The sequence below is a fragment of the Leptolyngbya sp. CCNP1308 genome (assembly GCF_034932455.1).
Taxonomy (GTDB): Bacteria; Cyanobacteriota; Cyanobacteriia; order Phormidesmidales; family Phormidesmidaceae; genus Nodosilinea.
Window position 1 is genome coordinate 230,687 of record NZ_JAYGIH010000075.1, and the last position, 55,986, is coordinate 286,672.

Sequence of the window (55,986 nt, forward strand, 5' to 3'; positions counted from 1 at the left end):
CCGCCTTCCCCCTGGTAGAAGACACAGGGCTAACCGGAGGCACCCCGCGCTACGGGGCTGAAGCGTTAAGGGCGCAGTGGAACCTGGCTCATCCTCAAGAACGCACCGTGCTACTGACCTTTGGCGGGTTAAGTCTCCAGGCCATTCCCTACGATCGCCTCACCCGGTTCCCCGACTGGCAATTTCTCACCTTTGATCAAAACGTGCCCAGCTTCCCCAACCTGTTTAGAGTGCCCAGGCAGGGCTACCGCCCGGTAGATGTCATGCCCCTGGTCAGCCGGGTGGTCTCAAAGCCGGGATTCAGCACCTTCTCCGAAGCCTGCCGTCTGGATGTGCCCATTGTCACCATCACCCGCAACGACTTCGCTGAAGGCCCGGTGCTCGTCAATGGTTTGCAAGATCACAGCTGGCACCGAATCCTCACCCCCGCCGACTTTTTCGAGGGTGACTGGGCATTTTTGACTCAGCCCTTAGAGCCGCCCCGCACCAGCAAGACCCTGGCCAAAGACGGTAACCACCAGATCGCCAAAGCCATCGTCAACTATCTTGGTGGATAAGTAATCCAAAAACAGGCTGACGGCGTTCGTAAGCTGAAGAATAAAGATGGCACTGAAGCCAGCGTCTGGTCGTCTTTCGCCTTAGCAGCCAGGCAGACAACCCAAAAATTAACGTTTCTAGCATCCCAGAAACCAGGCAGGATGGGAGCCTTGCACTCCCACCCAATTTTAAGATCTGGTCCCAAGCCCGCAGCCCGTCGCTATGATGACGAATGGAACGCTCAAGGACGTGAAACCGTGATTAAATCCTCCGTGGCCCTGCTCACCACCGGACTTGTGGCGTTTGCCTTGACCGCAGCGCAGGCGGCAGATCTGTCCTTTGCGACTCCCAACGGTCTGTTTCGCCTAGAGCCCGACAGCGGCGATCGCGAAGCCCTGCTGCCCGAGGGCGATCGCCCCTTCAATGCCCTAGTCTGGTCTCGCAGCGGAGAGCAGCTGGCGATCGTGCAAAACTATGGCGAAGTGTACCGGGTTGAACTAGGGGCCGCAGCTCCGGAGCTGGTATTTTCTAGCGACTGCCAACGGCCACCCACCATCGATTTAGCCTGGCAGCCCGACGGTGAAACTCTAGTCATTAAGCAGCGCTGCCCTGCCCCCACAGCGGATGCCCCCGCCGAGCTAGACCTGTTTCTCAGCCGCCCCTCCGAAGAGTTAGCCTCCTTTGACACCCTGCCCGAAAGCCTAGAGTCAGACCTTTTTTTAGCGCCCGATGGCAGCCAAATCGCCTATGTGGCAGGTCAGCATATTTTTGTGGCCGCGCTAGACGGCGGCCGCCCCCGTCGCCTCACCCAAAACCCTGGTACCTACGGTGCGGCCGGGAGTCCGCTGGCCTGGTCTCCCAACAGCGCTCAGCTAGCTTTCTACGAGGGTAGCTATCCCTTTCAGCGGCTCAATGTAGTGAGTATAGGCGGGGGCGATCGCCGGGTGCTCACACCCGAGGCCAACTTCCAAATTTACCGCAGTCGCGTGCTGTGGTCGCCCGACAGTCGATACATTGCCTACTATCGCCCCCACAACCCACCGTTTAGCAACCAGGAAATCGTGGCGCTAGTCAACGTCAACACCGGGGAGACTCAGGCGCTCACCCGACCTGGTTTCTACGACGCCCTTAGCTGGGCCCCCAACAGTCAGCAGATTGCCCTCGCCGTGGGGGCCCAAGCCGGTCAGCAGGCTATATTTCGCCTAGATCTAGTCAGTCAGGCGTTCACTGCCCTAACCAATCAACCCCTGCAAAACATCCTCGACAGCCAGTGGGCCCCTGGGGGCGACTGGATTGCGTTTACGGCCACCCCTCCCGACGATCCCCTGGGTACCCAGATGTTGTTCCGAGTGCGCCCCGATGGCACAGCGCTGGCTCCCCTGACGGCCACTGACGAATATGTTTACCCCTTCGCCTGGGTGCCAACCCCGCTCGAAACCAATACCCAGGGCCTAAACGAGACTCCCTAGCTGAGCCTGAATCTCGCCCTGGTGCTGCACCGCCGTTAACGCCTGCCGCACAACGTCAACCCCTGCCCCTGGCCTACATGACTCCTCCGTTAGGGTTTGCTTCCACAGGCGGCTGCCGGGCTGCCCCGCAAACAGCATCAGCATGTGGCGAGTAATTTTGTTGAGCTTTAACCCCTGACGCACCCAGTGGTCAATATAGGGCAGCATCGCTTCGGCCACCTGCTGGCGGCTGAGAGCCGTCTCATTGGCAGCGAAAAAGCTCTGATCGACTTCGCTAAAGAGGTAAGGATTGTCGTAGGCAGCGCGCCCGATCATCACCCCATCCACCTGGCCAAGCTGGTCTCTCACCTGGTCAAGACGGGTCAAACCGCCGTTGATCTCAATCCACAGGTGGGGAAAGTCTTGCTTGAGGCGATGCACATCGCCGTAGCGCAGGGGCGGCACGGTGCGGTTGTCTTTGGGGCTAAGCCCCTGGAGCCAGGCCTTGCGGGCGTGAACGGTGAAGTGACGACAGCCGGTCTGGGCCACGGTGCCGACGAAATTCGCCATGTCTTCGTAGCGATCGCGATCGTCTATCCCAATCCGGTGCTTGACGCTGACCGGCAGCGGGCTGGCCGCCATCATGGCCGCAACGCCCTCGGCAACGCGGTCGGGCTGGGCCATCAGACAGGCCCCAAAGTTGCCGCTGCGGACGCGATCGCTGGGGCAGCCCACATTTAAGTTAATGGCATCGTAGCCAAAGTCAGCGGCGGCGCGGGCTGAGATCGCTAGCATCTGTGGGTTGTCACCGCCCACTTGCAGCACCAGCGGCGATTCGCTGGGGGTAAAGCCCAGTAGATGGTCGCGATCGCCGTGCAAAATCGCCTGGGCCGTCACCATCTCGGTGTAGAGCAGGGTGTGCCGCGTGATCTGCCGCATCATGTAGCGATAGTGGCGATCGGTGCGATCCATCATAGGCGCAATACTGAGGGGCACCTCAATGGCTGTCGCCATTCCTGCTTGGTCCATCGGTCTCGTCTCTACGGTCATAAAACCGCGCGTTTCTGTCATTGTTGTTCCCGTAGTCTAGCACTCTAACTCTGGGTGCCCAGAGTTGGCTTTAACTAGAGCCAACGATTTTCGGGGGACGGTTCTCCACCGTTTTAGATCAGTTTTCTGCACTAGAGCATTACCTGTTTTTTTGACACCATTTAAACATAACGTTCAGGTGAATGGCTCAATGAACAATGTGATCGGCTCCTTTTACAACTGGTATAAAGCAACCCTGCGCAACACAAAATACCGCTGGGTCTTAGTTTTGGGAACTCTAATTTATCTGGTTTCTCCCATCGATATCTCCCCTGACTTTTTGCCCATTATCGGCTGGGTTGATGACGGTCTGCTGGCTACTTTGCTGGTCACCGAATTGTCTCAAATGGCGCTGGAGCACCTCAACAAGCGCAAGCAGCCCGGCAATAGTGCAGCCGATGACGCCGTTACCGTTGAGCCCATCACTATCATTGAGGCTTAGTCCTAAATTAGGTCAACCCTTCCACATTCTTTACCCTCAAACCTATCTCGAGATGTCTCTACCGGCATCTCCTTTTTCCTGACCAGCTTCGATTGAGCGGGCTTTGAAGTCTTGCGGTAGATTAAAAGCGAACTACGACTTATCCATCAACCCTTTAAAGCACAAAGAATCCCATGGCCACTGCTACCAATGTCTTGGGCACTCCCCTCGCCCCCTGTTGCACCTCGCCCGTGACGGGCTTTTATCGCGATGGCTGCTGCAATACCGGCGCAGGCGACATGGGAGTTCACGTAGTGTGTGCCCAGATGACCCCTGAGTTTTTGGCTTTCACCAAGGCCCAGGGCAACGATCTCTCGACGCCGATGCCCGCCTTTCAGTTTCTGGGGCTCAAGCCGGGCGATCGCTGGTGTCTATGCGCCGCCCGCTGGCAAGAAGCCCTAGAGGCCGGGGTGGCTCCCCCGGTGGTGCTCGACGCTACCCACGCCGCCGCCATCGAGCATGTCTCTCTGACTGACCTCAAAGATCACGCCCTCGACGCCTGATTCAGGCACCCGGTCCCTGAACTAGATTCTTGGGGTTAGCTTAGATCGAGGCTAGGGATCGGGTGCGCCTCGGTCAAGAACATTTCATCCTAAGCGCACGGCTGTGCCGCTGGCAGCCACCATCAGCATATTGCCGCCGTTGTTGATCTCCAGCGATTCGTAGTCAATGTCTACAGCAATGATGGCGTCAGCCCCTAGCTCCTGGGCCGCCTGCATCATTTCCTTGATGGCGGTGTTGCGGGCCTGGCGGAGCGAATGCTCGTAGGCTCCCGATCGCCCACTTACCACATCGCGAATGCCTGCAAAAAAGTCCTTAAAAATATTTGCCCCTAAAATAGCCTCGCCGTTTACAAGGCCGCAGTATTCAACTACGGGGCGACCGTCAACATTGGGACCGGTGGTTAAGATCATGGGTTGCCTCGGGTTAAACCGCTTTAGAACTGATCATTTGCATACTAATATCTAGCCACGGGGCCCGGGTGACGGGGGCACTGCTGGAGATAAAATCTACCCCTGTCGCTGCGATCGCCCCCAAGGTCTCTAACGTCACGTTGCCAGACGCCTCGATCTTGACCGTCGGCTTTTGTTCACGAATGCGCTCAACGGCGATCGCCATCAGCTCTGGGGGCATATTGTCGAGCATGATGATGTCTACGGGGCAGGCGATCGCCTCATCGACCTGCTCCAGGTTGCTCGTCTCTACCTCGATCGTCATCGGGTAGGGAATCGCCGGACGAATTTGGGCTACCGCCGCCCGAATGCCCCCAGCCGCCGCAATATGGTTGTCCTTAATCATTACTGCATCGTCGAGACCCATGCGGTGGTTAATAGCGCCACCAACTCGGCTGGCGTACTTTTCGAGCTGACGCAGACCGGGAGTCGTCTTGCGAGTATCCACAAACTGCGCAGTGGTGTCGGCTAGGCCGTCTACATACTGGCGGGTCGCGCTGGCAATTCCGCTCAAACGCATCACCAGGTTTAGCGCCACCCGTTCGCCAGTCAGCAGAACCGCCAGGGAACCGCTAATTTTGGCAATGGTGGTGTCTTGAGCACAGGGGTCTCCCTCGTTGACCAGAGCCTCAACGCTAACCTCAGCATCTAGCTGCTGAAAGAGGCGGCGGGCCAAGGGCAGCCCAGCAACGACACCGGGGGCACGGGTGACCCAAATGGCTTGCCCTGGTCGCTGGGCCAAGGCCCCTAGCCCAACGGTAGACCAGTCGCCTCGGCCAACATCTTCTTGTAGCCAGGCTTGCAGACAATCATCTAAGGCGATATCTAGGACAGGAAATAGGGAATCTAAGGACATAGGTATGGAGTCTGGAATGGCATTGGAGCTAGCGCTGACGACTCAAACTTCCGCAAGGCTCGCAGTTTCTGCCACAGCCAGAAATTATTGTGCTAACTTACGAGTAATGCCGCTGTTACGGCAGCAACTCTACAGATTTTACCGTTAGGACTCCAGGAGGTGATGCCCATGCAAGAGAGTAGTAAACGTGTGGGTCTTCAGGTTGAGATCAGCCGGCTGTGTGCCGGGGCTGTGCTCTAGCTTCAGTGTTGGTTGCTTCGGCAACTAGCTAAGCTCTCGAAGCTGGCTGAGTAGGGTTCCTCCCGGCAGTCAGGTTCAACCTAAGATCCAACTAGACCGCCCCTGCTTAGGAAGATTTTCTTCCCCTGGCAGGGGCGGATAGCTTTTAAAGGGGCGCAGACTGAGTACCCCTTGGCTAGATGCGATCGCGCCACTACCGCCCTAGGATAATGGGGCTGTTCATCTCTCCACCACCATGGCCAATCTCCTCAGCGATCGCGACGTTCAAGCCAAGCTCAGCCAACTCCCCGACTGGAGCCTCAGCGGTAAGACCATTACCTCTACTCGCACCTTCAAAGACTTTGTCGCCGCCATCGACTTTGTCAATCAGTTAGTAGAACCGGCTGAAGCCGCCGGGCACCACCCCGACTTAGAAATTTCCTACAACCGCGTCGTCATTAGCCTTTCCACCCATGACGCAGGGGGCTTAACGGATCAAGACTTTACTATGGCGACTAAAATCTCGGCTCTGGGCTAACTGCCTCTTAAATTAGAAGCGGGCTGTCTACAGAATGTGGCAGACGGGGAAAGCTGCGATCGCCTCCCCAGTCCATATGCCCATATTCACAGAATGTTCCAACTGAATACTCAATCCGCAACCTCACCGCGAGCGGCTCAACTGGCTAAGCTAGCGCCCTTGGGAAGAGCGGGTTTTTAGTTGGGATACTCCATGGCCTCAACAACTTGAGCTGGAATGCTGGGTTGGCCTCATTCTCCTGCTCCTACCCAAGTTCGTTTAGCCTACTGGTCGGGAACCTTAGGTAAACAGGTAGCGTCTCAGTGCCGGTAAGTTGATTCGGCCATTTTGGCCAAAACTTATCTAGCCGACACAGAGCATATCTGCTATTGTTGGTTTTGGATGTACGTAAGGTTCAGTTACCTTGGCCTATACACTGGCCTTGGTGAGCGCCTCGTCGATGGGGATGGCTAAAACCAGCCCTAATGGTAGGTACACAATAAGCCTTAAATAAGGTGTGAGGAGAAAATATCGAATGGCTAAATTATTTTGGCAATCTTTGCTGGCTGTGCCCGCCGCCCTAGGCGCGGCTGTTGCCGTCTCTGGTTCTGCGATCGCCGCTGAAGCCGCTACCACCCAGGTTAGTGACTTCGATCAAGACTCTGTTCAACTGGCTCAAATCACCAGCGTTTCAGAACTCACCGACGTTCTGCCTTCTGACTGGGCTTTCCAAGCGCTCCAAAGCCTGGTTGAGAACTACGGTTGTATTCAGGGCTACCCTGACCGCACCTTCCGCGGTCAGCGCAGCATGACCCGCTTCGAGTTCGCCGCTGGTCTCAACTCCTGCTTGGATGTGATCGCTACCTTGATCGCCCAGTCCGGCATCAACCCCGAAGATCTGGCCACCATCCGTCGTCTGCAAGAAGAGTTTCAGGCTGAACTGGCTACCCTGCGCGGTCGCGTCGATGCTCTAGAAGCTGAAACCGCCACCCTGCGCGCTCAGCAGTTCTCCACCACCACCAAGTTGGCTGGTCAGGCCGACTTCAACATTGTCACCCCCATTGACATTGTCACCGGTGAAGCGAGCACCAGCGTTGCTGCCCGCGCCCGTTTGAACTTTGATTCCAGCTTCACCGGCAACGATCGTTTGCGCATTCGTCTGCAATCTGGCAACGGTAATGCAATCAATGGTCTCGGTGGTCTGGCCAACGCTGGCTCCAGCACCTCTGGCACAGCTACAAGCACTGACTACAATGTGGGCGTTGACGACTTCTACTACCAGTTCCCCGTTGGCAGCCGCTTTACCGTAACTGCTTCTGCCCGTGGCCTTCAGGGCGATGACTGGGTGACCAGCACCATCGTGCCCTTCGACGGTCCTTCTGTGGCCGATGCTGGTGGTCCTCAGTTCTACGACGCTGGTGGTAGCTCTTCCAATGGCGCTGGTGTTGGTCTGAGCTTTGCTCTCACCGACAACATTGTTCTAGACGCAGGCTATACCGCTGGCGGCCCTGGGGCTTTTGATCCCTCCATTGGTATCTTTGCTGCTACTAGCCAAAGCTACATTGCTCAGCTCAGCTTCCTGAGCGATGGCTTCCTAGATGCCGGTATTGCTTACCTCCACAACGACCAGTCTGCCAACTTCCAGGGCGGTCTTCCCGGTGGTACTGACACCTTTGCTGGTCTGCTGAACCTCGACTTCGGTGGGTTCTTCGTCGCTGGCCACGGTGCCTACAGCACCTTCAATGGCGGCAACGACTTTAGCTGGACTGCTGGTGTTGGCTTCAACAACTTCCTAGCCGAGGGTGCTCAGCTGGGCGTCTACGGTGGTCAACTGCCCCAGCTAGCTGGCCTCGCCAATAACCCCTTTATTGTTGAAGGTTATTACGAAATTCCCTTTAACCAGTTCTTGACCATCACACCTGCTGTCATTTACGGTGACATCAACACCGGACTTGCTGGTAATGATGACACTGGTCTCTGGGGTGCTCTTCGTGCCACCTTCCGTTTCTAAGTTGTCATAGCTTAGTCACAATTTAGCTAGGTTCAACTAGCTTTAAGGCTCTGCCAATATGGCAGAGCCTTTTATTTTGCGAGGTTTAGAATATCAGGGTATCTGTCCAGTATCCGTTGGGTAACCATAGGCCTCCAAGACCATCTACCTGTTCTGGGCTCATGGTGTAGACCCAGGCTATTTCTAGAGAGCGCTGGCTTAGGTCATAAACCATTTGCAAGCTCCGCTGGTACTCACTGCTCTCGGGGCGATCGGGGTAGTACTCTTCAAAAGCATCTATGGCAGTTAGAGCATCTGCATTGGATAAAGTCAGTAAAAAGCCTTGTACCCAGCCAGGTTCTGGGGTCATGGCCGGGTAGCCTAGGGGGAGGTGATAGAGACGTCCCAGCGTCTGGGCTGGTTGGGCTGCGATCGCAAAAGGTTCACAGAGGCTGGTAAACGCTCTTTCCCCAGGCTTGAGGGTGCCATAGACAAATAGACTGCAAGGGGAATCACTAGACATCGGATTGTTTGAATGGCCACATAATTTTTCCAACCGAGGTTAAAGCCAGCCTCCTAGAATAAAAAACTTTATAAAGTATTAGCAAACCAATCAAAATTAAAGCTGTGGCCTCTTGATATCCGGATGGTTAGCTCTGGGAAAAGTAAGGTTAGGTGAAGGCTACGACTCTATAGTTTATAAATCTCTCTCTGGTTGATTGCCCATGAGAATTCTTGTCACCGGAGGAGCCGGGTTTATTGGCTCCCACTTAATTGATCGTCTAATGGCCGATGGTCATGAGGTGATCTGTCTAGACAATTTTTATACAGGTCATCGGCACAACCTACTGCACTGGCTCGATCATCCCTATTTCGAGGTCATTCGCCACGATGTAACTGAGCCCATTCGGCTTGAGGTCGACCAAATCTATCACCTGGCCTGCCCGGCTTCGCCGGTACATTATCAGTACAATCCGGTTAAGACCATTAAAACCAATGTCATGGGCACCCTCAACATGCTGGGCTTAGCTAAGCGGGTTAAAGCTCGCTTTCTGCTGGCCTCTACCTCTGAGGTGTACGGTGACCCTGAGGTACATCCCCAGACCGAAGACTACCGGGGTAACGTGAACCCCATTGGCATTCGCAGCTGCTATGACGAAGGCAAGCGTGTAGCCGAGACCCTAGCCTTTGACTACCACCGCCAAAACAACGTCGATATTCGAGTGGCCCGCATTTTTAACACCTACGGCCCCCGCATGCTCGAAAACGATGGCCGAGTGGTCAGCAACCTGGTTGTCCAAGCCCTGCAGGGCATTCCGCTAACGGTGTATGGCAGCGGCTCCCAGACGCGGAGTTTTTGCTACGTATCTGATCTGGTAGACGGCCTGATGCGGCTCATGAATGGCGACTACATTGGCCCGGTAAACCTGGGTAATCCCGATGAGTACACCATCTTACAGCTGGCTCAAACCGTTCAGGCAATGGTGAATCCTGACGCAGAGCTGATTTACAAGCCCTTGCCCCAGGATGACCCCCAGCGCCGCAAACCCGATATCACTCGGGCCAAAACCTTCCTCGACTGGAGTCCGACGGTGCCGCTTCAGGCAGGTCTCAAGCTCACCATCGACGATTTTCGCAGGCGTTTGAGTCCCTCAGGAACCCCGGAGGCTGTACCACCGACACTACACTCGGTGACTAGCTAGGTTTGCAGATGGGTTACAGCCGGGTCATGGTCTGGCGTGGCCCTAGATCAGCTCAGGGCAAGGGAATCCACGCCCTTAAACGGTTATCGATAGTCCATAAAGTAAGGAATATTTTCTATGCGTGTATGTGTGATTGGGACGGGTTACGTGGGTCTGGTTACCGGTGTGTGCTTAGCCAATGTTGGGCACGACGTAGTGTGTGTTGATGTCAACGAAGAAAAAGTGAAGCTAATGCAGTCAGGGCAGTCGCCCATTTTTGAGCCCGGGCTGTCTGAAATTATGAAGTCGTCGATGGCGGCAGGCCATCTCCAGTTTTCTACCGATTTGCAGGCTGGCGTTGAGCATGGCGACATTCTCTTTATTGCGGTAGGCACTCCGGCCTTGCCTACGGGTGAAAGTGATACCCGTTATGTAGAGGCGGTGGCTAAGGGGATTGGCACTCACCTCAACGGTGGCTATAAGGTGATTGTAAATAAGTCTACGGTACCCATTGGTTCGGGCGACTGGGTACGCATGATTGTGCTGGATGGGGTAGTTGAGCGCCAGTCGGTACCGGTGCCTGCCGGGGGTGTTCCTGAGACCGTCCACCCTGAGGTGGTAGCTGATTTTGATGTGGTCAGCAATCCAGAGTTTTTGCGGGAGGGCTCGGCGGTCTACGACACCTTTAACCCCGATCGCATTGTGCTGGGCAGCAACAGCCCCCGAGCGATCGCCATGATGAAAGAACTCTACACCCCAATTGTGGAACGACGCTTTGCTGAAGACCCCAATGCCGATCCAGTGCCGGTGCTGGTCACTGACTTGAGTTCGGCTGAAATGGTCAAGTATGCCTCTAACGCCTTTTTAGCAACCAAAATTAGCTTTATCAACGAGGTCGCCAACATCTGCGATCGCGTCGGCGCAGATGTTACCCAGGTGGCCCAGGGCATTGGCCTCGATTCTCGCATTGGCAAAAAGTTTTTGCAGGCGGGGATTGGCTGGGGTGGGTCATGTTTTCCTAAGGATGTGGCAGCCCTGATTCACACCGCCGATGACTACGGCTACGAAGCCCAGCTGCTCAAAGCCGCCGTGGATGTCAACAATCGCCAGCGACAAATAACCCTTGAGAAACTTCAGCAGGTGCTCAAGATTCTCAAGGGCAAAACAGTTGGTCTGCTGGGGCTCACCTTTAAGCCTGACACCGACGACATGCGCGATGCGCCCGCGCTGATTTTGATTGAGCAGCTCAACCGTCTAGGGGCTAAGGTCAAGGCCTACGACCCCATTGTCTCTCAAAGCGGGCTGCGCCATGGGCTAACGGGCGTCATTGTAGAGACCGATGCGACCCACCTAGCCGATAACTGCGACGCCTTAGTCTTGGTCACCGACTGGCAACAGTTCAAAGATCTCGACTACGCCGCTATGGCCCAGCGGATGAATAGCCCTATTGTGATTGATGGCCGCAACTTCCTCGATCGGGAAGCCATGGTGCGGGCCGGGTTCCAGTACGTGGGTGTGGGCCGCTAACTTGCCGTTGAAATGCCTACCCTCCTGGGATTGTTCGGGGACGGTAGGCATTTCTCTAGGATCGCCGCCTGCAATGCATTAGAAACTCTGTGGGTAACAAGTCCAGTAGACTGTCGGTTCCCTGGTAAAGGTCTGTCCAGCTCGGCTCCGTTGCTATGTTGCTGAATTCAGTCTGCGGGGCCCGCTTGACTGGCCTTAAGATAAACAGATACTCACTACGTTTTCCTGCTATGAACGCCTATGCGTCTGCCTCAAATTCTGCCTACGCCCTGGAGGATGAAGCCTGGTGGGTGCAGCGTTGGGTAGAGCTGCTCAATACCTACCGTTTTAAGAAGCGTCTAGAGCGGGGGCGCATCTACGCCAGGGAAGGTCACATTCTTAGCTTGGAGTATAAGGGGTCTAAGGTGACAGCCCTGGTGCAGGGCACGGCTGAAGAACCCTACAAGCTTTCAATCTGGCTGGACGCGTTTAGTGACGAAGACTGGAACTACGTGATTGATTCTCTGTCAGAGCAGGCCATTTATTCGGCCCAGCTGCTGGCGGGGGAAATGCCGGCTGAGATTGAAGCTGTTTTTACCGCTAACGGTCTCAGTCTCTACCCATTCAATCTGTCGGAGGTGCATTCGAAGTGCAGCTGCCCCGATCCTAAAAATCCCTGTAAGCACATTGCGGCGGTGTATTACCAGTTGGGGGATTTCTTTCGAGAAGACCCCTTTGTGCTGTTTCAGCTCAGGGGCCGCAGTCGCGATAGCATTTTAGATGCCCTCCGCCAGCGACGGCAGAGCGCCGCCGCCCCTGACAGTATCGTTACCATCAGCGAAGACGCTGACATTCAGCCAGAGCCCAGAAAAACCGCCAGCCATCTCGATCTTCAGCGGTTTTGGGCCTACACCCAGCCCCTAGATCCTGAGCTGGTCGTGATTACCCCCGCCGAAACCACAGTGCTGGACGTGCTGGGCAAGATACCGCTTCCCCCTGAGGATGCGCCCGTGGTGATGAACTACCTCAAGGAGGTCTATCAGGCGGTAGCCCAGCAGGCCATGATGCAGGCCCTAGGCTAGGCTGCTCGCGTGAGCGAGAGCAGACGCCGTAGCCCTAGCCAACCGATAATGGAGTAGCCTGCTGCCAGGAGTAGGCTAATCACGGAGATCCGAATGCCCGATCGCCACGCTTCGACCTTAACCTGCCGCTCAGCCTGAGTGCGACGGGTGCCAATTTCGGTTTCTATTTGCTGCTGGGCCTGATCGGCACGCTGCTGCAGGAACTGGGTAAGACCCTCTGGGTCATCGCGGTACTGCTCAATGTCGGCAGGAAGCTGACCGCTTTGAATCGCTTGGGCTAGGAGATCGTCGTTTTCGAGGAGTGCCCCTAGCTGGGTCTGCTGCTGGCTCAGCTCGGTAGAAAGTCGCTGCTGCAGCTGGGTGGCGGCTTCGCCGGCTTCGGTACTGACCTGGGCCAGGGCAGCCTGGCTAGACAGACGCACGGCATTGAGGTGCAGCAGGGTAAGTAGCAAGTAAATTAACCCCAAGACGCTGGCTAAAGCACACACCCAAAAGCGCAGATCGGTGGTTAGGCTTTTGCGCTGGGTGGCCTTGCCAACCGAACTGTCTAGCCAAAACCCGGTCAGCAGCAGAGCCATACCCACAAGAGGCACGATGCCGCGATCGACCAGCTGGGTGGTGGTGGCCAGCTGCCACTGCACGTTGGTGAGGTTGGGCGGAATCAGCAGAATGAGAAAGTCGAGCAGGGCTGACAGAATGGCGATCGCACCGGCTACCTTGAGGGCGATCGCAGCCAGGGGAGACACCGTTGAGCTGGTGACAGCGGGTTCAGAGGTCATAGGAATGGTCGGTCGCTTGCTACAGATAACCATTTTGCCCTGGTCAGGTCAGAAAACCACAGGTTTGCCACAAAACCTTGGGCTTTGTTGGGCCGCACCCCTGCCCTAGGTTGGCCTCAAAACCCTGGTGTCGCCGCCGAAAACAGCGATCGTGATCATCTCTACCGCCTCCCATGGGCAGTTCACAGAGCGATGGCGACTTTTGCCTTGGCGCTCACAGAAGCATGGCATCTGGCGTGGGGCGATCGCGCTGTGCCGCCCTAGGGCTCAGCGGGCTGGGGGCTCCAGTCTTTGATGGCCCAGGTGCTGGCATCCCAGGGGGTAAATTCGACGTTGGTGAGGCGATCGCTGACCGCATTGGTCATCGCCCGATGCACCACCGGAATGACAGCGACATCCTGGGCCAGCAGTTCGTTCATTTGCTGAAACAGCTCGGCGCGGCGATCGGGGTCGAGTTCTTGCTTAGCCTCTTCCCAGAGGCGATCGTACTCGGGGTTGCAGTAGCGGGCATTGTTGGGCTCTTGCCACTGGTTGGCTTGAGAGGCAATTTTGGCGCAGGTCCACCAACCCATGTAGGTGCTGGGGTCGGGGCTTTCACTGCCAATGGAGTACACCTGCATGTCGGCATAGAAGTGGTTGAGGCTGCCGGTGTCCTCTGGGTCGCCGGAGAAAAACTCGTCTATGCGCACTCGGGAAACTTGCACATCGACCCCCAGTTCTTGCAGGCTATCGCTGACCATAGCCTGGGTTTTTTGGCGCACCGGGTTCACCGCCGCCTGAAACAGCACCTCTAGGGCAACGCCATCTTTCTCGCGCAGCCCGTCGCCGTTGGTGTCAACCCAACCCGCCTCATTCAGCAGGGCTTTGGCCTGCTCTAGGTCGTAGGTGTAGGCGATATCTGTAGATTGGTAGTCGGCGGGGGCGACCAGCAGCTGGGCGATCGGTTTGCCCGAGGCACCGTAGAGCTCTTTGGCAATGGTGTCGCGATCGATGGCCAGATTGAAAGCCTGGCGCACCCGCACATCGCTAAAGTAGGGATGTGGAATCTCTGGGCTAGAGCGCTCCCCCTCTTCAGTGCGGGCGAAGGGATTGGAAAAATTCAGCATGATGCGCTCTACCTGGGAGCCAAACAGGTGGGTGATGTGGCCGCTGGCGTCGGTTTCTAGCTCGCTGAGAGCCTCGGCTTCGACCTGAAGGTTATGGGCAAAGTCGGCGGTGTTGGCTTGCAGCACTGCCCGCGCCGCAGCGTAGGGAGCCAGACCGCCGGAAAGCTCCACCCGCTTGAAGGCAGGCCTCCCACCCCAGTAGCTGGGGTTGGGCTCATAGATAATGTTGCCCGATTCAAACCCCACCACCTGGTAGGGGCCGGTACCCACGGGCTGAAGGTTCGCCAACGCGTCGCGGGCAGTGGGGCCGTTAAATTCTGCAAAAACGTGGCGGGGCAAAATCAGCCCCGTTTGCCCCGTAAAGGGCACTGACCAGGCGGGGGTAGGGGTAGCAAAGGTAATCTTGACGGTGTAGTCGTCGATCGCCTCAACGCTCTTGACCCCCTCGTAGTACTGGGCGGTGGCGGCGGCTACCACGGGGTTGCGAATAAACTCAAAGGTAAACACCACATCGGCGGCGGTGAAGGGTTCGCCGTCGGCCCAGGTAATGTCGGGCCGCAGTGTCCAGGTGACGGAGGTACCATCGGCGGCCACCCCGCCGTTTTCTAGGGACGGAATTTCGTCCGCCAGAAAGGGCACCAGCTCCCCCGCCTCGTTGTAGCTGGCCAGGGGTTCGTAGACAATGCGGGCCGCCTCAAAATCTTGGTAGCCCGTGGCCAAGTGGGGGTTAAGAGTCACCGCCGAGCGGCTGTAGAGCAGGCGCAAGGTGTCTGGATCGCGAGTTGGTGCAGCTTCATCGGCTTCGATCGCAGTGGGTGGAGCGTTGGTCAGGTCGGTCGATTGGCTACAGGTGACGGTGGCGGCTAGGGCGACACCAGCGGCGGCCACTAAAAGTACGGTGCGAAACCCTGATCTGATCATTTTATTTAATGCTATTGACCCCGAAACAACAGTGTTGCCACTCCACCCCACCCTTCATGCCCCGCCCTTCATGGTAGACAATTTGTCCGGCTCTGCGGCTGGGGGCATTGCGGCAGTAGAGGGCAATTCTCCCCATCTATCTCTATGTCTATCAAGGGCAGGGGCAGGGTTCCCGGAAACTTTAGCCAGACCCTCAGCCGGGAAAATCTATCGCCGGTTGGGAGAGCAGCGGTGCCCCGTCAGCCTAAGGGACAGCGGGTGCGGCACGATAGCGCTGAAGGTAGCGACTGTAGCGATCGGGGGAAATGCCAGCCTTAGCCGAAACCATGACGGCAATCGTCTCGGGCGGAACAGCGGTAAAGAATTCGGCCAGCTGGGAGTCGTCGAGGGGCCGGGGCCGCCAGTATTCGTGGCAGAGGGGAGACCAGTCGTAGACGTGGCCAGCCGCATCGCCCAGCACGTGATCGACAAACACCCCGTAGAGAATGTACTCGGAGAGGGTTTTAGCCCGAGCCAAGGTCTCTAACCAGGGGCGACCCCCGACTTGCTCAATGCGATCGCAAAGGGCCACTACGTTACTCTGCCGCCAGCTAATCAGATTGCCAATGTAGTTGGGGCGGGCGACGCCGTAGCGGTAGCCCTCTAGCCCCAGCAGTCGGTAGGCTGCTGCGTACAGAGGTTCAAAGTCGGGGCTATAGTACTCGGGCACTCGAAACAGCCGGGTCTGGTTTTGACGGGCAAAGTTAGTTAAATCAAAGGGGCGAATAAACACCACATCGGAGTCAACGAAAACGGTCACCGCCTCGGAAGCAAACCGGGCAAAGGAGATCTTGACCAACTGCTGCAAAACCCAGTTGCGAATGGGCGGAGTTTTTAGGCTCAACCAGGCGCGGTTCACCAGGGGCAAACGCCGAATCCAGGGAGGCAGTAGCGCCTCAACGGCTAAAATTTCGGTGTGGGCGTTAGCCAGCGGTTGAAACACCGAATAATCTCGCTGATCGACAATGATGTAGTGGCGCACTGGGGTCTGGTTCAGCTGGCCAACACTGTTTACCAGGAGCCGACAACGGTGGAAGTCAGGCCTGTAGCTGAGAGTGACTAGGGCAAGCGATGGAGACAGAGAAACCGGCATGGGACTAGATGCTCAAAAAGGTCAGCGCTAGCGGGTGGGCCACAGCCTCAGCAGTGCTCTTAGAGGTTTAGATAGAGCGATGCCTAGGCAGCGTACAAGAACGCTTTTGCCCAGCTCTGACCCTAGGGGGAAAAGAAAAAGCGCAGGTAAAGGCTAAGCTAAGGCCATAAAAAACACATGTTGTAATTAAATAGTCAATAAAAAAGTGAATAAATTGGCAAAATTAGCTACTCTTAGGGGTCAACAGCCCCCTTAGTGGTTGAGTATTGAGTGTGAGACTACGCGACCAGGATCAGGCAACCTTATGACTGACACTACGGCTTCAAGCGCTTCCCCAGAGCCCCAGGGTAACCCCTTGCTGTACAACGCCGAGGAGGCTTTAGACCAGCCCATTCCCTCAGCGGGCGCTGGTTGGGAAACGGTCACCTTTCCTGGTCAACTGCCCCTAGCCCATACTGTGGAACTGGCTGAATTGGCCGAGGTCGAGGGTTGGTCTTCAGCGCCGGCGGCCGCTGCTTCCCTACCTGCTGAACCGGCTCCAGAAGATCTGGTGCAGCTGATTCAAGACCTCAACCAGTGTAATGATGCCCTGTTGCTGCGCGTCACCGAACTCGAGGAAGCCCTGGAGCGATCGCAGGTAGCCCTCCAGTCGGAGATTGAGCGTACGCAAACTCCACCGGGCGGTCTCCCATTAGGGGCCACCCCCGGCCCGGTACAGCAGCAAATTGCCCAGCTCCTCAGCGAACTCGACATCGCCAACGATGGGCTGCGCCGCACCACGATTCACAACGAAACCCTACAGGCCGATCTAGAAGCCAACCAGCAGCGGGTCGCCCAGCTTGAGCGCGAATGCACCCTGTTGCAGCAGCGCTTTGGCGAAAAAAATACCGCCCTGCACCAGGCCGAAGAAACCTGTCGCGATCTCAAGGCACGCCTGCATCGCCAGCAGCGTTACACCCTCCAGTTTAAAGCGGCCCTAGAGAAGTGCTTGAATATGGCACCGACGGCCAGCCAGGCAGTGCAAAGCTCGACGACGGCGGTGCAAGGGCAACTGCTGCGCCCTAGCTCCCTAGAAGAAGCGGGTCAGCCGGTTACCATGCCGCGATCGCAGCAGATTCAGCCTTGGTCAGCCGGTACCGGCAGCGTCACCGACAACCCCAGCCTGACCCATCTACTGCGCGGTCTGCGCGGTGCCGGGCCAAGCCCGGTACCAGCGCCAGCCGCTACCCAGACTGACCTCTTTACAGCGCCCGAACCGAGCCCGGCGATCGCCCCCGAACCCTTGCCGACGATGCCAGAGGCTCCCTTGCCCCCGGCGTCCCCCGCGGCGCTTGACCCCTGGCTAGAAGAGGCCAGCCCGACCGCAGCCACGGCGACCTCCGCCGAGGCCGCCTCGCTATTTACCGAGCCATCGCCCTGGGGCGAGCCTGTGGCAGCGGCTCCTCAGCCAACGGCGGCACCCCAGTCCATCCCCACCGCCATGGCTGCCGCCGCAGAGCCGGTGCGGACACCGCAGGCCCCAATCGCCGCACCAGCCCCTAGGCAGTCAGCGCCTACTCTGCCGGCCTACCCCGGCACCGCTGCCAAGGCCTCCCCGTCGCCTTTGGTGTACCCGCTGCGATCGCAGAAAAAGATCACCTCCATTGCCGCCGTTGAGCTACCCAGCTTTGGCCGCGCGGTGCAGCGACGGACGGTATAGAGTCCTGAAAGTGGAAGCAGCCAAAAAGCGGCCTAGTCCCTAAGACTAGGCCGCTTTTCAGTTAGGGAAGTGCGCACCGCACAGTCTACTTGATGTGGTGGCCAATCACCATTTGCAGGAGCGTGGGCTCACCCCCCGGATGGTGGTACTTGTCGGCCCAGGAGCGAATCACTTCGTCCAGTTCTTGCAGCGCGGTGTCGCGATCGGCAGCGGGAATATCCAACTCTTCCAACACCCGCATAGTGCCAGGAATGCAGTTGGCCCACTCCCGCATCATGCGAAAATACTGGGCGGTATCTTCGACCATAGCGTACATGCGCTCTTGGTCATCGACCGGGGCGTAGGAAGACCGAGCCAGCCCGTAGTACGAGGCTCCCCAGGAGGCATCAATGCGCACCACAGTCCCCGAATAGATCAGCCGCCGCCGAATATGCTCCGCCAGCGCTTCGCTGAGGGGCACGCGATGCTCTACGGACAGGTCGTCCTGGGACTTCTCATGGAGAATTTCGATCAGCTCTAAAAATTGAAACGAGTTGATGACGCGGGCCTCGGGGCAGGGTGAGGGCAGCTTGCTCTCTAACAGCGCCTTTTCGTCGGTGGTCAACGAGGTGCCCGCGACCCGCGACTGCCCTGGCTGCCAGGGGTAACGCCGCAGCCACATGTAGGGAAACTGGATCAGGTAGCGGGGTTCTTGGGAACCCAGCATTTTAAGCAACTTACCCTCGGTGAGCGCCTGGCGCATCTCTTCGACAATGGCCTTAACCCGCTTGGGCTCAATGTGGTGCAGGTGCCCCGTCATCCGCAGGTTTTCGCCCTGCTCTAGATAGGTCATATATATGGCGCACTTGGCGGCGGTGGCCGCCGCATCTAAAAAGGCCCCGTGGCGATGCCCCCCGGTGCGCATAGCGCTGAAGGCGATGTATAGCAATATCTGGTCGATAGCGCTGGGGCTGAGGCGGCGAATGAGCGCCTCATCTTCCACCGCGAGAGGAGATAGAGACGTTGAGACAAGAGGTTCAGCCATCGGACTTGGGAAAACTCAGAACAACAGGCGGCACCGCGACCCCCGCTGCTAAGGGTGCAAAACCACTGAAAATCGCCAGAAATAGCAGATACAGCTTAATCTAAATGCTCTGCAAGAAGATGCACCATGGAATATGCAATATAAAAATGAAATATACGTACGCTGGACTTATTTAAAGCTTTGACAAGGCTCCTACGGCTGAGCCGCTGGCCAAGTAAGTTACAACCTGATTACGTTTAAGTGTGACTCAAAACCTGCAAAATTGACCCCTTATTGCAGGTTAATTTCATCTAGGTTGAGGGCGCGGGACTATAGAACCCCGTCACGCCCCTAGCCTGGTACCAACCAGGGAGCTTTAGGCAGTTCGGGGTTCGGTAATTCTGCCGCTGCCGCGGTAGGCAACGGGGCTGCCCCAGCCATGGGAGGGCGGAGGGGTGGGGGCAACCCGACCACTGCCGCGAAAGCTGAGCCAGTCTGCGATCACTGGTACCCGGCTGAGACGACCGCTGCCGCGATCGTCCTCAGCCCCAGCGGCTGCTTGCGACGTAGCCCCAAAGCTAGCGTGGAGTGCAGATAGGCCCAGAGGGGCAGTCGTCATCATCAGGCCCAGGCTAGCGGCGCAGGCCAGGCGAGTCATCAAAGAACAGGGGGAGGAAGGGTGCATAGGACGTGGCCTTGTTAGCGCTTCTAGTCCTAGTTACAAACCTGTCCCTCCTTAGTCAGGAAAATCTTTATCCGTAAATCTGCGGATTTCTCAGATTTAGTCATCTCCGGCACGACTTTAGGCTGGCCCGGGCCATGCGTTGCTCAAGCTACACCTGGCCTATAACAGGGGTTTGAGGGGCCGAACCGAGCTTCGAACGTCGCGGTAAATGATGAAGGCATGTTTACCGAATCTTATTTTTGAAGGAGGAAGCCCCCGCCGCCGCTGTCAGCAGCTCTAGATAAATGCGATCGCCCCGGCAGAAAAACCCCCGACGGCAATGGCCAGAACCGACCAAACGATCTAATCTATGGGGAATATAAATGATGTCCCGGTTAGAGGCCCAACGAACCACTGTTCTGGGGAAGCCGATAGCCATGTTCGTTGAGGTCTGGCCGTGCCCCGATTAGCCCTGGCAAACCGTGTAACCTGCGTAACGCCGTCGATGACCCTGGCGATCTCGGCCCGAGCCAAGGCCATGAAGACCGAAGGCCTGCCGGTGTGCAGCTTTAGCGCTGGCGAACCCGATTTTGACACCCCCGACCACATCAAGGCGGCGGCCAAGGACGCCCTCGATGCAGGCAAAACTCGCTACGGCCCAGCGGCGGGCGAACCCGCCCTGCGCCAGGCGATCGCCAATAAGCTTCAGCACGACAACAGTCTCTGCTACGGCCCTGAAAATGTCATTGTCACCAACGGCGGCAAGCATTCCCTTTACGGCCTGATGATGGCCCTGATCGAACCCGGCGACGAGGTGATCATTCCGGCCCCCTACTGGCTGAGCTACCCCGAGATGGTGAAGCTGGCGGGGGGCACACCGGTGATTGTGCCCACCACCGCCGAGCAAAACTACCGCATTACCCCCGAGCAGCTGCGCCAGGCAATTACCCCCCAGACCAAACTGTTTATTCTCAACTCCCCCTCCAACCCCACGGGCATGGTCTATTCCCCCGCCGAAATTGCGGCGCTGGCGGCGGTAGTGGTAGAGGCCGACATCTGGGTGGTCTCTGACGAAATCTACGAAAAAATTCTCTATGACGAGGCGACCCACCTCAGCATTGGGGCTGTGTCACCCGAGGCCTTTGAGCACACGATTATTAGCAACGGCTTCGCCAAAGCCTACTCAATGACCGGCTGGCGGGTGGGATACCTGGCGGGGCCAGCGGAGTTGATCAAGGCGGTGGCCACGGTGCAGGGCCACAGCACGTCGAATGTGTGCACCTTTGCCCAGTACGGGGCGATCGCCGCCCTCGAAGGCCCCCAAGACTGCATCGCTACCATGGGCCATGCTTTTGCCAAGCGGCGACAGGCTATCATCGACCGGTGTCGGGCCATTGATAGTCTGAGCTGCGGCGAGCCTGAGGGGGCCTTTTACCTGTATATCGACATCAGCGCCCTGGGCATTCCCTCCCTCGATTTTTGTACCCAATTGCTCGACGAAAAGTACGTAGCCGCCATTCCGGGCATCGCCTTTGGGGCTGAGGGTACCATTCGCATTTCCTACGCCACCGATATGGAGACCATTCTAGAGGGCATGGATCGTCTAGAAGCTTTTGTGGCAGGGCGCTTGGGCTAATGACTGCAACTTGGAGTCTCACCGGTTCGTTAATTGTGATGTCGATCGCTTAGTTTCAGCCCCCGGCAGGAATACTAATAGGACTGTTGGTAACACCTGCTACATGGGGCGTCGTTTTCCCGCATTGCCAAATCGAGGTACTTTTAGCCGCCTCCCGCTGCGACTGCTGATTGTTGTCCCCTTTGTGCTGCAAGTCTCTGTGGCGGTGGGGCTGACGGGGTGGCTATCGCTGCGCCACGGGCAGCGGGCGGTGAACGAGGTGGCGAGTCAGCTGCGCGCCACGGTTTCCCATCATATTGAGCAGGAGATAGAGCATCTATTGGCCACATCCCACCTGGTCAACCAGATCAACTACGACGCCATTGCCCTGGACCAGGTTGACCCTGGCGACCCCGAGGCGCTGTTTCGCCACTTTATGCAGCAGTCGCACACGTTTACCCACATCGACTCGATCATGTTTGGCAATGCCAATGGCGAATTTGTGGGCCACACGAATCTAGGCCAGCAGGCACACCAGCGCATGCAGGCCGGCCCTGCCCTCGACAACCACATTCAGTTTGCGGAGGTCGATGCCGCAACTGGCCAGGCTACCCGCATCGTTTCGTCTACCCCCAGTTGGAATACCTCAGCTCGGCCCTGGTATCGGGCGGCCGTGCAGGCCAAAGGCCCAGCCTGGGGAGAGATTTTTCCTTACCATGCCTACCCGGTGCTGGCCCTCTCGGCCTCTCGGCCTGTATATGGCGACGACGGCCAGTTGATTGGGGTGCTGGGCAACAACTTTTTTCTCACCCACATCAGCAAATTTCTACGGGAAATACCCATTAGTGAGCATGGCCAGGCTTTTATTATGGAGCGCTCTGGCCTACTGGTGGCCACCTCTAACGACGCCAAGTCTTTCACTGTGGTAGACGGGCGGCCCCAGCGGGTCTACTCGGTCACGAGCCCAGACCCGCGCATTCGCGCCAGTGCTCGGCTGTTGCTGAACCAGTCGGGGGGCGAGTGGGGAAGCATTCTGCCTCAGCAGACGGAGTTTTGGCTCGATCGCGAGCGGCAGTTTATGCAGGTGGTTCCTCTCAAGGATGGCTACGGCCTGGACTGGCTAATCGTAGTGATTATGCCCGAGGGTGACTTTATGGGAGAGATCGAGGCCAGCCGCCGCAATACCATTGCCCTCTGCGCCCTGGCCCTGGCTGGGGCGATCGCCTCGGGCCTCTACACCAGCCGCTGGATTACCCGTCCCCTGACGGCCTTTGGTTCGGCCTCGCGGGCGATCGCGGAGGGCAACTTGAACCAGACCATTGGCCATACCGGGCTGCAAGAGCTAGAGGGGCTGGCCCTGGCTTTTAACCGGATGGCGGCGCGGCTAGAGTCATCCTTTAGCGACCTGCAACGGTCAAAGGCTCAGGTCGAGCAGGCCAATGTCGCAATTCAGCAGCAAGCGGCGCTATTTCGCCTGATGGCCGAAAATATGAGCGATCTGGTCTGTCTCCACGGGATGGATGGCAACTATCTCTATGTCAGCCCCTCGGTGGAATGGCTGCTGGGCTACACCCCCGACGATCTGATTGGGCTCCAGCCCTGTAGCCTGGTGCACCCCGACGATCTAGACCAGTGCCAGGCGTCTCTCCAATCCCCCTCGTTAGAGGCTTTAGAGCCAGGGCCGATCGTGTATCGTATACGCCATTGCCAGGGCCACTACATCTGGCTAGAGACCTTTACCCGGCCCATCGTCGATGCGACTGGGGCGGTGGTGCAGCTCCAGACCGCCTCCCGCGACGTCACTGACCAGGTGCGGCTGCGCCGCCAGCTCGAGCACGACGCCTGCCACGACAGCCTTACCGGGTTGCCCAACCGCAAGCAGCTGCAAGAGCGTTTAGAGACAGCCCTGAGGCGGGCTCACCAGCAGCGTCAGTACCGCTTTGCCCTGCTGTTCTTAGACATCGACCACTTTAAGGTGGTCAACGATAGTCTGGGCCACCTGATTGGCGATGAGCTGCTGATGGAGGTGGCCAGCCGTCTCAATAAGGTGCTGCGCCCGAGCGATCTGGCGGTGCGCCTAGGGGGCGACGAGTTTATCGTACTGCTGGAGGACGTTGGCCATTTTGAGGTGGCCCAGGCCATGGCCGAGCAGCTATTAGAAACCCTGCGCCAGCCCTTCCAGCTCAGCAGCCACCAGATGTTTGCCACCGTCAGCCTGGGGCTGGTCATGGGTGATGACCGCTACCAGAGCGCCCTGGAGCTGATTCGTGATGCCGACACCGCCATGTACCGGGCTAAGGCCGGAGGCCGCGACGGCTATCGGATGTTTGACAGCGGCATGCACGATCGCGCGATCGCCCGGCTCACCCTCGAAACCGAGCTGCGCCGCGCCCTGCTCAACCACCCCGAAGAATTTGTGCTCTACTACCAGCCCATTGTCGATCTGCAAACCGCAGCGGTCACCGGGTTTGAGGCTCTGGTGCGGTGGCAACACCCCCAGCGGGGCCTGATCATGCCTGGAGAATTTATTTCGGTGGCGGAAGAAACCGGGCTGATTGCGCCCCTGAGCTACTGGCTGCTAGAGCTAGCCTGTCGCCAAATGGCTGCCTGGCAGAGCATCCATTACCAAGCCAAGGAACTGACCGTGAGCGTTAACCTGTCGGCGCTGCAGCTCCACAACACCGGCCTGCTCAGTCGAGTCGATGAGATTCTGCAAAAAACCGGGCTTTTGTCGGCCAGCCTGGTACTAGAGATCACCGAAAGCATGCTGATTGACAATATCGACGACACCATTCGCGTCCTCAACGGCCTGCGTCAGCGGGGCATTGCCCTCAGCATTGACGATTTTGGCACCGGCTATTCATCCCTCAGCTACCTGTACCGGTTTCCAATTAACAGCCTGAAGATCGATCGCTCCTTCGTCAGCCAAATGCAGACCAGCTCCAGCCATGAAACCATTGTGCACACCATTATCAATCTGGGGCGACAGCTGGGTTTTCGGGCGATCGCCGAGGGCATCGAAACCCCCCAGCAGGTCAGCACCCTCAAGCGGCTGGGCTGTGACTACGGCCAGGGCTACTGGTTTGGCAAACCCCAGACCTCCGATGCCATCGAGACCTGGCTAGCCCAGTCTAGCGCCCAGTACCGCCCTTACCCGGTGAGCTAAGCCGCCGATCGACCCACCGTCTAGCCTTGTAAATAGCCTCAGATCGGCTGACCACCCCCGGCACCGCCACCGCACAGCCGGTGGCGTAGGTGGCCCATACCGCGTACATCGGCACGCCATCTTCGCTGCTCTGGTCGAGCTCAAGGCGAAAACCCCGGTACTCAAAGGACAGCACCACATGGGGGTAGTCGGGTTCGGCAAACAGCATAGCGGGGAAGGGTATAGGGTCTAAGGATAGGGTTCAAGGGGCCGACCTTCGGCCTTGTACCTTAAACCGAAAGAGGCGGGCCGTAACCCACCTCCCATGAATTGCAGAGCACGCCTTTGGTGTTGCCGTTGGCCTAGGCCGCCGCTAGGTTGCTGGCGGCAAAATCCCAATTCGCAACGTTTTTAAGGAAGCTATCGATGTAGTCGGGGCGCTTGTTTTGGTAGTCGAGGTAGTAGGCGTGTTCCCACACGTCCATGGTGAGTAGGGGCACCTGCCCCGCGGTGAGGGGGTTGTCGGCATTGAGGGTTTTGGTCACCTTGAGGGTGCCGTTGTCGAGCACCAGCCAGGCCCAACCGCTGCCAAACTGGGTGGCCCCAGCCTGTTTAAATGCTTCGACGAACTTGTCGAAGCTGCCAAGATCGGCGTCGATTTTGCTGGCTAGGTCGCCTGTGGGGGTGCCGCCGCCGCCGGGCTTCATCGAGTTCCAGTAGAAGGTGTGGTTCCAGGCTTGGGCACCGTTGTTGAACAAGCCCTGTTGGGAGCTGTCGCCTGCGATCGCCTTAATCACATCCTCAATCGGCTTGCTGTCGTGGTCGGTGCCTTTGACGGCATCGTTGTACTTGCTGACGTAGGCCGCGTGGTGCTTATCGTGGTGAAACTCTAGGGTGCTTTTAGAAATGTAGGGTTCCAGCGCGTCATAGGCGTAGGGCAGAGAGGGCAGTTCGTAAGACATAGGGCTCCTGGGGGGTATCTACAGCCACACCATAGTGCTTTGCCCAGGCAAAAACTATCCCCCTGGGGTGGAGGGGGATAGGCTCAAGTTCATATATTGACTGAGGCTTTAAGTAGAGACTTGATCCGTGGGTCAGGCTCCGATCGCCACCAGTTCGATATCAAAAATCAGGGTCTCCCCGGCCAGGGGATGGTTGGCATCGAGGGTGACATCGGCCTCCGAGAGATCAGTAACCATTACGGGCACCATCTGGCCCTCAGGCCCCTGGAGCTGGAGCTGTAGGCCCACGTCTAGGGGGATATCATCGGGAATCTGGCGGCGCTCGACCACCATCACCATCTCTGGCTGGTGGGGGCCGTAGGCGCTTTCAGCGGCGATCACTTCGGTTTTGGCGTCGCCGGGGGTCATACCCACCACCGCCGCCTCAAAGCCGGGAATCACCTCGCCGTTGCCAATGGCAAATTCTAGGGGGTCGCGATCGCGCGATGAGTCAAACACGGTGCCGTCTTGCAGCTTCCCAGTGTAGTGAATCGAGACGTTGTCGCCTGGTTTAGCCTGGGTCATAGAACTATCCTTTTAACTGGTGGGGGCTTTTCTATAGATCACGGTCTTGCCTTCACACGCTAACGGGCATTTTGTGGAACTCCGCCAATACTAGAGATTTTCCTAAGGTTTCGGGTAGATCGCGGGGCGATCGGTGCTGAGTCGAGCCCTTGGGAATCGCCTAACCCCTTGATATGCTGTAAATAGAGTGGGCCTACCCGCCACCCAAGACATTCAATTCCCAGGGACAGCCCACCATGGTCGAGTCCACAGACGGCGCAATAGACGGCGCAACGCCTCAACCCTCCCCCAACATTTGGCTGGTCGAGTTTCAGGCCGTTTTGCAGGGGGCCGTAGGCGGCTTTTTATTTGGCATTCCGTTGTTATACACGGTTGAGGTGTGGGCCATTGGGGCTGCGACTGGCCCCCGGTGGCTGTTGACGGTGCTGGCCACTACCCTCCTTGGCGTCGGGCTGCTCACCCAGGTCGAAGGGTTTCGCCAGACCCTCAGCCTGCACCCCCTAGAGGCCTTGCTAGAAAGCATTGAGGCGGTCGCCATTGGGGTCGTCTGTGCCGCCCTAGCCCTGGTGCTGCTGCGCCGCATCACCCTCGACATTCCCCTGTCGGAGATGCTGGGTAAGGTGGTGTTTGAGACCGTGCCCTTTGCCCTGGGGGTGGCCTTGGCTCGCTCCACCCTGCAGGGCAAACAACGGCGAGCTTCTGGGAGCGATCGCCCGCGCCGCACCACGACCCCCCTCTCGCAGCGGCTGGTCTCCCCTACCCTGGCTAACCTGCGCGATGCCCTAGTCGATTTCGATGCCGCCCTGATTGGCGCGGTGCTGATTGCCTTTAGCATTGCCCCCACCGAAGAGGTACCGCTGCTGGCCGCATCCCTGCCGCCCCTGTGGCTGCTGCTGATTATGGGCGCGTCGCTCGGCCTCTCCTACGCCATTGTGTTTGCCTCGGGGTTTACCGATCGCGCCGAGCGGCGGCAGCGGGGGCTGCTGTTTAGCCCCGTGACCGAAACCCTGGTGGCCTATTTGATGGCGCTGCTCGCCTCAGTGGTCATGCTGGTGCTGTTCCAGCAGCTCAACCCCAGCGACCCCTGGTCAGAGTGGCTACGTGATGTCTTGGTTTTAGGACTCCCAGCCTCCATTGGCGGGGCCGCAGGGCGTATCCTTATCTAATGGATTTGCCCGACTACCCCGACAATCCACCTTCTCCAGACGCAACCGGGCGCTTTACCGAACGATCCGCCGCCGAGTGGGTGACGTTTATGGCGGCGGCTCTGATTTTGCTGGGGCTGGTGGGGCTAATTCTCTTTGACTGGCAGACCAATCAAAACCGCCCGCCCGCCTTTTCGGTAGCGGTGTCTGAGGCGGTGCGGGTCACCGATGGCCGCTACTACGTGCCCTTTGCCATTACCAATACCGGCGGTCGCATTGCCCGTATGGTGCAGGTCACCGCCGAGCTAAACATCACCGGGGTTGACGACGAAACTGGCGAGCAGCAGATCGACTTTCTCTCGGGTCACGAAACCAAAGCGGGCAGCTTTGTGTTTACCCACAATCCCCAGGGGGGGGATTTGGTGGTGCGGGTGGCCAGCTATCGACTACCGTAGAATGCGGTGGTTAAGGGCGCTGGCGTTGGGTCATCCCTGAGGCGTGAACAGGGGGATGCATGCTCGGCTATGTCTTAATTTTGCTGGCGACGGTTTGCTTTGGGGCCCAAAACCTGATCACGCGGGTTTTGTTTATCCCCTCTGACCTGTTTGGGGTGGTGGAGACTGGCGGCTTTGTGGAGCCTACGCTGCCCAACTCGTTTTTGCTGATGTTTATGCGCATGGTGGTGGGGGTGCCCCTGATGGCGGTGCTGCTGCCGCCGGTTTACCCGCCCATGTGGAGCGACCTGCGTCGCTTGGGGTCGACGAGCTACCGCCGCGAACTCTACTTGGCTCTGGTGGGCGGGTTGCTGATGTTTTCGTACCTGGCACTGCTGTACGTAGCGGTGGGGCGGATTGCTGCGGGCATTGCGCTGACGCTATTTTTTACGTTCCCCGTTTATACGGCACTGCTGGACTGGTACTGGTTTGGTCATCGGCCCAGCACCAGCCGCTGGGCTATTTTGGCGCTGATTTTGCTGGGCAGCGCGCTGACCATTCCCATGACGGGGGCGGCGATCGCAAGCTGGGTAGGCGTCGTCTTTGGCCTAGCCTCGGGCATTGTGTACGCCTTTTACACCGTGGCGGCCCAAAAAGCATTTGAGACCTTTCACCCGGTGCCGTTTACGGGCATTAGTTTTGCTGTGACGCTGGTGCTGTCGGCAGTCAGCCTGCTGCTGTGGCCGGGGGATTTGGCGGGCCTGCTGTGGCCAGCGCTGTGGGTGGGGGGTTTGCTGTCGGCGATCGCCACCCTCACCGGCCACGTGCTCAACAACCTCGGCATTCGCGTCGTCGGAGCCACCGCCGCCTCTATGCTCGGGGCGGCCAATCCGGCCCTCACCGCCGTCCTCGCCTGGGGTGTGCTGCAAGAGCAGCTATCCCCAGTGCAGTGGCTAGGGGTGCTGCTGGTCACCGTCAGCGTGGGCCTGCTCAGCCTGACCAAGCCTTCGTCACCAGTAAAGTGATCGGACTTTACCGAAGGCAGCGATCGCCTCGGCATCGTGCACTCATTAACTATAGGAATCTAGATCTTCAGGAAATTGGTCATCCAAAAGTTGCTCTAGGGTAAAAGGGCATTGCCCCGGTAGAGTTTTGGGATCTAGGGATGTTTCTCGCCCAACCAATAGCAAACCCAGCTGATAGCCCTTGGCAACAGCTTCGTCCTGAAAGCTTTTTAGGCTAGGGTTTTGGTCGAGCAAATCTAAAATTTGCAGCCGCTGCTCTTTAATCGTGTATCTCCAGCTTTTGCTGCGCTGGCCGGGCTGATACTGCCACTTCAACAGATGGCCGAGGAGAACGCCTAACCGATTCTTGAGTTCTTGCTTTTGCTGTCTACCCAAAGACTCGATTTCCTCAGTTAAATTCACCAGATCGAGATGGTCAATCTTGCCCAGCCGCAAAAAATTAGCCTGTTCCTGAGTCCAAGCGTAAAAGTCTGTGGTGTAGAGGTCAGCCACAATGAAACCTCCGAGGCCCGCCTAGAATAATCTTGCCGCATCTAGCCTCAAATATCCCTAGGACTGAACCACCTCTTGGATAGGACTGACTTGGATAGAGTCAATAACCGGAACAACCTTTGCCGAGGGGCAGAGGTCGGCCAGTTCACACAGATCGCATTTGGGGTTGCGGGCATTGCACACTGCCCGCCCGTGGTATACCAGCCGAATCGACCAGTTTTCCCAGTCGGGCTGGGGCAGCAGCTTCATCAGGTCGCGCTCGATTTTGACCGGGTCAGCGTGCTTGGTCAGCCCCAGAAGATTGGTGATGCGCTTAACGTGGGTGTCTACCGTCACCCCGCCATTAATGCCAAAACCGTGGGCCAGTACGACGTTGGCCGTTTTGCGGGCCACCCCCGGCAGGGTGACTAAATCTTCCATACGGGAAGGGACTTCGCCGTTGTACTCGGTGATGATGCGCTGGCAGGCGGCGCGGATGTTTTTGGCTTTGTTGCGATAGAAGCCGGTGGATTTCACCAATTGCTCTAAATCGGCGATATCGGCCTCGGCAAAGGCGTAAACATCAGGGTAGGCGGCAAATAGGGCCGGAGTTACCAAGTTGACCCGCTCATCGGTGCACTGAGCCGCCAGCATCGTGGCAATCATCAGCTGGAGGGGATTGGCAAAATCTAGAGAGCAGGGAGCTTCGGGATACAGTCGCTTGAGACGAAGAAGAATCTCTAGCGCCCTCTGTTTTTTAGAAGCTCGCCGCTGGTTTGGCATGGAGAAAATTACCGCAGATTTTGGAAGATTTCGAGCTGGGTGGTGTCGCGGACGATGAGAAATACGCCCAGGCCCAACAGCAGCACGAGGCCGGTTTGCATGACGTTCTCCTGGATGCGATCGGGCAGGGGCTTGCCGCCGCGCAGGGCTTCAATCAGCAAAAACGCCAGCTGACCGCCATCCAATGCAGGCAGGGGCAAAATATTGATGATCGCCAGGTTGATGCTGATGATGGCGGTGAAGGGGAACAGCATGGCGGCACTGTTCTTGGCCAACCCGGCTCCCTGTTCGACAATTTTGACCGGCCCGGCCACCTGGCTGGCCATTTCGCCAAAGTTGGTCACGAGCTGCACGAAGCCTTTGACAGTGCGCACCAGGGTGTCTTGAAACTGCTGAGCAGCCAGACTAAACACTTCAAAAGGGTTTTTGGGGCGACGGTAGCCAAAGTCGCCATTGGGCTGGAGCTGCACGCCAATTACTGCCGTGCCGTCGGGGCCAACTTCGGGAGTTACCGACACATCCAGCTCGCGATCGCCCCGCTGCACCGTAAGTTCTACCGGCTGGTTGGGGCTGTCTTTGATGAGCTGAATGAAGAAGGGAATGCTCTCTTCGCCGGAGGCTAGAGGTTCACCGTTGGCTGCTACCAGAATGTCACCGGGGCGAATGCCCGCCTGACCAGCGGGGGAGCTTTCGGTGATCACTTGGGGCACCAGAATGCCGGGTTGGGGATTAAAGGTTTCGGGAATGCCCACAGCGGAAAACTGGGCCACAAACACCAGGTAAGCAAACACCAGGTTGGCAATCACTCCGGCGCTGATCACGATCGCGCGATCGAGAATCGGGCGATTTTTCAGCAGATCGGGGTCGTTAGTGGGGATTTCGCTATCGGGGTCGTCGTCAGGGAAGCCGACAAAGCCGCCCAGGGGAATGGCCCGCAGGGAATACTCGGTTTCAGCTCCCTGGTACTTCCACAGGATGGGGCCAAAGCCAATGGCAAAGCGGTTGACGTGAATGCCCTGTAGCCGAGCGGCTGTGAAGTGCCCCGCCTCGTGAACGGCCACCAGTAGGGCAATGACCGCGATCGCAGCTAAAACCGACATAGACAAACCCGATAGGTTAAGAACAGTTTCCCTATTCTAGCGTTGCTTCTCCCCGCTCACGGCGGGCATCGCCGCCGCCGCCCCATTCTCAGCCTTTTGGTTAGCTGATGAGCTGCACCCCACTGGACACAAACTGAGCCGTCCAAACGCCCAGATCGGGGTCTGGCAGGGCCGCCCGCAGCTTAGCTGCTAGCTCCTTAGCCTCGGCCTCAGACCCAGCCAGGGTAAACACTGAGGGGCCAGAGCCAGACATCAGGGTGCCGAGCCCGCCGAGGTCGGCCATGGTGGCCTTGAGGTCAGCGGTTTTGGGGTGGGCCTCTAGCACAATCTTCTCAAAGTCATTGCAGAGGTGCTGCCCCAGGGCGATCGCATCGCGACGGGCCACCGCCCGCACCATTTCGCCCGATCGCACCTGGGCCTGGCGCTCTTGCCAGCCCTTGGCATCGGTTACGTAGGTGTCGCCGTACTCGGCCCGGTAGGTTTTGTAGGCCCAGGGGGTCGAGACAAATTCAGACTCGTACTTGGCGATCACCAGGTGCAGGTTGTCGATGCCGGGGAGCGCGTCGAGCTGTTCGCCGCGTCCGGTGGCGATCGCCGTACCCCCCGACACGCAAAACGGAATATCTGACCCTAGCTCAGCCCCCAGCTCTTGCAGCTCGCTTTGAGTAAGGCCCAGGTTCCACAGCAGATCTAGCCCCACCAGCACCGCCGCCGCGTTGGATGAGCCGCCAGCCAGCCCGGCCCCCACCGGAATCTGCTTTTCGATGGTGATTTCAACACCGCCCAGCTTGGCCATGGCACCGGGGAATTGCGCCATGACCAGGGCCGCTGCCTTGTAGGCCAGGTTGGTTTCATCGGCGGGCACCAGGGGGTGGTCGCAGCGCACCCGAATTTCATCGACGCCAATACTGCGCACGGTGATGCGATCGCACAGACTGACGCTCTGCATCACCATAATCAGCTCGTGAAAGCCGTCGGGGCGGCTGCCCACAATTTCGAGATAGAGGTTGATTTTGGCGGCGGCCAGCAGCGTGTAAGAGCGCATAGAAAGTCAGCAGGGGTGCTTCAGGATTGTATTACTCAGCGCCACCCACTGCTCAACGCTGAGGTCTTCGGCGCGGGCGGTGGGCTCAATGCCTAGGGCCGTCATCATGGCCTCTAGCTCGTCGCGATCGACCACCCCCTTGAGGTTGTTGCGCAGCATTTTGCGCTTGCTGCCAAAGCCTAGCTTCACCAGGCGATCGAACCCAACCAGGTCATCCGATGGGGTGATGGGCGATCGCGGTGTAATCTTCACCACTGCTGAGTCCACCTGTGGCGGCGGCTGAAAGGCACGGGCGGGCACTGGGCACACCAGTTCACAATCGGCCATATACTGCACCCGCACCGATAAGGCTCCGAAGGCTTTGCGGCCAGGGCGAGCGTAGAGCCGTTCTGCCACCTCTTTCTGCACCAGCAGCACGATCGCGTCGTAGGGGTCTGGGTTCGGCGTAGCCAGAGTGCCCAGCAGCTTTTCTAAAATTGGCCCGGTGATGTAGTAGGGAATGTTGGCCACCACTTTGTTTGGCAGGCCAAAGTCAAAGTGTTTGTCGCGCGAGACGGCAGCAATGTCTAGCTCGAGAATGTCGCTCGGCACCAGGCGAAAGTTGTCGTGCTTGGCGAACTGGTTGTTGAGCTTACGAACCAGGTCGCGATCAATCTCGACGGCGATCACCGCGTTGGCCAGGGGCAGCAGCCAGCGGGTCAGCGCTCCGGTGCCGGGGCCAATTTCGAGCACGGTGTCTTGGCGAGTGACAGCGGCGGCCTCCAGCATGCGATGGAGCACCTTCTCGTCGGTGAGCCAGTGCTGGCCAAAACGCTTGCGAGTCGGTTGGGAAAACATTTCGTGATTAACAACCTGTGATAGGCTCTCGCCCAAAGTCTTTTGCAAGGAGAGAATTATGACATTCTTCTCAGCTTGGTTAACGGTCTTTGCTGTCAGTTTAGTGGCAGTTGTCACCCCTGGCCCTGATTTTGCCCTGACGTTGCGCAATAGCCTGGCCTACTCTCGGCGGGCAGGAATCTTTACCGCGATCGGCGTCGGAGCTGGCAACCTGGTTCATGCCATCTATTCCCTGGTTGGCATTGGCGCTGTAATTTCAAAATCTATTCTGCTGTTTAATGTCTTGAAATGGGCTGGCGCAGCTTATCTCATCTATCTTGGCATCAAGTCTTTGAATGCCAAGAGAGTGGTGATTCCCCTTCGGGAACACTGCGTGAACGCATCAGAAGCTATTGAGCAGCAGCGAGATATTGGGCGTTGGGCAGCGTTTCGCATTGGCTTCTTAGGAAATTTGCTAAATCCTAAAGCAAACCTCTTTTTTCTAGCTCTATTTACCCAAATCGTACAGCCTGCGACGCCGATGGTAGCGCAAGCGGTCTTTGGAGCAACCGTCGCGGCTGTCGCCCTGATTTGGTTTGCAGTGGTGGCCGTAGTGATTTCCCAGCAGATTTTCAAGCGACACATTCTGGCTATTGCCCACTGGCTGGAACGTTTAACTGGGGCAGCGCTCATTGTGTTGGGAGTGCGCTTGGCTGTGGCAGAGGCAAACGAGTAGCCTGCCTGAGTTTAGCTAAAGTATCGAAGGTAGACGAGAACCGTGAGTTATAGCTAAGCATCAACCCCAATCTTCATGCAATTAGTCTAGGGGCTGTAACCCTTGATATTTGAGCGTTCAGCAGCTAATTGATGACAGCCCCTAGATCGGGAAAATCCGCCAAAATTTCCGCAGCACTGACGTTCTCAGCTAACATCTCTAAAACGTCAGTCACCCGAATTCGCATTCCTCGAATGCAGGGACGTCCCCCACATTGGCCAGGCGTTTGGGTGATGCGAGTTAGCAAGTTGGCAGAAGTCATGGCTGTGCCTGGGATTGGCTGGCTAGTTTGATCCTACAGGATTGTTACCAGGGCTGAGGAGGTGTAGGAGCGATCGCCAAAGCCTGAACGGCCTTGCTATCATCCTGACATTGCTGTGTGGTTATTTGCCCATGTCTATTGCCTTGGCCACCCCTCTGAGTCAAATTGTGTTGTCGCCCGGCAGCGCTATGACTGTCTCGGGGTTGAGTTGGCAGCACTACCAGCTACTTTTGGCCGAACTTGGGGATAGCCGAGCGACTCGTCTGGCCTACAGCGCTGGCAGCTTGGAGATTCGCATGCCCAGTAAGCTCCATGAGATCGTCAATCGGCTGTTGAGCAAGATTATTTTTGCCTTGGCAGAAGAGCTGGGGCTAGAGATTGTCGATTTAGGCTCAACCACCTGGAGCCGAGAGGACTTGGACAAAGGCATCGAATCCGACAGCTGCTTTTTTATTCAGAATGCTGGGTTAGTGCAGGGGTTGGATCCTGAGATTCCGCCAATTTTGTCGCCAGACCTGGCGGTGGAGGTCGACATTGCCAGTGCGTCGAATCAGAAATTGGTCATTTATCAGGCGCTTGGGGTGCCCGAACTTTGGCTTTACAGCAACGGCAAGGTCAAAATCTTAGGCTTGCGCGGTGAACAAATCCGTGAATTGGAGAGCAGTTTGGCCTTCCCTGTAGTATCGGTGGAGCAGCTGCAAGCCTGGGTTGCGCTACGAGAAACCGAGACTGATCTAACTGTGGTCAAAGCAGTCCGGCAGTTTGTTTCTGAGACCAATTAGCTTTCACCGTCTATTACCGCCCCAAATAGTTCAAAATCCCCCGCGCAATGCCGTCGGCAATCCGATTTACCGCAGCGGGGTCGCGGAAGCGGGCGGCGTCTTCGGCCCCGGTGACAAAGCCGGTTTCGACTAGCACCGAGGGCATGGTGGTGTAGCGCAGCACGTAGAAGCGGGCGGTGCGCACGCCGCGATCGCGCATGCCGACATTGCCTAGCACCGCGCTGTGAATGCTGCGGGCCAGCCGTTCACCGCTGGAGAAGTAGTAGGTCTCTAGCCCATTGACCTCAGGGCGATCCATGCTGATGGCGTTGGCGTGGATGCTGACGAAGACGTTGGCCCCGGCCCGGTTAGCGTACTGGGCGCGGGCGTCGAGATCGACAAAGACATCGCTGCTGCGGGTCATCAACACCGTAATACCGGCGGCAGCAAGCTGCTGCTGCACACGGTTGGAGATGGCGGTGTTGATCTGCTTCTCTTGCAGGCCGCCGATGCCCACGGCACCGGGGTCGCGCCCGCCGTGGCCGGGGTCAATTACCACCACCACCGACCCCTGGGGAATCGGTGGCAGGGTGGGTGTAGAGGCCACTGCCGGAGCAGAGGCTCCAAGAATTTTGGCGGGTAGGCTGGCGGCGATCAGGGCTCGGTAGATTTCGTCGGCCCGCTGCTGCTCACGAAATAGTCCCACCTGCACTACCGACTGGCCATCGACCGTGGTGCGAAAGGCTTCGGGCTCTACAGCGCGCACCTGTTGCAGGGTGTTTGGCCCCGTAATCGGCACCACCACGCGAAAGTAGTTGCCCGTTGCCACTGTGCTGCTGGGCGGCGGCGAAGACACCGGAGGAGTAGTGGGCCGGGCGGCGGGTGGCGTGGTGGGAGTCTGACTCAGGGGTGGGGCGGCCCCGGTGGCGAGGCGCACGTCTAGTGGCGCGTCGTGGGTGAGGTAAATGTGGCCGACGGGCTGGCCGTTGTAGGTGCGGCGGGCCATCTGCCAGCCGGGGTTGAGCTGAATCTTGAGGAATCCGTTGGTGCGACCGTTGGTGCGGCCAATTTCGATAGGCGGAGCGCTGCGATCGCGCGTCGGTCTCGCAAACAGCACCAGATCATTCTGCCGGGGAGAAACCTCTAGGCGGTAGTGCACCCCCAGATCTTGGCCGTTGATGCGTACCGAGTAGCCGTTGCCGTCGGTGCTGCGATCGCAGGCCCCAGTAAAGTCAAAGTTCAGCAGCAGCGGGTCAACGGCAACAACTCCATTCTGCTGCCCCTGCTCTTGCCAGCACTGTCGCTGGTTGGGCACCTGGGTCAAAATCATCAGGTTGTAAAACGCCCCGTCGCGCACCGGGCTGGCAATGGCTACTACCTGGCTGGGGTCAATGGGCTGCTGCTCAAACTGCTGGGCGCGGGCCATGGGGGCCGCAGCCAGCCCCGCCAGCACCACAGCGGCAGTCGTCAAAAACGTGTTCAGCGGGCGAGACAGCAGGGCCATAGCGGTTGGTGCAGCGGTGTGGGGAGTAGGGGTGAAGTCGAGCGTCGGCAAGACTCCTAATGCTACCCACGATTGTCGCGATCGCAAGCACCTCTTGAGCAATGAACGTGTCGCAGTTTACCAATTGTCCCTAGCTAAAACAAAACCGGCCCAGGGGTGCTGGGCCGGTTCACAGATACTCCATGGGCTACCGTCAGGCAACCTTCAGCGGCTGATGACTAATCCAATTCGCGGAAGGTCTGGTAAGCCCGCTCCGGATGGTAGATGTGACAGCGCTTGGTAATCGTCTGCATCAACTCCCAAGAGAACTTGGTTTCCTTCATTAGCGGAGCCCAGTTCTCCCGCAGCGCGGCGTAGGCAGGCCGCAGGTTGTAGGACGGAATGCCAACTGAAATATGGTGGGGAACATGGACGTTAATGTCGTGGCACAGCACCTCAATCCACTTGGGATAGTCGCAGTGGAGAGTACCAGAGAGCTGTGATTCGACCTCGTTCCAGGTGTCGCTGTAGCGAAACTGAATCTCAGGGATGGTGTGGTGCACCATGGTAAAGGTGCTCATCCAAAAGTGGTAGCCCAGCCAGGGCATGAGCCAAAATTTCACCACACCCCAGGGGCCGGTGAAGTAAAACAGCGTGGGAAAGAACACCAGCGCGAAGATTGCCACCGCCGCGATCGAGCGCTTGACCTTGCCGTGGTCACGGGGTTCAAAATTCCGCAGATCAAAGTGCAGAGCGCCCCAGTGGGCCACCGACGCCAGCCACCACAGCCAAGTCCGCATGCTCCGGTAAACCGCCTGCAAGAAGCCGCCAGCACCAGAGTATTCTTCCTGACTCCACGGTGCCCAGGCGTTGTCGATCTCCATGTCGTTGGTGTGGCGGTGGTGAATGTCGTGCAGCAGCCGCCAGCTGTGGAACGGGTAAATCAGCGGCAGAAACATGATGTGCCCCAGCCAGTTGTTGACCCAGCGGCGGTTAGAAAAAGAACGATGACCGCAATCGTGGCCCACCACAAAAAAGCCGGTCAGGGCGGTGCCGGTCAAAAACCAGGCAAACGGCAAAAGAAACCAAGGGGAAAAGGCGATCGCCACATAGCCCAGGGTCACAGCTGCCACACTGAGCGCTACAGCAGTCCAGGCTTTGCGCGGGTCTTTTTGGAAATAGGCTTTAGGAATAGTTTGAATAACCTGCTTTAGGGTCAGGTCGCTGTAGGGGTTCACATCCGCAGCTCTGGCGGAAGGCTCAAAAATTGCAGTCAAGGAATAGTCTCCACAGAAGTTAAGGTGCGCACATCAGAGCTAGACTGTTTTGCCCAAAAAAAATCTGTTCTCCCGGTAGGGAACCGAACAGAGCCTAAGCTTGATTGCAAAATCGAGATATTAACAAGCCGAAACTTCAATAACTCTGATAACCGCCGCAAACAGCTTATATGGGGCAAAGATTGGCCCATGAGAATGCTTATAATTCCTTAACGTTTATAACATACCCGGCCTGGCTTAGCGATTGCACCTGGGGTGGGTTGGCGAGCCTTCTACCTAAGGGGCGTTGTATTGCGTAATATCTAACACCATCGCCCCGGCGCGATCGCCCTATAGTGCTACTCGACTTTTGAGTCAGGTTGTTCCAGAGAGATATCAGCATGAGCGGACTTGGTGGCCTCAATAAATCTCCTAACGGTGTGGTGCTGGGCATGGTGCAGATGCAACTGCCCAACGTCGTCACCCCCGATGACCTCGCTGCCCAGACCCAGCGCATTTGCGAGATGGTCGCCAAAGCCCGCCGCAACCTGCCCACGATGGATCTGGTGGTGTTCCCCGAATACTCGCTTCACGGGCTGTCGATGGATACCAACCCCGCCATCATGTGCAGCCTGGGTGGCCCCGAGGTCGCCGCCTTTCGCCAGGCCTGCATCGACAGCAATATCTGGGGCTGCTTCTCGATTATGGAGTACAACCCCGATGGCTACCCCTACAACAGCGGCCTGATTATCGACAATGTGGGCGCAATCAAGCTCTACTACCGCAAGCTCCACCCCTGGATACCCGTAGAACCCTGGGAACCTGGAAACGTAGGCATTCCTGTCTGCGACGGCCCCAACGGCAGCAAGCTGGCACTGATTATTTGCCACGACGGCATGTTCCCCGAAATGGCTCGGGAATGCGCCTACAAAGGAGCCGAGATCATGATTCGCACGGCGGGCTACACCGCCCCCATTCGCCACTCGTGGCAGATCACCAACCAGGCTAACGCCTTTTGCAACCTGATGGTGACGGCCTCGGTGTGCATGTGTGGCAGCGACGGCAGCTTTGACTCCATGGGCGAGGGTATGATCGTCAACTTCGACGGCACGCCCATCGCCATGGGCAGTCACCGCCCCGACGAAATCATCACCGCCGAGGTGCGACCCGACCTGGTGCGCGAGGCGCGGATTCACTGGGGTGTAGAGAACAACATCTACCAGTTTGGCCACCGCGGCTATGTGGCGGTCAAAGGCGGTGCCCAAGACTGCCCCTACACCTACATGAAAGACATGGTGAAAGAGCGCTATCGCCTGCCCTGGGAAGATGAGGTGGTTCACCAAGACGGCACTTCCTGCGGCTTTCCGATGCCCACCCGCGACTATAAGGGGGAAGAATTGCCCCCGGTACTGAGTTAGGCCAGCGCCATATAGCCATTGCCAAGATCGGTCAGGGTATTCTGCATAACTGCTTGGGGCGATGGCCATATGCCAACGCGAAGAAGAGAATGGCGGGAACCATCACGAGTACAACTGCCTTGTGCGACAGTCGAACTGTACTGACGCCCAGACTAGAATTCAGCCCTTCTACAGACGGCGGCAGCCCAACGAGATTATTAGAGTATGAGCACAAAGTATTGGAGAAAGCTGTATGTCATTGACGTTTCAAGTTTCAACCCTGGGCGATCAGCAATCGGTGCAGGAGCTGAAAGATCTAATTCTGACCTCTGAACCCGAGGCTAATGTTGACATTGATCCTCAGGCTAAAACCGTCACTATTGACTCCACCGCCTCCGAGGAAACGTTTCAGCAACTCATCTCTGCCGCTGGCCACAAAGTAACTCCTGCCTAGGGGGTTAGACAACCTGTTAGAACAGGAGCTAAGGCAGTGGTTTAGGCGATCTTGGTGCGATCGCTGCTCTGCGCTACCCTAGACTGCATTGGTTCTGGGGACTGATTCTCTGAATCGGTCTCGGCTGCTGCATTTCACCCCATTCTATGGTTGCCTCTACGCCTGCCCCGCTGCCCCCTGGAAGTTTTGGCCTGCCGGTTGTCGGTGAAACCCTTAACTTCTTATTTGACCGCGAGTTTGCCCGCAAGCGCCAGGCCAAATATGGCCCTATCTTCAAAACGCGCCTGTTGGGTCGCTCTACGGTAGTGCTGATGGGGGCAGAAGCCAACCAATTTGTGCTCTCCACCAACATGGATAGCTTCTCTTGGAAGGAGGGGTGGCCCGGCACATTTAAAGAACTCTTAGGCGAGTCGCTGTTTTTGCAAGAGGGCGAAGAGCACCGCCGCAACCGCAAGCTGCTGATGCCCGCCTTCCACGGCCCCGCCCTGGCTGGGTATGTGGAAACCATGCAGAGTCTTACCGAACGCTACACCCAGAAATGGGAAACCCTCGGCCAGTTCACCTGGTTTGACGAGATGAAGCAGCTTACCTTCGACATCGCCAGCACGCTGCTGCTGGGCAGTGAGCCGGGCAACCAGACCACGCAGATGTCGGAATGGTTTGCCGATTTAACCAGCGGCCTGTTTGCCCCACCGATTCGCTGGGGGTGGATGCCCTTTGGCAAAGCCGTTAAGGCGCGGGATATGCTGCTGCACCACATCGAGCAGGTGGTAAAAGAGCGTCAGGCCCGCCCCACCCAAGATGCCCTGGGGCTGCTGGTGCAGAGCGAAGACGAGGAGGGCAACCGCCTCAGCCTCGAAGAACTCAAGGCCCAGGCGCTGCTAATGCTGTTTGCGGGGCACGAAACCACCACCTCAATGCTGACCTCGCTGGTGATGTCGCTGGCGCAGCACCCTGAGGTATGGGAGCAGGCGCGGCAGGAGCAGGTGCGGTTGATGGCGACGAGCGACGCTGTCAACCTAGAGCAGTTTCGGCAGATGCCCTACCTCGATCAGATTGTGAAAGAGATCGAGCGGTTGTATCCGCCTGTGGCCGGAGGCTTTCGCGGCGTGGTCAAAGACTTTGAGTTCAACGGCTACCGCGTGCCCGCCGGGTGGATGGCGCTGTACAGAATTGATGCTGCCCACCGCGATCGCACCATCTATACCAACCCCGACCGCTTCGACCCCGATCGCTTTAGCCCCGAGCGGGCCGAGCACAAGCGGGCCGACTTTAGCCTGGTGGGCTTTGGCGGTGGCCCCCGCATCTGCCTAGGTCTGGCCTTTGCCCAGCTCGAAATCAAGCTGGTGGCGGCCTATTTGCTGCGCCACTACACCTGGGAACTGGTGCCCGCTCAGAATCTAGAGATGACGCCGATTCCTACGCTGAGGCCGCGATCGGGCCTGAAAGTCGTTTTCAGAAAACGCGATTATGCTCAAACCCAAGCAGCTGCTGCAAGCGATTCGTAAGATTCGCAGTCATGAGGGAACTAACCTGGGCGATTTTGCCATTCTCAAGGCCGATGCCCTGGGAGCCAAGGCCAGCGATGCTGTGATGGCCCAGCTTGAGCCCGTGGTCGGGTATTATCCCCCAATTGATTTAGATGCCCTAAGCCAATTGCCCGAAGGCACCTTTGGCTACGAGTACGCCCACCACATGCAAACGAATCATCTCAGCCCCTTTAACATTAGCCCTGGGCTAGACGAGGTGGCGTGGCGCAATGTGTTTGCCCTGCGCTACGCCATTACCCACGACATCTTTCACGTGCTGCTGGGGTTCGACACCAGTTATGCCGGTGAAATCGGCGTGCTGGCCTTTGCTGTCGCCCAAAACTACAGCAGTGCCCAACGGCTGGGGTTGTGGATGGCCAGTGCGCTGTATCCCCTTTTGGCTCCTGGGCAAACTGGGGAGATTTTGGCCAACCGCCGCCGAGGATTGGCGCTAGGGCAGCAGGCCCAGTGTTTACTGGGCACCCGGTTTGAGGAAATGTGGGAAATGCCGCTCGATGCGGTTCGGCAAGCGCTAGGCCTGCCCGCCCCCAGCACCGCGCCCCCGGCAGCACGGTAAGCTTTAGCGGCAACGTTATACAATGACCAGGGCTGGCGTCATGCTTCAATCGCTGCTGCTGTTTGTGATGGCTGGTCTGTGTGAAATTGGCGGGGGCTATCTCGTTTGGCTGGCGCTGCGAGAGGGCAAGAGCCTGTGGCTAGCGGTGCTAGGGGTGGCTATTCTGGGAATCTACGGCGCAGTGCCCACTCTGCAACCTACCCATTTTGGCCGCGCCTATGCCGCCTACGGTGGCGTATTTATCGTGCTTTCTATTGCCTGGGGATGGCTGGTTGACCAGGTGAAACCCGATCGCTTTGATCTGCTGGGTGGCTGGGTGGTACTGCTCGGCGTTTTGGTGATGATGTACGCTCCTCGAGCCTAGAAGTAGATGGTTTATAGCTATAGGCATCTGATTCAAAGCGTTGCAACGTTCAAACGTTCAAACGCTGCAACGCTTTGAGCTAAGAAACATCAACAGCGATTGCAACCCCAAGCCAGACCGCAGACAATTATTTTTGTGGGTTGAGGGTGATGAACGATGCGATTTTTTGCCTGCTTGGCTTCGAGTTCTCTGGTGGTAGGGTCAATGTTGCTGGCCCCTTTGGCGATCGCCCAACCTGAGCCCAACGGGGTCTGGCTCGATAGCGATACCAACTGGAACTCGCCCAATGCGGCCATTCCCCAGGCTCCTGTGGTGGAGGGCGGCGGCAATCTGCCCGAGTGCCTAGACAGCGCGCGCCCGGCAGCCCTCTATGAAGATGCCCTGGTCGAAGCGGCGGGTTGGACCCTGACTGGAGCCGCCCAAATCTTTGGCGATACTACGGTGGTGACCGGCATGGCCAATGCCGACGGCATGTGTCGCCCTATGGCATACCAGGTGTTTGTGTTTACCGATGGCACCTTCTCTGGCACGCTGTCGCCCACCCCCATGGACGCTCGCACCGACGGCAGTTTAGTCACCGTCGATCTCTATCGGCAGGGCTACCTGAGCGCTTCCTTTAACCGCTACACCTCAGAGGATGCGCTCTGCTGTCCGTCTCAATCGAGTTCTTTGTTTTACGAAGTTGAGCTGTTAGACGACGCTCCTGTGGTGGTGCCCCAGTTGCCAGCTAACACTAGCCCTAATTCCTAAGGCCAACGGCGATTGCTAGGAGGCTTTTAGCGATCGCCCCCGCCAGGTCCAGCCCCAGCCGGTCTTGGTTTTGACGATGGAGGTGAGGGCGATCGCCACCACAATTACGCCGCCCACGCTGCTCAACCACCAGTAGCGCAGCGGCACCCCCACCAGGCGGTAGCCAGTGATTCGCAACAGACCGTAGGCCCCCAGGGTTAACACCGTCAATCCGTACAGTGCGGCTGTCGGCCAGGAGAGTTCAGGTTGTAACCAGGCCACGGTTAGGCTTGCCAGCAGCCCCACCCAGGGCATGACAAACACCATGGCGATGGTGAAGGCTGACAGCAGCGTCAGCGGCAGATTTTCTTCGGTGCCCAGGTAGTAGTTTTTAGTCCACCCTTCCCACAGGGTTGCAAAAGAGGAATACATCCGCACGCTCAGCAGGTCGATGCCCAGCACATAGCGCAGCTTGAGGCCGTGCCGCCGAATTTGGCGGGCGAGTTCTACATCTTCCACAATCGCAGCGTGGATGGCGGCGTGGCCACCGATTTGGTCGTAGGCGGCGCGGCGAAACAGCATAAATGGCCCAGCGGCAAAGGCATCTTCTACGGCGGTGGACTCGTTAATGGCGTTGAAGTCGTAGGCGATCGCGATCGCACTCATCATGATCGGCTGCACCAGCCACTCGGCAAAACAGCTGCACTCAATTTTGGGCGCACAGCTTAGCAGGTCAACCCGGTGGGTTTGGGCCTCGGCCAGGGCGGCGGGTATTGTCCCCGGCGACAGCCGCACATCGGCATCGATAAACAGCAGGTAGTCGCCCTGGGCAAACTCTGCCGCGTGGGCACAGGCCCAGTTTTTGCCGCGCCACGTCTCGCCATCAGGGCGTGGCGGCACCGCTAGATGGTGGACGTTGGGGTGCTGGGCCGCCAACTCTGCGGCGATCGCCCCAGTGGCATCGGTAGATTGGTCATCGGCAATCCAAACTTCAAACTGCTGCGACCCCAGCATCTCGGTCGTCAGCACCGCTTCTACACAAGCGCGAATATTGCTGGCCTCGTTGTAGGCCGGAATTACCACATCTACCGAGGGCGCTGGGGTCAGGGGCGTCGCTGCCGGCTGAAGGCGGGGAGCCGATGCCAGCGACTGGGTGAGCTTGAGGTAAAACGCCGCGATCGCCACCAGCGCCACCCCCAGCAATCCATTTAGCCCCAACAGAATAGTGTCTAAGTCCATGCCCGTTTTCCTCACCACCATCCTGTAGCAATCTACTGTGCGCAGCCTAGATTGGGGGGCGGTAACCCAGCGATCGCCGCTCGATGCCGCCTGCCGCACCAATTCTTTCCTTTGGAATGTTCCCTAGACTACAACCCTCACCTATCCCCCCCCGTAGCATCGTAGCCACATCAATTAAGTCGTTCCTGGTCAGTATTGAGGAGTTTTTGAATGATTAGACAATGGCGTTTTGGCCTGCTGGGGCTGGGGCTGGCAGTAGTTCTCGGCTTGGGTGGGCTGATGATCAATCGGGCGATCGCCCAGACCCCCCAAGAGCACTACCTCGCGGCCAATGCCGACACCGTGCACTGGGGCTACTTCAGTCAATCTCTAGAGCCTAAGCTCACCATCAACTCCGGCGACATTGTCACCGTCGAGACCCTCACCCACCACGCCAACGACGACGCCTCCCTCATGGTCATGGGTGACCCCGGTGCCGAGAGCGTCTTCGCCTGGACGCCCGAGGGCAAAGGTGTCGATCGCCGGGGTGCAGGCTCCGTTGACCCCGAGGTCTACACCACAGGCGCAGGCGAAGGGGCGGGCGTACACGTGCTAACCGGGCCGATCTACGTCAACGGGGCCGAACCCGGCGACGTGCTCGAAGTCAAAATTCTCGATGTGGCGCCGCGCCCCAGCGGCAACCCCGAATACCAGGGACGCACCTTTGGCAGCAACGCCGCCGCCTGGTGGGGCTTCCACTACAACGACATGATCGAAGACCCTAAACCCCGCGAAGTGATCACCATCTACGAGCTAGACGCCACCGAAACCGAAGACTACGCCACCGCCCTCTACAACTTCCGGTGGATGCCCCAAACCGACCCCTTTGGCGTTGTCCACGAAACCATCGACTATCCCGGCGTGCCCGTTGACCCGGCCACCATCGACAAAAACTACGAGGTGCTAGAGGGCGTCAAGGTGCCGATTCGACCTCACTTTGGTGTGATTGGCCTGGCCCCCCGCGAGGCCGACTTCGTTGACTCGGTGCCCCCCAGCTACTTTGGCGGCAACATCGACAACTGGCGCATTGGCGAAGGGGCCACCATGTATTACCCCGTTGCCGTCGAAGGGGCGCTGCTGTCGCTGGGCGACCCCCACGCGGCCCAGGGCGACTCTGAGCTGGCGGGCACTGCGATCGAAACTTCCCTCACCGGCAAAATTCAGGTCACGGTACACAAGCAGAGCGACCTGGCGGGCACCGTGCTCGAAGACCTCTACTACCCGCTGCTCGAGAACGACGAAGAGTACGTCGTCCATGGCTTTAGCTACGCCAACTACCTCGAAGAACTGGGCGATACGGCCCAACAAGACATCTTTGGCCAGTCCTCCATCGACAAGGCCATGCGCGATGCCTTTCACAAAATGCGCCACTTTCTCATGACCACCCAGGGCATGGGCGAAGACGAAGCCATTAGCCTGATGTCGGTGGCGACCGACTTTGGCGTCACCCAAATTGTCGATGGAAACTGGGGCGTCCACGGCGTGATCAAAAAGGCGGTGCTGCCTGGTGCTTAAGGGTAGGCAATGCCCAGTCTGAGTGAAATGGACGAGGCTTGGCCTTAGCCCAAGCTGCAACCCGCTATTTAAGAAACCGCCTGTAGAGACTTTCTACGGGCGGTTTGCTTTAGAGTATTCCATCTAAATAGACGTCCCTTTTGGTGTCGCAAACTCGGCCCGTTGGGCCTGTGGTTGTAAAACTCTGGCCAAGTATTTAGCTGGAACACTCTTAGGAGACTTTTGAAAAAGAGTTTCCCTAATGGTGGGCAGTGCCCACCCTACAGCGGCTATAGTCGCTGGATTGAAGCTGGTATCTTCTTTCCTAGAAATCTCCTTAGGAGATAGCTTGTGGGCGTTGCAGAAATGGGGGATGAACGGATTTATGAAATTCTATTGGCGCTAAGCTTGCGACAATAGATTCATCCCAGAAATCAGCAACGCCGCTATGGCTACGATGGTAGTCGCTGGGGGCGATTTGATTCTGCGGCGGGCGGCAGTGCCAATGCGGCGAGTGGATCTGCCAATGCGGCGGGTGGCATTGGGAAATCCACAGGGGGCATTGTTGGGTCGCCGGGTAGATATTGCGTGTCATTGCTCTGCATTGCGAAGTCGGGGCGTGGTTGTAGGTTGTCGCGGGATGGCATTGCTGAGGCGGAGGTTGGTTGTGGGATTTTGGCCTTCAGCTCGCCGCAACTCTCGCTAGAATAAAGGCCACACGAATTACGGATTGCTTGTGCTATGAAACGGTTGCTTGTTGCTCTGGTGATGTGTTTGGCGCTGGTGGGGTTTCCGGCCCAAGCTAATGCGCACCAGGTTGAAACCTTCTATACCCTCGACAATCAGCTAGAGTTTCAGTCGCTGTTTAGCTCGGGCGAACCCTTTGTGGGCGCAACGGTGAGCATCTACGCCCCCAACAACCCCGACGAGCCCTGGATGACCACCACCACCGATCGCGAGGGCCGGTTTGCATTTTTGCCCGACGAGTCGATTCCCGGCGATTGGGAAGTCTCGATTGAAGACGAAACCCAGAGCCACGCCGACTATTGGACGGTGCCCGTAGGCGACAAGGGCATTATCTACGACGGCATCAGCCTCGACTCGACCGAGGATGTGCACTACCGCGCCGCCGCTGCGTTTATGCCGCTGGTGTTTTCGATTGGCGGAGCGTTGGCCTGGCTTGGCTTTACTCGCCGCCGTCGCTAGGCAATTTCTTTCAACATTCAGAAACGTTCGACCCTCAGCATCCCTTACGGAATGCCGGGGGTTGATGGTAGATGGTGGTATTTAGCAGCGCACGCCAGCCGACTCAGCCCACGAGCCACTGCCAGCCCCAAAATGCGGCCATGCCTCCGGCAATGGTGAGCAGCAGATTTTTTCGCCAAACGGCAAGGGCGACGCAGGCGATCGCGCCCACCAACCGCGCATTCTGCCACCCCAGCCACAGCGTCTCGCCATCGGGAAAGACCACGGCGGGGACGACGATCGCCGTCAGCACCACCGGAGGCACGTAGCCCAGCGCCCGCACCAGCGTCGGCGACAGCTGAATGCGCCCGCTAAAAGCCAGCAGCACGTAGCGAATAGTGAAGGTGACTAGAGCCATAGCGGCCACGAGCAGCCAGTCATTCATAGGGAGTGCTTAATTTTGAACTTTGAATTTTGAACTTTGAACCGGGCAAACCTTACCGTTTGTCCTTGACCCGCTGCGGTCGAGTTTCAAGCCAATAGCCGGTGGCGACCCCTGCGATCGCCGCCACCATCAATCCCAATTTGTGGGGCAGCCCATTCGCTAAGACAGCCACGATTCCGGCAATAAGAATCGCTCCCACCATCGGTCGAGTCGTTGCATAGGGGACGATCATGCCAATGAACGTCGCCACCATGGCAAAATCTAGCCCCCAGGCCGCCGCGTTGGGGATCAGCTGGCCCACCGTCAGACCCAGCCAGGTGCAGAAAATCCAGTTGATGTACATGGTCACGGCTGCGCCCAGGTAGTACCAGTGCTTGTGGGGGCTAGGGTCGGGCTGTAGGTAGCGGCGAATGGCGATCGCAAAGGCCTCATCCGTCAAAAAAAAGCCAATCACCGCTTTCCACCGCTGGGATGCTCCCTGCACGTAGGGCAGCAGGCTGGCGGCGTAGAGCATGTGGCGCAGGTTGACGACCACCGTGGTGAGCACAATCAGCGGCAGGGTACTGCCCGCCGCCAGCAATCCCAACGCGATGAACTGCGACGACCCGGCAAAGACAAATGCCGACATGCCAATCGTCGCCCCAAACGAGAGGCCGCTGCCCTGGGCCAGGGTGCCAAAAATAATCCCAAAGGGAATCGCCCCCACCACCAAAGGAATGATGTCTCGCGCCCCAGCCAGCACTTCTTGGCGGGGCGATCGCATCCCAAAGTCTGACGCAGTAGCCAAAAGAAATCTCCGAAAAGCAGGATGACTCCTTCCATTTTGAGTTAGAAGGTAGAGGAGGTACCACAGGCCCTTAGCAACAGACATACACTATGGCAGACGCTCCCCAGCAAATTTGTATTCTCGGCGGTGGCTTTGGCGGCCTCTACACCGCCCTGCGCCTCAGCCATCTGCCCTGGGAGGGCACCCCGCCAACGATTACTCTGGTTGACCACCGCGATCGCTTCCTCTTCCTCCCCCTGCTCTACGAGCTGGTCACCGACGAACTGCAAACCTGGGAAATTGCCCCCCCCTACGCCGAGCTGCTGGCCGGAACTGCCGTGCAGTTTCGCCAGGCCGAGGTGACAGCCATTGATATGGAGCAGCACCGCGTCAGCCTCAGCGACGGCACAATGCTCACCTACGATCGCCTCGTTCTGGCCCTGGGCGGCACCACCCCCATGGATATGGCCCCCGGCGTTGCCGACCATGCGATCGCCTTTCGCACCCTAGAAGATGCCTACCACCTCAAAGAGCGCCTGCGCCTGCTCGAAGCCTCCAGCGCTGAGAAAATTCGCGTGGCGGTAGTGGGTGGCGGCTATAGCGGCGTCGAGCTGGCCTGCAAAGTGGCCGAGCATTTGGGCGATCGCGGTCGTGTGCGACTGATCGAGCGCACCGATATGCTGCTGCGCACCTCGCCCGAGTACAACCGCGAGGTCTCTCAAAAAGCCCTCTCCGACCTGGGGGTGTGGGTCGATCTCGAAACTGCTGTGGATAACCTCACCGCCGACACCATCAGCCTCACCTTCCGTGAGCAGACCGACATTTTGCCGGTAGATCTGGTGCTGTGGACCGTGGGCACCAAGGTCAATTCCGTCATTGCCGACCTGCCCCTCAAGCACAACGAGCGTCAGCAAGTCGTCGTGCAGCCCACCCTAGAGGCGATCGATGCCCCCGGCGTCTACGCCCTGGGCGATGTGGCCGACTGCCGCGATGCCGACGGTCAGCAGGTGCCCACCACCGCCCAGGTCGCCCTACAACAGGCCGACTTTGTCGGGTGGAATATCTGGGCAGCGATTAGCGCTGGCGAAGGCTCTTCTGCGAAGAATCGCCCCCAGCTGCCCTTCCGCTACCAGCACCTGGGCGAAATGCTCACCCTCGGCACCAGCCGCGCCACCCTTACCGGATTAGGGGTGCAACTCGATGGCGAGTTGGCTCATGTGGCTCGCCGCCTGGCCTACCTCTACCGCATGCCCACCTTCTCGCACCAAGTGCGCGTCGGGCTGAACTGGATGACCAAACCGCTGCGAGACGCGCTGGCAAAGTAGAGCCGTGCAGTTGATGACCAACAACGTTAGCCCATCCGCCCAACCCTCTGGGTTCGGTAGTAGCAGGGGTTTAATACGAAATCCGAGTTGGGAAACCCCGATTCATAATCAGGAACCCCGTAGGGGCATAGCATGCTACGCCCCTACGAATCGGGGGTTATTCACTCGGGATTTGATAATAAGTACTCTGCCTAGAATTTAATGGTTTACATAGCCATGTCGAGGCGTGTTTCTAAAGGATGCAGCTAAGGGAATTTGGGCCTGGGAATAGCAGAGAATTAGGCTTATCACCATCATTTCTCCCCCATCTTCAACCATGCCTATAAGCCCATAGACATACGGAATATTAGAAGCCATGACATGAACCATGTCTACTGCGACGCCAAAAAAGGCTAGGGCAGCAATCAGAAAAAGCAGTTGATGACTAACCTGCCTAAAGTCGAGCGCACTTTTTCGGTAAGTTAGCCCTATTGCGATGAAGAAAACAGCAGCTATTGAAAGGGTGTAGACAATCTCTCCAAAGTCAACGGGCCTCAGCCGTAGTGCTGACGACCAAGACATCCACTCGGCCAGAGCCGAGCCAAAATTCTCATGATATGAAAGGGCATCGTCTAGTAACAGATAGCCAAAAAAACATGCCCACACAAAATATGCTCGATTTCGCCGAACACCCATATAAATAAAAATAAGGGAAATCCAAAAAAGCTTGATGTACTGAAACATTTCTGGATAGCCCTTGTCAAACTCTAGGCTAAACATTTGATCAGCCACGGCGGGTAAAGACGTGAGCGAATGAAAGAGGTGAATGACAATAAAAGCTATGTCTGTCAGTAATGTTAGGGTTAAAAGCTGTATGGTGAGTGGATTATTAATCTTCATTTTGAGTCGATTAGCTGAGCCAAATAAACCTGAAACGATCTGATGAGATCTAATTCTTGTCGATCGGGGATCTGGCATCCTAGTCAAAGGAGCGCGGTATTTCATAACAACTGAGCTACATTACTGAGTTAGGGTAAAAGCATGAGACTTGGCTCTCTTCGGCCTGTGCCTAGAACTAGATGCCAAGATAAAGTTCGCCCTTATGCTGAAGGCTGAAATCGGGTCAATCTTGACGTAAAAATGACTCATTACTCAGCTCTCAAAAGAGCTGATATATATTTGGCCTATAGCAACAGATTAAGCTCAGGTTAAGTGAGATTAACACTTGGATTCGTTCGCTTCACAACGATTTCATGAAGCTATGAAGTTTGTGTGAAGAGGCTTTTTGGCTAAGAACTCTATCCTGATTCGCTGAAAAATTTTGGCTCTCAAAGGTTTGAACCCTGATGAGAATTTTCTTGGAAAATCCAGAGAATACGGATTAGTGAAAGTGCCGAAAAATACTTGAGATAGAAAATTCTGGCATCTAGCTAATGGGTGAGATCTTTTGATGATTTAAATATCTCATTGGCCTGATTGGCCCCCTCTTCATCCAAATAGTTTGATTGAAAGCTTTGTCTGTGGTGAGTCTCAAGCGATCGCCCCCAGCTACCTCTATCGCATGCTCACCTTCTCTTACCGGGTGCGTGTCGGGCTGAATTGGATGACCAACCTGCGGGATCTGCTGACAGGCTAGCGATCGGCTCAAGGGTTTAGCGATTTAATCACCGCGAGAAAATTTTTCAGCGGGGCCGATGGGTTGCTTGGCTGCCAGACAGCCACGATTTCTAACCTGGGGGAGGCCTCTTGAATTGGGCGATAGACTACGCCTTGGCGCTGAAGCTGGGTCACATTGGCAGGCAGCAACGACACCCCAACATTACCCGCCACCAGGCTCAAGACGGTGGTGATCCAGGCGGCTTCTTGCACAATGACGGGGGTGCAATTGGTGCGGCTTAAAAGCTCGTCAATCTGACCGCGCAGGCCGGAGAGTTTTGTGCTGGGCGGCAGCACAAAACTCTCGCCATTCAGCTGGGCCAGGGACACCGATGGGTGGTGAGTCGCGGGATGTTGGGCGGGCAAAACCAGCACCAGCGGCTCGGACAAAATGGAGGTCACCTCAAAGCCTTGGCGATTCGCGAAGCGTTCGGGAACCGACTCGGAACGAGTATCCGGCCCGGAATCGCCTGCTGACAGCGCCGACAGGTTGTGTTGATGAAAGAAGCCAACGTCAATTTGGTTGCTGTTTAACTGCCTAATTTGGTCGTAGGAGGCCAATTCATGCAGCGTCAAATTGACCAGGGGAAACTGATGACAAAACGCCTGGACGATGGCGGGCAGTTGACTGTTGGCGATTGAAGTATTGATGCCGATGTTGAGACTGCCCCGCTGCCCCGCCTGGGTTTCTTGCCCCAGGGTAACGGCTCGCTGGGTCTGGGCCAAAATTTGCTCAGCTTTGCCTAAAAAATGGCCGCCAGCCTCAGTGAGCCCCAGTGGGCGCATGGAGCGATCGAATAGTTTGAAGCCTAGCCTGGTTTCCAAGCGCTGAATTTGGCGGCTTAAGAAGCCTTGATCCAGATCGAGGGCGATCGCCGCCTGAATAAACCCCTGGTGCGCTTTGACAGCGATCGCATACTTCAAATGCCGAAATTCAAGGTCGTCCCAGCGGTTAAAATCCATCGCTATTATGACGATTTCGTCATAGATGTATGCCAAGCATGTTGATCATAGCATCGTCAGCTCCGCTAAGCTGCTCGCATCGGGCAAGCCGTTGAGTAGGTAAACGATATGGGCAAGATTAACCGCGTCTTGATTGCCGGGGGCACCCACGGCAACGAATTGACTGGCGTTTACGCCGTTAAAAAGTTTGAGCGATCGCCTGATCTGGTGCGCCGATCTAGCTTTGAAACCGTCACCCTGCTCGGCAATCCCAGGGCGATTGCGGCCAATTGTCGCTACATTGACCAGGATCTAAACCGCTCGTTTAACACTGGCGCGGCGATCGCCCCCGCTGGGTATGAGGTTCAGCGGTCAGAGCACCTGCGCCAGCGGTTTGGGCCAGCTGGGCAAACCCCTGTAGATTTTGTCATCGACCTGCACAGCACCACATCTAACGCTGGCGTCATGATTATTTTGGATAGCCTGGACGGCTTTACCCTAGGGCTAGCAGCCTATTTGAGTCAGGCGAATCCAGAGATTAAGCTGTACAGCTCTGAGGGGTCTGGCCGCCGTCAAGATTCGCTGCGATCGCTCGCCCCCCACCGCATCGGCATTGAAGTTGGCCCCCTGGCCCACGGCACATTAAGCGCCCAATTGTTTCAAAAAACTGAGGCGGTGGTGCAAACCACCCTCGACTACTTAGAGCGCTACAACCTCGGCACCGCTGCTGCTGAACCGCCCACAGCGCTCACTCTCTACCAATACGTTGATGCCCTCGACTATCCCAGAGATGACGAAGGCAATATCCTGGCAATGATCCATCCTCAACGCCAATGGCAAGACTATGTGCCCCTCGAGTCAGGGGATCCGCTATTTTTAACATTTGAGGAAGCGGTCATCCCCTATGCAGGCAACGCCAGGATGTATCCCGTGTTTATTAATGAAGCGGCCTATTACGAAAAAGGTATCGCCCTATGCCTGACGGAAAAGCGCGTTTATCAACTGGAGTAGCTGCCATGGGTTTCGTCGTTGCGCTGGACTGCCGTTCCGCGAAAAACGAGTGGCCCCAAGTTCGCTAGACCCCTCGACAACAATTCTGTCGAGGGGATAAACAACAGGGCAGTTAGGACATCCTAGTGGCTACCAATGCGTCCTATTGCCAGGAGTAGACTTTTTCTCAACCGAGATCAAGTGAATCACCGTTAGCTAGCCAGTAAGCGCACTCCTCGCCGAGCTGGGCCTGGGCAACCTCCTCGTACCAGCTAATATCTTCGTCGGTTAGGGTGTCGCGCCAGCGACCGTTGGTGCCTTTGTTGATAAAGGTCTGAGCCCCGCCCGCAAAGATCTGGCCACCCAGGGGTGCGACCTGTTCAGCATTGCGCTTCATATAGTCAAAGGTGCAGCGATCGACAACTGTGTCCCACTGAGCCTCGTCAATGGGAATTTCGAGAAATTCGGCGATGCGGCGCATTTGGCCGGGCAGATCTTGCTTGAGCTGGGTATAGTGCACCATCAGCACGTTGGGCAGATGGCGTACCTCCCACCACGATCGCATGTTGTCCCACAGCGACCAAAAGGGGTAGCCATCACCCTGGAGCCAGTCATGGAAGTACTGCCGAATTGAGCTAGTCGGTGGCTCAATGGGTGGCCCCACCAGGCCCGGCGTGTTGTTCAACAAGTCGTAGAACAGGTCGTTGGCGTTGGCGTGGTGATTGTAGAGGCTCCAGAGCACGTCGCGGCCATCGCGGCCAATATAGATATATTTTGCCTTGGGAGAAAAGACCAGGGCATCCACCGGCAAATGGGTTTTGAGAAAGCGGCGGTGGGTTTGGGCCTCAACAGCGGCCATTTTCTCAGGGGCGGGCGGCACTCGCAGATCCATCCAGGGGGATATATCGCCCACGATGAGCCCGTCCTGGCCGTTGAAAATCAGCTGGGCAACAATCTGCTGCATCCAGGTAGTGCCAGATTTGCCGTAGGTGGCAATAATAATGTCATCGTCGCGAAACTGAAAGTCATTCCAAATGGTGGAATCGAAGTGGTGGCTATGCAGCTCGCGGGTCTTTTGGGGGTACTGAGTTTCCGCACTGGCGGTAGCGACAGATTGCGCAGGTTTCATAATAGCTGGGGTCATTCGGTCGGCCTCCTTCTACTCAATGGATAAGTGGGTTAGCGTTACACAGCTTGAATAGCTACACGCCGCTGCGCCAGGTTTCCGAAAAAATAAAATTTTGCCAATTTAGGCAAACTCAGAGAAAAATGGATAAATTTGGCCGATAGATCAACGCAGCCTCTGGCTTACTTTTCGTGGGCTCGGCGATCGCCATTCTGGGTACCTCGACCTAAGCCCAAGGCAGTGGGGGGCTATGGAGCGGTACTCGTGGTGAGAAGGCTAGGCGTAGACGCTTTGAGTTTGAGGCGTTAAGCGTGCGGTGCCGCTGCTTGCACCGCTTTTCGACCGGCGGCGATCGCATCGTCATAAACCGCTTCTAGCGCGGGGTTGTAGCCTCGGCACCCGGCCACCACGCGATCGGCCCAGTCCAGATATTCGCGCCGTCGCTCTAGGGGCCAGTCTGCTGGGGGCGAAGCGGTGATATCTTGCACATTGGCGGTTTTATCGGCAATTTTGAGCTGTTTTGCCTGGGGCGACAGATGGGGGGCATGCTCAACTTGCAGGCGCTTGCGCTCTGCCTTAGGCAGACTCTTATCGTCGGTGACCTCCGCCACGAGCTGCTGCACCGCTGGGCCAAAGAGACGCTCTAGCTCCTCGGGCGTGGTCTCGGTATCTTCTACGGTGTCGTGGAGAATGGCCGCCTGAAGCGTCACCAGGTCTGTTACCCCGCCCTCGCTGGCCAGCAGTTGCGCCACCCGGATGGGATGGTTGATATAGGGCGAGGCTGCTTCATCTTTGCGGCGCTGGTCGCGGTGTTTGGTCGCCGCAAAGTGCAGCGCCTCTAGCAAAGCGGTCGTGGATAGGGGTGCAGCTAGAGCAGGTAGGGTCATGGTTCTGTAGAAAAAGCGATTTTCCCTAGCATGACCGATCGGGGCGGGCCGCTGCATCGGTGCAGGGTGCAGCTGAAGTGGTAGTTAGGCACCCATCGGTTTGGCAGGTATCATCTCGCAACAAGTTTTGCTCAAATCGTCCTGTCTGCCCACGGCTGAACCTAGTGCGGACTCAATTCTCAAAACTCAAATTAAATTTAGTCAATTTGTCATCTCGCTTACTAAATTATCGCTAAGTTGAACACTAATCTCATGGCTCGTGGGTACGTGTTTTTAGCCGCCATACAGCTCCTGTGACTCAACAACTCGACATTCAGCTCAGCTTCACCATCAATGGCGAACCGGTCTCTGTAAAAAACTTCTCGCCAGCCATGACCCTGCTGGAGTACCTGCGCCTGAGTGGGCGATCGGGTACCAAAGAAGGCTGCGGCGACGGCGACTGCGGTGCCTGTACCGTAGCTCTCATCGGCGCAGGGGCCAATGGCCAACCCCACTACCAGGCGGTGAACAGCTGCCTGATTCCCCTAGGGGCGGTGGCGGGGCGGCAGGTCTTGACCGCCGACGGCATTACCCAGTGCCAAATTCCCAAAGATGCGTTTGTCAAAGAACCCGTCACCGCCGACCAGCTCCATCCCGTACAGTCGGCGATGGTGGAAACGGGCGGCTCTCAGTGTGGCTACTGCACCCCCGGCTTCATCATGAGTTTGTTTGCCGCCTACTACGACGGCACCCCCGACGACCTCTCGGTAGAGGGCAACCTCTGCCGCTGCACCGGCTATATTCCCATTCGCCGCGCCGCTCAGATGGTGGCAGATGCAACCATTCAAGATCAGTTTTTAGAACAGCTGGTTTCAGCTTCCACAACGCTTGTGCCCCTGGCCTACACCGGCCATGACGAGCAGTTCTACCGACCCACCCAGCTCTCGGAAGTATTGGATCTGTTGCAGCAGCATCCCGCCGCTACTCTAGTCGCCGGGGCAACGGATCTGGGCCTGGAGATGAGCTGGCATCGGCAGCACTACCCGACGCTAATTTCCCTAGAGGCGGTGGGGGAGCTAAAGCAGATTCAGCAGACCGATGAACTGGTGGAAATCGGCGCGGCGGTGCCCCTCAGCCACATTGAAACTACTCTCCACGGCGTCTTCCCCAGCCTGGATGAGATGATTCACTGGTTTGCTGCGCGGCAGGTGCGCAATCGGGCCACTCTCGGCGGCAACATCGGTACCGCTTCTCCTATTGGCGACCTACCCCCGGTGCTTCTGTCCCTGGATGCGATGCTCAAGCTGGCGGGGCCGGGGGGCGATCGCACCCTCCCCCTGGCCAACTTCTTCACCGGCTATCGCCAGACCGAGTTGCAGCCCGGCGAGGTAATTGTCTCGGTGCAAATTCCCAAAGCGCTGACTCCTGGTGCAACCCGCCGCCTGGCGCAATCCTACAAAATTGGCAAGCGCGGCACCGACGACATCAGCATTGTAGCGGCGGCCTTTGTGGTGGATGTGGATTGGGCTAATCAGATTCTTGACGCCAGGTTGGGGTACGGGGGGGTAGCGGCGACTC

The 55,986-nt window shown here is 57.5% G+C and carries 56 protein-coding genes (2 of these 56 only partly in view); 29 read left to right on the forward strand and 27 right to left on the reverse strand.

Features of this window, described 5'->3' with window-relative positions:
- Positions 1–557 carry the 3' portion of a glycosyl transferase gene (locus VB780_RS21270; protein WP_323353184.1) on the forward strand. 523 nt of this gene lie to the left of the window's left edge, so only the last 557 of its 1,080 coding nucleotides appear in the window; its start codon lies off the left edge, out of view; it ends in the stop codon at positions 555–557.
- 237 nt (positions 558–794) lie between these two features.
- Positions 795–2,006 carry a hypothetical protein gene (locus tag VB780_RS21275; protein WP_323353185.1) on the forward strand — a complete coding sequence of 404 codons (1,212 nt, stop codon included), beginning with the start codon at positions 795–797 and terminating at the stop codon, positions 2,004–2,006.
- Here the strand turns inward: VB780_RS21275 and dusA are convergent.
- A complete protein-coding gene (dusA, locus tag VB780_RS21280) occupies positions 1,989–3,014 on the reverse strand; it encodes a tRNA dihydrouridine(20/20a) synthase DusA (protein WP_323353186.1) in 1,026 nt (341 codons plus the stop codon). The two genes, VB780_RS21275 and dusA, sit on opposite strands and share 18 nt — an antisense overlap.
- A 211-nt stretch (positions 3,015–3,225) precedes the next feature.
- On the opposite strand from dusA, the gene VB780_RS21285 reads away from it, so the two are divergent.
- Both VB780_RS21285 and VB780_RS21290 read left to right on the forward strand, forming a co-directional pair.
- Positions 3,226–3,516, forward strand: coding sequence for a YkvA family protein (locus VB780_RS21285; protein ID WP_323353187.1), 291 nt, complete (start codon positions 3,226–3,228; stop codon positions 3,514–3,516).
- Between the two features lie 173 nt (positions 3,517–3,689).
- Entirely contained in the window at positions 3,690–4,058 is a 369-nt protein-coding gene (locus VB780_RS21290) for a DUF2237 domain-containing protein (RefSeq protein ID WP_323353188.1), read from the forward strand.
- A gap of 84 nt (positions 4,059–4,142) precedes the next feature.
- Here VB780_RS21290 and VB780_RS21295 read toward each other — a convergent pair whose 3' ends face one another.
- Together VB780_RS21295 and nadC are read right to left on the reverse strand one after the other, a co-directional pair.
- Entirely contained in the window at positions 4,143–4,469 is a 327-nt protein-coding gene (locus VB780_RS21295; protein WP_323353189.1) for a heavy metal-binding domain-containing protein, read from the reverse strand.
- A gap of 13 nt (positions 4,470–4,482) precedes the next feature.
- The gene (gene nadC / locus VB780_RS21300) at positions 4,483–5,364 is read right to left on the reverse strand and encodes a carboxylating nicotinate-nucleotide diphosphorylase (protein ID WP_323353190.1); all 882 of its coding nucleotides are present in this window, start codon (positions 5,362–5,364) and stop codon (positions 4,483–4,485) included.
- Between the two features lie 475 nt (positions 5,365–5,839).
- On the opposite strand from nadC, the gene VB780_RS21305 reads away from it, so the two are divergent.
- Entirely contained in the window at positions 5,840–6,121 is a 282-nt protein-coding gene (locus tag VB780_RS21305) for a 4a-hydroxytetrahydrobiopterin dehydratase (protein WP_323353191.1), read from the forward strand.
- Positions 6,122–6,635: 514 nt separating this feature from the next.
- Positions 6,636–8,111, forward strand: a complete 1,476-nt coding sequence (locus VB780_RS21310; RefSeq protein WP_323353192.1) for an iron uptake porin — start codon at positions 6,636–6,638, stop codon at positions 8,109–8,111.
- Positions 8,112–8,196: 85 nt separating this feature from the next.
- Here the strand turns inward: VB780_RS21310 and VB780_RS21315 are convergent, their stop codons facing one another.
- Positions 8,197–8,613, reverse strand: a complete 417-nt coding sequence (locus VB780_RS21315) for a gamma-glutamylcyclotransferase family protein (protein ID WP_323353193.1) — start codon at positions 8,611–8,613, stop codon at positions 8,197–8,199.
- A 202-nt stretch (positions 8,614–8,815) separates the two neighbouring features.
- On the opposite strand from VB780_RS21315, the gene VB780_RS21320 reads away from it, so the two are divergent.
- From VB780_RS21320 to VB780_RS21330, 3 genes are all read left to right on the forward strand, one after another.
- A complete protein-coding gene (locus VB780_RS21320; RefSeq protein ID WP_323353194.1) occupies positions 8,816–9,793 on the forward strand; it encodes a UDP-glucuronic acid decarboxylase family protein in 978 nt (325 codons plus the stop codon).
- A gap of 117 nt (positions 9,794–9,910) precedes the next feature.
- Positions 9,911–11,299: a UDP-glucose/GDP-mannose dehydrogenase family protein gene (locus tag VB780_RS21325; RefSeq protein WP_323353195.1), complete on the forward strand. Its 1,389-nt coding sequence runs from the start codon at positions 9,911–9,913 to the stop codon at positions 11,297–11,299.
- Positions 11,300–11,529: 230 nt separating this feature from the next.
- On the forward strand, positions 11,530–12,360 hold the full coding sequence (locus VB780_RS21330; RefSeq protein WP_323353196.1) for an SWIM zinc finger family protein: 831 nt from the start codon (positions 11,530–11,532) through the stop codon (positions 12,358–12,360).
- On the opposite strand, the gene VB780_RS21335 is transcribed toward VB780_RS21330, so the two are convergent.
- The 3 genes from VB780_RS21335 to VB780_RS21345 all read right to left on the reverse strand — a co-directional run bounded on the left by VB780_RS21335 (position 12,357) and on the right by VB780_RS21345 (position 16,298).
- Positions 12,357–13,139 carry an HpsJ family protein gene (locus VB780_RS21335; RefSeq protein ID WP_323353197.1) on the reverse strand — a complete coding sequence of 261 codons (783 nt, stop codon included), beginning with the start codon at positions 13,137–13,139 and terminating at the stop codon, positions 12,357–12,359. The two genes, VB780_RS21330 and VB780_RS21335, sit on opposite strands and share 4 nt — an antisense overlap.
- A gap of 260 nt (positions 13,140–13,399) precedes the next feature.
- Positions 13,400–15,166 carry a peptide ABC transporter substrate-binding protein gene (locus VB780_RS21340; RefSeq protein WP_323353198.1) on the reverse strand — a complete coding sequence of 589 codons (1,767 nt, stop codon included), beginning with the start codon at positions 15,164–15,166 and terminating at the stop codon, positions 13,400–13,402.
- A gap of 244 nt (positions 15,167–15,410) precedes the next feature.
- A complete protein-coding gene (locus tag VB780_RS21345; protein ID WP_323353199.1) occupies positions 15,411–16,298 on the reverse strand; it encodes a DUF6492 family protein in 888 nt (295 codons plus the stop codon).
- A gap of 304 nt (positions 16,299–16,602) precedes the next feature.
- Here VB780_RS21345 and VB780_RS21350 point away from each other — a divergent pair, with 304 nt between their 5' ends.
- Positions 16,603–17,997, forward strand: a complete 1,395-nt coding sequence (locus tag VB780_RS21350; RefSeq protein WP_323353200.1) for a hypothetical protein — start codon at positions 16,603–16,605, stop codon at positions 17,995–17,997.
- Positions 17,998–18,082: 85 nt separating this feature from the next.
- Here VB780_RS21350 and hetR read toward each other — a convergent pair whose 3' ends face one another.
- Positions 18,083–19,021, reverse strand: coding sequence for a heterocyst differentiation master regulator HetR (hetR, locus tag VB780_RS21355; protein WP_323353201.1), 939 nt, complete (start codon positions 19,019–19,021; stop codon positions 18,083–18,085).
- Between the two features lie 355 nt (positions 19,022–19,376).
- Entirely contained in the window at positions 19,377–19,685 is a 309-nt protein-coding gene (locus tag VB780_RS21360) for a hypothetical protein (protein WP_323353202.1), read from the reverse strand.
- A 436-nt stretch (positions 19,686–20,121) separates the two neighbouring features.
- On the opposite strand from VB780_RS21360, the gene VB780_RS21365 reads away from it, so the two are divergent.
- On the forward strand, positions 20,122–21,300 hold the full coding sequence (locus tag VB780_RS21365; protein WP_323353203.1) for a pyridoxal phosphate-dependent aminotransferase: 1,179 nt from the start codon (positions 20,122–20,124) through the stop codon (positions 21,298–21,300).
- A 103-nt stretch (positions 21,301–21,403) separates the two neighbouring features.
- Positions 21,404–24,445, forward strand: a complete 3,042-nt coding sequence (locus tag VB780_RS21370) for an EAL domain-containing protein (protein WP_323353204.1) — start codon at positions 21,404–21,406, stop codon at positions 24,443–24,445.
- Here the strand turns inward: VB780_RS21370 and VB780_RS21375 are convergent.
- The 3 genes from VB780_RS21375 to VB780_RS21385 all read right to left on the reverse strand — a co-directional run bounded on the left by VB780_RS21375 (position 24,411) and on the right by VB780_RS21385 (position 25,950).
- Positions 24,411–24,653: a hypothetical protein gene (locus tag VB780_RS21375; protein WP_323353205.1), complete on the reverse strand. Its 243-nt coding sequence runs from the start codon at positions 24,651–24,653 to the stop codon at positions 24,411–24,413. The genes VB780_RS21370 and VB780_RS21375 overlap by 35 nt on opposite strands.
- Positions 24,654–24,786: 133 nt before the next feature.
- On the reverse strand, positions 24,787–25,386 hold the full coding sequence (locus VB780_RS21380; protein WP_323353206.1) for a superoxide dismutase: 600 nt from the start codon (positions 25,384–25,386) through the stop codon (positions 24,787–24,789).
- A 132-nt stretch (positions 25,387–25,518) separates the two neighbouring features.
- Complete coding sequence (locus VB780_RS21385; protein WP_323353207.1) at positions 25,519–25,950, reverse strand: peptidylprolyl isomerase; 432 nt, start codon at positions 25,948–25,950, stop codon at positions 25,519–25,521.
- 236 nt (positions 25,951–26,186) lie between these two features.
- Here VB780_RS21385 and VB780_RS21390 point away from each other — a divergent pair, with 236 nt between their 5' ends.
- The 3 genes from VB780_RS21390 to VB780_RS21400 are packed head-to-tail and all read left to right on the forward strand — an operon-like array spanning position 26,187 to position 28,554.
- The gene (locus VB780_RS21390; protein WP_323353208.1) at positions 26,187–27,116 is read left to right on the forward strand and encodes a TIGR02587 family membrane protein; all 930 of its coding nucleotides are present in this window, start codon (positions 26,187–26,189) and stop codon (positions 27,114–27,116) included.
- Positions 27,116–27,550, forward strand: coding sequence for a TIGR02588 family protein (locus tag VB780_RS21395; RefSeq protein ID WP_323353209.1), 435 nt, complete (start codon positions 27,116–27,118; stop codon positions 27,548–27,550). Before VB780_RS21390 ends, VB780_RS21395 begins: the two co-directional genes overlap by 1 nt.
- A 59-nt stretch (positions 27,551–27,609) precedes the next feature.
- Positions 27,610–28,554 carry a DMT family transporter gene (locus VB780_RS21400; RefSeq protein ID WP_323353210.1) on the forward strand — a complete coding sequence of 315 codons (945 nt, stop codon included), beginning with the start codon at positions 27,610–27,612 and terminating at the stop codon, positions 28,552–28,554.
- A gap of 45 nt (positions 28,555–28,599) precedes the next feature.
- Here the strand turns inward: VB780_RS21400 and VB780_RS21405 are convergent, their stop codons facing one another.
- The 5 genes from VB780_RS21405 to rsmA all read right to left on the reverse strand — a co-directional run bounded on the left by VB780_RS21405 (position 28,600) and on the right by rsmA (position 32,790).
- A complete protein-coding gene (locus VB780_RS21405; RefSeq protein ID WP_323353211.1) occupies positions 28,600–29,046 on the reverse strand; it encodes a DUF29 domain-containing protein in 447 nt (148 codons plus the stop codon).
- 57 nt (positions 29,047–29,103) lie between these two features.
- Positions 29,104–29,808, reverse strand: a complete 705-nt coding sequence (nth, locus tag VB780_RS21410) for an endonuclease III (protein ID WP_323353212.1) — start codon at positions 29,806–29,808, stop codon at positions 29,104–29,106.
- An 8-nt stretch (positions 29,809–29,816) separates the two neighbouring features.
- Positions 29,817–30,908, reverse strand: a complete 1,092-nt coding sequence (gene rseP / locus VB780_RS21415; protein ID WP_323353213.1) for an RIP metalloprotease RseP — start codon at positions 30,906–30,908, stop codon at positions 29,817–29,819.
- A gap of 100 nt (positions 30,909–31,008) precedes the next feature.
- Positions 31,009–31,953, reverse strand: coding sequence for a 4-(cytidine 5'-diphospho)-2-C-methyl-D-erythritol kinase (gene ispE, locus VB780_RS21420; protein ID WP_323353214.1), 945 nt, complete (start codon positions 31,951–31,953; stop codon positions 31,009–31,011).
- A gap of 6 nt (positions 31,954–31,959) precedes the next feature.
- Positions 31,960–32,790, reverse strand: coding sequence for a 16S rRNA (adenine(1518)-N(6)/adenine(1519)-N(6))-dimethyltransferase RsmA (gene rsmA / locus VB780_RS21425; protein ID WP_323353215.1), 831 nt, complete (start codon positions 32,788–32,790; stop codon positions 31,960–31,962).
- A gap of 58 nt (positions 32,791–32,848) precedes the next feature.
- Here rsmA and VB780_RS21430 point away from each other — a divergent pair, with 58 nt between their 5' ends.
- Positions 32,849–33,505 carry a LysE family transporter gene (locus VB780_RS21430; RefSeq protein WP_323353216.1) on the forward strand — a complete coding sequence of 219 codons (657 nt, stop codon included), beginning with the start codon at positions 32,849–32,851 and terminating at the stop codon, positions 33,503–33,505.
- Positions 33,506–33,629: 124 nt separating this feature from the next.
- Here the strand turns inward: VB780_RS21430 and VB780_RS21435 are convergent, their stop codons facing one another.
- On the reverse strand, positions 33,630–33,806 hold the full coding sequence (locus tag VB780_RS21435; RefSeq protein ID WP_323353217.1) for a DUF433 domain-containing protein: 177 nt from the start codon (positions 33,804–33,806) through the stop codon (positions 33,630–33,632).
- A 131-nt stretch (positions 33,807–33,937) separates the two neighbouring features.
- Between VB780_RS21435 and VB780_RS21440 the strand changes: the two genes are divergently transcribed.
- The gene (locus VB780_RS21440; RefSeq protein ID WP_323353218.1) at positions 33,938–34,588 is read left to right on the forward strand and encodes a Uma2 family endonuclease; all 651 of its coding nucleotides are present in this window, start codon (positions 33,938–33,940) and stop codon (positions 34,586–34,588) included.
- A gap of 13 nt (positions 34,589–34,601) precedes the next feature.
- Here VB780_RS21440 and VB780_RS21445 read toward each other — a convergent pair whose 3' ends face one another.
- Positions 34,602–36,122, reverse strand: a complete 1,521-nt coding sequence (locus tag VB780_RS21445; protein ID WP_323353219.1) for a DUF3747 domain-containing protein — start codon at positions 36,120–36,122, stop codon at positions 34,602–34,604.
- A gap of 167 nt (positions 36,123–36,289) precedes the next feature.
- Positions 36,290–37,327: a fatty acid desaturase gene (locus VB780_RS21450; RefSeq protein WP_323353220.1), complete on the reverse strand. Its 1,038-nt coding sequence runs from the start codon at positions 37,325–37,327 to the stop codon at positions 36,290–36,292.
- A gap of 380 nt (positions 37,328–37,707) precedes the next feature.
- Here VB780_RS21450 and VB780_RS21455 point away from each other — a divergent pair, with 380 nt between their 5' ends.
- The 6 genes from VB780_RS21455 (at position 37,708) to VB780_RS21480 (ending at position 42,377) form a co-directional block, all read left to right on the forward strand.
- Entirely contained in the window at positions 37,708–38,724 is a 1,017-nt protein-coding gene (locus tag VB780_RS21455) for a formamidase (protein ID WP_323353221.1), read from the forward strand.
- Between the two features lie 232 nt (positions 38,725–38,956).
- On the forward strand, positions 38,957–39,157 hold the full coding sequence (locus tag VB780_RS21460) for a heavy metal transport/detoxification protein (protein ID WP_323353222.1): 201 nt from the start codon (positions 38,957–38,959) through the stop codon (positions 39,155–39,157).
- Between the two features lie 146 nt (positions 39,158–39,303).
- Positions 39,304–40,665 (forward strand): cytochrome P450, encoded by a 1,362-nt coding sequence (locus tag VB780_RS21465; RefSeq protein ID WP_323353223.1) that lies wholly within the window; start codon positions 39,304–39,306, stop codon positions 40,663–40,665.
- Positions 40,628–41,263: a Coq4 family protein gene (locus VB780_RS21470; protein WP_323353224.1), complete on the forward strand. Its 636-nt coding sequence runs from the start codon at positions 40,628–40,630 to the stop codon at positions 41,261–41,263. Before VB780_RS21465 ends, VB780_RS21470 begins: the two co-directional genes overlap by 38 nt.
- Before the next feature lie 22 nt (positions 41,264–41,285).
- Positions 41,286–41,627: a YnfA family protein gene (locus VB780_RS21475; RefSeq protein WP_323353225.1), complete on the forward strand. Its 342-nt coding sequence runs from the start codon at positions 41,286–41,288 to the stop codon at positions 41,625–41,627.
- Positions 41,628–41,831: 204 nt separating this feature from the next.
- Positions 41,832–42,377, forward strand: a complete 546-nt coding sequence (locus tag VB780_RS21480) for an LppP/LprE family lipoprotein (RefSeq protein WP_323353226.1) — start codon at positions 41,832–41,834, stop codon at positions 42,375–42,377.
- 15 nt (positions 42,378–42,392) lie between these two features.
- On the opposite strand, the gene VB780_RS21485 is transcribed toward VB780_RS21480, so the two are convergent.
- Positions 42,393–43,595, reverse strand: a complete 1,203-nt coding sequence (locus VB780_RS21485) for a glycosyltransferase family 2 protein (protein ID WP_323353227.1) — start codon at positions 43,593–43,595, stop codon at positions 42,393–42,395.
- A gap of 210 nt (positions 43,596–43,805) precedes the next feature.
- On the opposite strand from VB780_RS21485, the gene VB780_RS21490 reads away from it, so the two are divergent.
- Together VB780_RS21490 and VB780_RS21495 are read left to right on the forward strand one after the other, a co-directional pair.
- A complete protein-coding gene (locus VB780_RS21490; protein ID WP_323353228.1) occupies positions 43,806–45,149 on the forward strand; it encodes an acetamidase/formamidase family protein in 1,344 nt (447 codons plus the stop codon).
- Positions 45,150–45,869: 720 nt separating this feature from the next.
- Positions 45,870–46,334, forward strand: a complete 465-nt coding sequence (locus VB780_RS21495) for a carboxypeptidase-like regulatory domain-containing protein (RefSeq protein ID WP_323353229.1) — start codon at positions 45,870–45,872, stop codon at positions 46,332–46,334.
- A 103-nt stretch (positions 46,335–46,437) separates the two neighbouring features.
- Here VB780_RS21495 and VB780_RS21500 read toward each other — a convergent pair whose 3' ends face one another.
- A complete protein-coding gene (locus VB780_RS21500; RefSeq protein WP_323353230.1) occupies positions 46,438–46,758 on the reverse strand; it encodes an AzlD domain-containing protein in 321 nt (106 codons plus the stop codon).
- 52 nt (positions 46,759–46,810) lie between these two features.
- Positions 46,811–47,545 (reverse strand): AzlC family ABC transporter permease, encoded by a 735-nt coding sequence (locus tag VB780_RS21505; protein WP_323353231.1) that lies wholly within the window; start codon positions 47,543–47,545, stop codon positions 46,811–46,813.
- A gap of 89 nt (positions 47,546–47,634) precedes the next feature.
- Between VB780_RS21505 and VB780_RS21510 the strand changes: the two genes are divergently transcribed.
- Positions 47,635–48,849, forward strand: a complete 1,215-nt coding sequence (locus tag VB780_RS21510) for an NAD(P)/FAD-dependent oxidoreductase (RefSeq protein WP_323353232.1) — start codon at positions 47,635–47,637, stop codon at positions 48,847–48,849.
- A 198-nt stretch (positions 48,850–49,047) separates the two neighbouring features.
- Here the strand turns inward: VB780_RS21510 and VB780_RS21515 are convergent, their stop codons facing one another.
- Positions 49,048–49,620, reverse strand: a complete 573-nt coding sequence (locus VB780_RS21515; RefSeq protein WP_323353233.1) for a hypothetical protein — start codon at positions 49,618–49,620, stop codon at positions 49,048–49,050.
- A gap of 709 nt (positions 49,621–50,329) precedes the next feature.
- Here VB780_RS21515 and VB780_RS21520 point away from each other — a divergent pair.
- A complete protein-coding gene (locus VB780_RS21520) occupies positions 50,330–50,464 on the forward strand; it encodes a hypothetical protein (protein ID WP_323353234.1) in 135 nt (44 codons plus the stop codon).
- Positions 50,465–50,472: 8 nt separating this feature from the next.
- Here the strand turns inward: VB780_RS21520 and VB780_RS21525 are convergent, their stop codons facing one another.
- On the reverse strand, positions 50,473–51,447 hold the full coding sequence (locus tag VB780_RS21525) for a LysR family transcriptional regulator (protein ID WP_323353235.1): 975 nt from the start codon (positions 51,445–51,447) through the stop codon (positions 50,473–50,475).
- Between the two features lie 108 nt (positions 51,448–51,555).
- Between VB780_RS21525 and VB780_RS21530 the strand changes: the two genes are divergently transcribed.
- A complete protein-coding gene (locus VB780_RS21530; protein WP_323353236.1) occupies positions 51,556–52,437 on the forward strand; it encodes an aspartoacylase in 882 nt (293 codons plus the stop codon).
- 166 nt (positions 52,438–52,603) lie between these two features.
- On the opposite strand, the gene VB780_RS21535 is transcribed toward VB780_RS21530, so the two are convergent.
- Both VB780_RS21535 and VB780_RS21540 read right to left on the reverse strand, forming a co-directional pair.
- On the reverse strand, positions 52,604–53,560 hold the full coding sequence (locus VB780_RS21535; RefSeq protein WP_323353237.1) for a sulfotransferase domain-containing protein: 957 nt from the start codon (positions 53,558–53,560) through the stop codon (positions 52,604–52,606).
- A gap of 287 nt (positions 53,561–53,847) precedes the next feature.
- The gene (locus VB780_RS21540; protein WP_323353238.1) at positions 53,848–54,429 is read right to left on the reverse strand and encodes an HD domain-containing protein; all 582 of its coding nucleotides are present in this window, start codon (positions 54,427–54,429) and stop codon (positions 53,848–53,850) included.
- Positions 54,430–54,722: 293 nt separating this feature from the next.
- Between VB780_RS21540 and xdhA the strand changes: the two genes are divergently transcribed.
- On the forward strand, positions 54,723–55,986 hold the 5' portion of the coding sequence (xdhA, locus tag VB780_RS21545) for a xanthine dehydrogenase small subunit (RefSeq protein WP_323353239.1). The gene runs 185 nt beyond the window's last position; the window shows 1,264 of its 1,449 coding nt (coding positions 1–1,264); the start codon lies at positions 54,723–54,725; its stop codon lies off the right edge, out of view.

Excerpts from the sequence above, each read along its gene's own strand:
- dusA (WP_323353186.1), bottom strand. The coding sequence starts at position 3,014 with ATGGACCAAGCAGGAATGGCGACAGCCATTGAGGTGCCCCTCAGTATT.
- VB780_RS21285 (WP_323353187.1), top strand. The coding sequence starts at position 3,226 with ATGAACAATGTGATCGGCTCCTTTTACAACTGGTATAAAGCAACCCTG.
- VB780_RS21290 (WP_323353188.1), top strand. The coding sequence starts at position 3,690 with ATGGCCACTGCTACCAATGTCTTGGGCACTCCCCTCGCCCCCTGTTGC.
- VB780_RS21295 (WP_323353189.1), bottom strand. The coding sequence starts at position 4,469 with ATGATCTTAACCACCGGTCCCAATGTTGACGGTCGCCCCGTAGTTGAA.
- nadC (WP_323353190.1), bottom strand. The coding sequence starts at position 5,364 with ATGTCCTTAGATTCCCTATTTCCTGTCCTAGATATCGCCTTAGATGAT.
- VB780_RS21305 (WP_323353191.1), top strand. The coding sequence starts at position 5,840 with ATGGCCAATCTCCTCAGCGATCGCGACGTTCAAGCCAAGCTCAGCCAA.
- VB780_RS21310 (WP_323353192.1), top strand. The coding sequence starts at position 6,636 with ATGGCTAAATTATTTTGGCAATCTTTGCTGGCTGTGCCCGCCGCCCTA.
- VB780_RS21315 (WP_323353193.1), bottom strand. The coding sequence starts at position 8,613 with ATGTCTAGTGATTCCCCTTGCAGTCTATTTGTCTATGGCACCCTCAAG.
- VB780_RS21320 (WP_323353194.1), top strand. The coding sequence starts at position 8,816 with ATGAGAATTCTTGTCACCGGAGGAGCCGGGTTTATTGGCTCCCACTTA.
- VB780_RS21325 (WP_323353195.1), top strand. The coding sequence starts at position 9,911 with ATGCGTGTATGTGTGATTGGGACGGGTTACGTGGGTCTGGTTACCGGT.
- VB780_RS21330 (WP_323353196.1), top strand. The coding sequence starts at position 11,530 with ATGAACGCCTATGCGTCTGCCTCAAATTCTGCCTACGCCCTGGAGGAT.
- VB780_RS21335 (WP_323353197.1), bottom strand. The coding sequence starts at position 13,139 with ATGACCTCTGAACCCGCTGTCACCAGCTCAACGGTGTCTCCCCTGGCT.
- VB780_RS21340 (WP_323353198.1), bottom strand. The coding sequence starts at position 15,166 with ATGATCAGATCAGGGTTTCGCACCGTACTTTTAGTGGCCGCCGCTGGT.
- VB780_RS21345 (WP_323353199.1), bottom strand. The coding sequence starts at position 16,298 with ATGCCGGTTTCTCTGTCTCCATCGCTTGCCCTAGTCACTCTCAGCTAC.
- VB780_RS21350 (WP_323353200.1), top strand. The coding sequence starts at position 16,603 with ATGACTGACACTACGGCTTCAAGCGCTTCCCCAGAGCCCCAGGGTAAC.
- hetR (WP_323353201.1), bottom strand. The coding sequence starts at position 19,021 with ATGGCTGAACCTCTTGTCTCAACGTCTCTATCTCCTCTCGCGGTGGAA.
- VB780_RS21360 (WP_323353202.1), bottom strand. The coding sequence starts at position 19,685 with ATGCACCCTTCCTCCCCCTGTTCTTTGATGACTCGCCTGGCCTGCGCC.
- VB780_RS21370 (WP_323353204.1), top strand. The coding sequence starts at position 21,404 with ATGGGGCGTCGTTTTCCCGCATTGCCAAATCGAGGTACTTTTAGCCGC.
- VB780_RS21375 (WP_323353205.1), bottom strand. The coding sequence starts at position 24,653 with ATGCTGTTTGCCGAACCCGACTACCCCCATGTGGTGCTGTCCTTTGAG.
- VB780_RS21380 (WP_323353206.1), bottom strand. The coding sequence starts at position 25,386 with ATGTCTTACGAACTGCCCTCTCTGCCCTACGCCTATGACGCGCTGGAA.
- VB780_RS21385 (WP_323353207.1), bottom strand. The coding sequence starts at position 25,950 with ATGACCCAGGCTAAACCAGGCGACAACGTCTCGATTCACTACACTGGG.
- VB780_RS21390 (WP_323353208.1), top strand. The coding sequence starts at position 26,187 with ATGGTCGAGTCCACAGACGGCGCAATAGACGGCGCAACGCCTCAACCC.
- VB780_RS21395 (WP_323353209.1), top strand. The coding sequence starts at position 27,116 with ATGGATTTGCCCGACTACCCCGACAATCCACCTTCTCCAGACGCAACC.
- VB780_RS21400 (WP_323353210.1), top strand. The coding sequence starts at position 27,610 with ATGCTCGGCTATGTCTTAATTTTGCTGGCGACGGTTTGCTTTGGGGCC.
- nth (WP_323353212.1), bottom strand. The coding sequence starts at position 29,808 with ATGCCAAACCAGCGGCGAGCTTCTAAAAAACAGAGGGCGCTAGAGATT.
- rseP (WP_323353213.1), bottom strand. The coding sequence starts at position 30,908 with ATGTCGGTTTTAGCTGCGATCGCGGTCATTGCCCTACTGGTGGCCGTT.
- ispE (WP_323353214.1), bottom strand. The coding sequence starts at position 31,953 with ATGCGCTCTTACACGCTGCTGGCCGCCGCCAAAATCAACCTCTATCTC.
- rsmA (WP_323353215.1), bottom strand. The coding sequence starts at position 32,790 with ATGTTTTCCCAACCGACTCGCAAGCGTTTTGGCCAGCACTGGCTCACC.
- VB780_RS21430 (WP_323353216.1), top strand. The coding sequence starts at position 32,849 with ATGACATTCTTCTCAGCTTGGTTAACGGTCTTTGCTGTCAGTTTAGTG.
- VB780_RS21435 (WP_323353217.1), bottom strand. The coding sequence starts at position 33,806 with ATGACTTCTGCCAACTTGCTAACTCGCATCACCCAAACGCCTGGCCAA.
- VB780_RS21440 (WP_323353218.1), top strand. The coding sequence starts at position 33,938 with ATGTCTATTGCCTTGGCCACCCCTCTGAGTCAAATTGTGTTGTCGCCC.
- VB780_RS21455 (WP_323353221.1), top strand. The coding sequence starts at position 37,708 with ATGAGCGGACTTGGTGGCCTCAATAAATCTCCTAACGGTGTGGTGCTG.
- VB780_RS21460 (WP_323353222.1), top strand. The coding sequence starts at position 38,957 with ATGTCATTGACGTTTCAAGTTTCAACCCTGGGCGATCAGCAATCGGTG.
- VB780_RS21465 (WP_323353223.1), top strand. The coding sequence starts at position 39,304 with ATGGTTGCCTCTACGCCTGCCCCGCTGCCCCCTGGAAGTTTTGGCCTG.
- VB780_RS21470 (WP_323353224.1), top strand. The coding sequence starts at position 40,628 with ATGCTCAAACCCAAGCAGCTGCTGCAAGCGATTCGTAAGATTCGCAGT.
- VB780_RS21475 (WP_323353225.1), top strand. The coding sequence starts at position 41,286 with ATGACCAGGGCTGGCGTCATGCTTCAATCGCTGCTGCTGTTTGTGATG.
- VB780_RS21480 (WP_323353226.1), top strand. The coding sequence starts at position 41,832 with ATGTTGCTGGCCCCTTTGGCGATCGCCCAACCTGAGCCCAACGGGGTC.
- VB780_RS21485 (WP_323353227.1), bottom strand. The coding sequence starts at position 43,595 with ATGGACTTAGACACTATTCTGTTGGGGCTAAATGGATTGCTGGGGGTG.
- VB780_RS21490 (WP_323353228.1), top strand. The coding sequence starts at position 43,806 with ATGATTAGACAATGGCGTTTTGGCCTGCTGGGGCTGGGGCTGGCAGTA.
- VB780_RS21495 (WP_323353229.1), top strand. The coding sequence starts at position 45,870 with ATGAAACGGTTGCTTGTTGCTCTGGTGATGTGTTTGGCGCTGGTGGGG.
- VB780_RS21500 (WP_323353230.1), bottom strand. The coding sequence starts at position 46,758 with ATGAATGACTGGCTGCTCGTGGCCGCTATGGCTCTAGTCACCTTCACT.
- VB780_RS21510 (WP_323353232.1), top strand. The coding sequence starts at position 47,635 with ATGGCAGACGCTCCCCAGCAAATTTGTATTCTCGGCGGTGGCTTTGGC.
- VB780_RS21525 (WP_323353235.1), bottom strand. The coding sequence starts at position 51,447 with ATGGATTTTAACCGCTGGGACGACCTTGAATTTCGGCATTTGAAGTAT.
- VB780_RS21530 (WP_323353236.1), top strand. The coding sequence starts at position 51,556 with ATGGGCAAGATTAACCGCGTCTTGATTGCCGGGGGCACCCACGGCAAC.
- VB780_RS21535 (WP_323353237.1), bottom strand. The coding sequence starts at position 53,560 with ATGACCCCAGCTATTATGAAACCTGCGCAATCTGTCGCTACCGCCAGT.
- VB780_RS21540 (WP_323353238.1), bottom strand. The coding sequence starts at position 54,429 with ATGACCCTACCTGCTCTAGCTGCACCCCTATCCACGACCGCTTTGCTA.